General features: G+C 44.2%; 48 protein-coding genes and 1 other annotated feature (2 of these 49 only partly in view). Of the genes, 39 read left to right on the top strand and 9 right to left on the bottom strand.

What is annotated here, in order from left to right; translation table 11 throughout:
- From AC1MBV_RS04900 to AC1MBV_RS04880, 5 genes are all read left to right on the top strand, one after another.
- Positions 1–638: the 3' end of an excinuclease ABC subunit UvrA gene (locus tag AC1MBV_RS04900; protein WP_480947674.1), read on the top strand. Its footprint begins 1,924 nt before the window's first position; the window shows 638 of its 2,562 coding nt (coding positions 1,925–2,562); the start codon falls outside the window, past its left edge; the stop codon is at positions 636–638.
- Between the two features lie 173 nt (positions 639–811).
- Positions 812–2,188 (top strand): sugar phosphate nucleotidyltransferase, encoded by a 1,377-nt coding sequence (locus tag AC1MBV_RS04895; protein ID WP_480947673.1) that lies wholly within the window; start codon positions 812–814, stop codon positions 2,186–2,188.
- 765 nt (positions 2,189–2,953) lie between these two features.
- Complete coding sequence (gene pepV, locus AC1MBV_RS04890) at positions 2,954–4,360, top strand: dipeptidase PepV (RefSeq protein ID WP_480947672.1); 1,407 nt, start codon at positions 2,954–2,956, stop codon at positions 4,358–4,360.
- 329 nt (positions 4,361–4,689) lie between these two features.
- Entirely contained in the window at positions 4,690–5,376 is a 687-nt protein-coding gene (locus tag AC1MBV_RS04885) for a YczE/YyaS/YitT family protein (RefSeq protein WP_255747598.1), read from the top strand.
- A gap of 51 nt (positions 5,377–5,427) precedes the next feature.
- Positions 5,428–5,698 (top strand) — a binding site (T-box leader).
- A gap of 70 nt (positions 5,699–5,768) precedes the next feature.
- On the top strand, positions 5,769–6,608 hold the full coding sequence (locus tag AC1MBV_RS04880) for an SAM hydrolase/SAM-dependent halogenase family protein (RefSeq protein ID WP_480947671.1): 840 nt from the start codon (positions 5,769–5,771) through the stop codon (positions 6,606–6,608).
- A gap of 114 nt (positions 6,609–6,722) precedes the next feature.
- On the opposite strand, the gene AC1MBV_RS04875 is transcribed toward AC1MBV_RS04880, so the two are convergent.
- Positions 6,723–7,628, bottom strand: a complete 906-nt coding sequence (locus tag AC1MBV_RS04875; protein ID WP_304654801.1) for an aldo/keto reductase — start codon at positions 7,626–7,628, stop codon at positions 6,723–6,725.
- Positions 7,629–7,634: 6 nt separating this feature from the next.
- The gene (locus tag AC1MBV_RS04870) at positions 7,635–8,318 is read right to left on the bottom strand and encodes a DNA alkylation repair protein (RefSeq protein ID WP_370645970.1); all 684 of its coding nucleotides are present in this window, start codon (positions 8,316–8,318) and stop codon (positions 7,635–7,637) included.
- A 284-nt stretch (positions 8,319–8,602) separates the two neighbouring features.
- Between AC1MBV_RS04870 and AC1MBV_RS04865 the strand changes: the two genes are divergently transcribed.
- The 9 genes from AC1MBV_RS04865 to AC1MBV_RS04825 all read left to right on the top strand — a co-directional run bounded on the left by AC1MBV_RS04865 (position 8,603) and on the right by AC1MBV_RS04825 (position 20,964).
- Entirely contained in the window at positions 8,603–10,930 is a 2,328-nt protein-coding gene (locus tag AC1MBV_RS04865) for a YfhO family protein (RefSeq protein WP_255747700.1), read from the top strand.
- A 259-nt stretch (positions 10,931–11,189) separates the two neighbouring features.
- Positions 11,190–12,254, top strand: coding sequence for a PTS sugar transporter subunit IIC (locus tag AC1MBV_RS04860; RefSeq protein WP_255747593.1), 1,065 nt, complete (start codon positions 11,190–11,192; stop codon positions 12,252–12,254).
- A 484-nt stretch (positions 12,255–12,738) separates the two neighbouring features.
- Positions 12,739–13,323: a competence protein ComK gene (locus AC1MBV_RS04855; RefSeq protein ID WP_255747592.1), complete on the top strand. Its 585-nt coding sequence runs from the start codon at positions 12,739–12,741 to the stop codon at positions 13,321–13,323.
- 289 nt (positions 13,324–13,612) lie between these two features.
- Positions 13,613–14,284 (top strand): MtnX-like HAD-IB family phosphatase, encoded by a 672-nt coding sequence (locus AC1MBV_RS04850; protein ID WP_255747591.1) that lies wholly within the window; start codon positions 13,613–13,615, stop codon positions 14,282–14,284.
- Positions 14,271–15,332: an iron-containing alcohol dehydrogenase family protein gene (locus tag AC1MBV_RS04845; protein WP_255747590.1), complete on the top strand. Its 1,062-nt coding sequence runs from the start codon at positions 14,271–14,273 to the stop codon at positions 15,330–15,332. Before AC1MBV_RS04850 ends, AC1MBV_RS04845 begins: the two co-directional genes overlap by 14 nt.
- Positions 15,333–16,089: 757 nt before the next feature.
- Positions 16,090–16,944, top strand: coding sequence for a D-amino-acid transaminase (dat, locus tag AC1MBV_RS04840; protein WP_480947670.1), 855 nt, complete (start codon positions 16,090–16,092; stop codon positions 16,942–16,944).
- Between the two features lie 160 nt (positions 16,945–17,104).
- Positions 17,105–18,295 carry an MFS transporter gene (locus AC1MBV_RS04835; RefSeq protein WP_480947669.1) on the top strand — a complete coding sequence of 397 codons (1,191 nt, stop codon included), beginning with the start codon at positions 17,105–17,107 and terminating at the stop codon, positions 18,293–18,295.
- A 59-nt stretch (positions 18,296–18,354) separates the two neighbouring features.
- Complete coding sequence (locus AC1MBV_RS04830) at positions 18,355–19,341, top strand: D-2-hydroxyacid dehydrogenase (RefSeq protein WP_480947668.1); 987 nt, start codon at positions 18,355–18,357, stop codon at positions 19,339–19,341.
- Between the two features lie 336 nt (positions 19,342–19,677).
- The gene (locus tag AC1MBV_RS04825) at positions 19,678–20,964 is read left to right on the top strand and encodes an MDR family MFS transporter (RefSeq protein WP_480947667.1); all 1,287 of its coding nucleotides are present in this window, start codon (positions 19,678–19,680) and stop codon (positions 20,962–20,964) included.
- A gap of 50 nt (positions 20,965–21,014) precedes the next feature.
- Here AC1MBV_RS04825 and AC1MBV_RS04820 read toward each other — a convergent pair whose 3' ends face one another.
- Positions 21,015–21,836: an ABC transporter permease gene (locus AC1MBV_RS04820; protein WP_255747583.1), complete on the bottom strand. Its 822-nt coding sequence runs from the start codon at positions 21,834–21,836 to the stop codon at positions 21,015–21,017.
- Complete coding sequence (locus AC1MBV_RS04815) at positions 21,833–22,816, bottom strand: ATP-binding cassette domain-containing protein (protein ID WP_480947666.1); 984 nt, start codon at positions 22,814–22,816, stop codon at positions 21,833–21,835. The genes AC1MBV_RS04820 and AC1MBV_RS04815 overlap by 4 nt, the downstream gene beginning before the upstream one ends.
- Before the next feature lie 316 nt (positions 22,817–23,132).
- On the opposite strand from AC1MBV_RS04815, the gene AC1MBV_RS04810 reads away from it, so the two are divergent.
- From AC1MBV_RS04810 to AC1MBV_RS04760, 11 genes are all read left to right on the top strand, one after another.
- Positions 23,133–24,572, top strand: a complete 1,440-nt coding sequence (locus AC1MBV_RS04810; protein ID WP_480947665.1) for a glycoside hydrolase family 32 protein — start codon at positions 23,133–23,135, stop codon at positions 24,570–24,572.
- A gap of 139 nt (positions 24,573–24,711) precedes the next feature.
- Positions 24,712–25,881 (top strand): amidase, encoded by a 1,170-nt coding sequence (locus tag AC1MBV_RS04805; RefSeq protein ID WP_480947664.1) that lies wholly within the window; start codon positions 24,712–24,714, stop codon positions 25,879–25,881.
- Positions 25,882–26,468: 587 nt separating this feature from the next.
- A complete protein-coding gene (locus AC1MBV_RS04800; RefSeq protein WP_480947663.1) occupies positions 26,469–27,215 on the top strand; it encodes an ABC transporter ATP-binding protein in 747 nt (248 codons plus the stop codon).
- Positions 27,216–27,274: 59 nt separating this feature from the next.
- Positions 27,275–28,138 carry an ABC transporter permease gene (locus AC1MBV_RS04795; RefSeq protein ID WP_255747565.1) on the top strand — a complete coding sequence of 288 codons (864 nt, stop codon included), beginning with the start codon at positions 27,275–27,277 and terminating at the stop codon, positions 28,136–28,138.
- Positions 28,128–29,222 carry an ABC transporter substrate-binding protein gene (locus AC1MBV_RS04790; RefSeq protein ID WP_480947662.1) on the top strand — a complete coding sequence of 365 codons (1,095 nt, stop codon included), beginning with the start codon at positions 28,128–28,130 and terminating at the stop codon, positions 29,220–29,222. The genes AC1MBV_RS04795 and AC1MBV_RS04790 overlap by 11 nt, the downstream gene beginning before the upstream one ends.
- A gap of 16 nt (positions 29,223–29,238) precedes the next feature.
- The gene (allB, locus tag AC1MBV_RS04785; RefSeq protein ID WP_480947661.1) at positions 29,239–30,591 is read left to right on the top strand and encodes an allantoinase AllB; all 1,353 of its coding nucleotides are present in this window, start codon (positions 29,239–29,241) and stop codon (positions 30,589–30,591) included.
- A 151-nt stretch (positions 30,592–30,742) separates the two neighbouring features.
- Positions 30,743–32,398, top strand: a complete 1,656-nt coding sequence (locus tag AC1MBV_RS04780; RefSeq protein ID WP_480947660.1) for a PucR family transcriptional regulator — start codon at positions 30,743–30,745, stop codon at positions 32,396–32,398.
- A gap of 132 nt (positions 32,399–32,530) precedes the next feature.
- Entirely contained in the window at positions 32,531–33,772 is a 1,242-nt protein-coding gene (gene allC, locus AC1MBV_RS04775; RefSeq protein WP_480947659.1) for an allantoate deiminase, read from the top strand.
- Between the two features lie 29 nt (positions 33,773–33,801).
- Positions 33,802–35,046 (top strand): pyridoxal-phosphate-dependent aminotransferase family protein, encoded by a 1,245-nt coding sequence (locus AC1MBV_RS04770; protein ID WP_480947658.1) that lies wholly within the window; start codon positions 33,802–33,804, stop codon positions 35,044–35,046.
- Positions 35,047–35,088: 42 nt separating this feature from the next.
- A complete protein-coding gene (locus tag AC1MBV_RS04765; RefSeq protein ID WP_480947657.1) occupies positions 35,089–36,441 on the top strand; it encodes an allantoinase in 1,353 nt (450 codons plus the stop codon).
- Positions 36,442–36,786: 345 nt separating this feature from the next.
- Entirely contained in the window at positions 36,787–38,244 is a 1,458-nt protein-coding gene (locus AC1MBV_RS04760) for an NCS1 family nucleobase:cation symporter-1 (RefSeq protein ID WP_480947656.1), read from the top strand.
- 89 nt (positions 38,245–38,333) lie between these two features.
- Here AC1MBV_RS04760 and AC1MBV_RS04755 read toward each other — a convergent pair whose 3' ends face one another.
- From AC1MBV_RS04755 to AC1MBV_RS04740, 4 genes are read right to left on the bottom strand one after another with little or no spacing between them, the layout of a single operon-like run.
- Positions 38,334–38,588 carry a TfoX/Sxy family protein gene (locus AC1MBV_RS04755; protein WP_480947655.1) on the bottom strand — a complete coding sequence of 85 codons (255 nt, stop codon included), beginning with the start codon at positions 38,586–38,588 and terminating at the stop codon, positions 38,334–38,336.
- Entirely contained in the window at positions 38,581–38,832 is a 252-nt protein-coding gene (locus AC1MBV_RS04750; protein ID WP_480947654.1) for a zinc ribbon domain-containing protein, read from the bottom strand. Before AC1MBV_RS04750 ends, AC1MBV_RS04755 begins: the two co-directional genes overlap by 8 nt.
- On the bottom strand, positions 38,829–39,143 hold the full coding sequence (locus tag AC1MBV_RS04745; RefSeq protein WP_480947653.1) for a carboxymuconolactone decarboxylase family protein: 315 nt from the start codon (positions 39,141–39,143) through the stop codon (positions 38,829–38,831). The genes AC1MBV_RS04750 and AC1MBV_RS04745 overlap by 4 nt, the downstream gene beginning before the upstream one ends.
- Entirely contained in the window at positions 39,140–39,730 is a 591-nt protein-coding gene (locus tag AC1MBV_RS04740) for a TetR/AcrR family transcriptional regulator (protein WP_255747547.1), read from the bottom strand. The genes AC1MBV_RS04745 and AC1MBV_RS04740 overlap by 4 nt, the downstream gene beginning before the upstream one ends.
- Positions 39,731–39,961: 231 nt before the next feature.
- Here AC1MBV_RS04740 and AC1MBV_RS04735 point away from each other — a divergent pair, with 231 nt between their 5' ends.
- The 3 genes from AC1MBV_RS04735 (at position 39,962) to AC1MBV_RS04725 (ending at position 41,835) form a co-directional block, all read left to right on the top strand.
- Complete coding sequence (locus tag AC1MBV_RS04735; RefSeq protein WP_480947652.1) at positions 39,962–40,381, top strand: YjdF family protein; 420 nt, start codon at positions 39,962–39,964, stop codon at positions 40,379–40,381.
- Positions 40,382–40,470: 89 nt separating this feature from the next.
- Positions 40,471–41,427, top strand: a complete 957-nt coding sequence (gene manA / locus AC1MBV_RS04730) for a mannose-6-phosphate isomerase, class I (RefSeq protein WP_480947651.1) — start codon at positions 40,471–40,473, stop codon at positions 41,425–41,427.
- Positions 41,428–41,436: 9 nt separating this feature from the next.
- The gene (locus tag AC1MBV_RS04725; RefSeq protein ID WP_480947650.1) at positions 41,437–41,835 is read left to right on the top strand and encodes a hypothetical protein; all 399 of its coding nucleotides are present in this window, start codon (positions 41,437–41,439) and stop codon (positions 41,833–41,835) included.
- 46 nt (positions 41,836–41,881) lie between these two features.
- On the opposite strand, the gene AC1MBV_RS04720 is transcribed toward AC1MBV_RS04725, so the two are convergent.
- Positions 41,882–42,745, bottom strand: coding sequence for an NAD(P)-dependent oxidoreductase (locus tag AC1MBV_RS04720; RefSeq protein WP_480947649.1), 864 nt, complete (start codon positions 42,743–42,745; stop codon positions 41,882–41,884).
- Positions 42,746–42,994: 249 nt separating this feature from the next.
- On the opposite strand from AC1MBV_RS04720, the gene AC1MBV_RS04715 reads away from it, so the two are divergent.
- From AC1MBV_RS04715 to cas8c, 11 genes are all read left to right on the top strand, one after another.
- On the top strand, positions 42,995–43,897 hold the full coding sequence (locus AC1MBV_RS04715) for a peptidase U32 family protein (protein WP_480948260.1): 903 nt from the start codon (positions 42,995–42,997) through the stop codon (positions 43,895–43,897).
- Positions 43,898–43,941: 44 nt separating this feature from the next.
- A complete protein-coding gene (locus AC1MBV_RS04710; RefSeq protein ID WP_480947648.1) occupies positions 43,942–45,171 on the top strand; it encodes a peptidase U32 family protein in 1,230 nt (409 codons plus the stop codon).
- 258 nt (positions 45,172–45,429) lie between these two features.
- On the top strand, positions 45,430–46,617 hold the full coding sequence (locus AC1MBV_RS04705) for a glycosyltransferase family 4 protein (protein WP_255747537.1): 1,188 nt from the start codon (positions 45,430–45,432) through the stop codon (positions 46,615–46,617).
- Complete coding sequence (locus AC1MBV_RS04700; RefSeq protein WP_255747536.1) at positions 46,598–47,728, top strand: glycosyltransferase; 1,131 nt, start codon at positions 46,598–46,600, stop codon at positions 47,726–47,728. The genes AC1MBV_RS04705 and AC1MBV_RS04700 overlap by 20 nt, the downstream gene beginning before the upstream one ends.
- 242 nt (positions 47,729–47,970) lie before the next feature.
- The gene (locus tag AC1MBV_RS04695) at positions 47,971–49,293 is read left to right on the top strand and encodes an Nramp family divalent metal transporter (protein ID WP_255747698.1); all 1,323 of its coding nucleotides are present in this window, start codon (positions 47,971–47,973) and stop codon (positions 49,291–49,293) included.
- Positions 49,294–49,501: 208 nt separating this feature from the next.
- Complete coding sequence (locus AC1MBV_RS04690; protein WP_255747535.1) at positions 49,502–50,686, top strand: trans-sulfuration enzyme family protein; 1,185 nt, start codon at positions 49,502–49,504, stop codon at positions 50,684–50,686.
- Between the two features lie 865 nt (positions 50,687–51,551).
- Positions 51,552–52,784, top strand: coding sequence for an MFS transporter (locus AC1MBV_RS04685; protein ID WP_480948259.1), 1,233 nt, complete (start codon positions 51,552–51,554; stop codon positions 52,782–52,784).
- A gap of 249 nt (positions 52,785–53,033) precedes the next feature.
- Positions 53,034–55,466, top strand: a complete 2,433-nt coding sequence (gene cas3 / locus AC1MBV_RS04680) for a CRISPR-associated helicase Cas3' (RefSeq protein WP_480947647.1) — start codon at positions 53,034–53,036, stop codon at positions 55,464–55,466.
- 193 nt (positions 55,467–55,659) lie between these two features.
- Complete coding sequence (locus AC1MBV_RS04675; protein ID WP_480947646.1) at positions 55,660–55,809, top strand: hypothetical protein; 150 nt, start codon at positions 55,660–55,662, stop codon at positions 55,807–55,809.
- Between the two features lie 125 nt (positions 55,810–55,934).
- Positions 55,935–56,654 (top strand): type I-C CRISPR-associated protein Cas5c, encoded by a 720-nt coding sequence (gene cas5c, locus AC1MBV_RS04670; protein ID WP_480948258.1) that lies wholly within the window; start codon positions 55,935–55,937, stop codon positions 56,652–56,654.
- Positions 56,651–57,671 carry the 5' portion of a type I-C CRISPR-associated protein Cas8c/Csd1 gene (gene cas8c, locus AC1MBV_RS04665; protein ID WP_480947645.1) on the top strand. It continues 908 nt past the right edge of the window, so 1,021 of the gene's 1,929 nt are visible here — the first part of the coding sequence; the start codon lies at positions 56,651–56,653; its stop codon lies beyond the right edge, outside the window. Before cas5c ends, cas8c begins: the two co-directional genes overlap by 4 nt.

Genomic DNA, 57,671 nt, shown 5'->3' with positions numbered 1-57,671 from the left:
TTAATGTGAAAGGCGGACGTTGTGCGGTCTGTGAAGGAAGAGGAGAGATGGCGCTTGACATGCAATATTTGCCGGAGCAGCGCGTCCGCTGTCCGCATTGCGGCGGCACACGCTACGAGCCGGAGACTTTGACGATTAACGTTCGCGGCAAGTCGATTGCCGATGTATTGGAGATGAACATTGATGAAGCAGCTGGGTTTTTCGCTGATGTTCCTGGATTGGTCGAACCACTCCGTCTTCTTCAGAGCGTCGGACTCGGCTATTTACGGCTCGGTGAACCGACACCGGGACTTTCCGGCGGTGAAGCGCAGCGAATGAAACTTGCCGGTGAACTGCAGAAGCATCATCAGGGAACGCTTTATATACTTGATGAACCGTCAACAGGGCTGCATCCGCAAAATATTGAAATGCTGCTCGGGGTATTGGATCGCTTAATGGCTGAGGATTCTACGGTTATTCTCATCGACCACGACCCTGATTTGATCGCAAATTGTGATTATGTCGTCGATCTAGGACCCGGCGGCGGCCCGTCCGGAGGGAAAGTTGTTGCCGAAGGTACTCCTGAGCAGGTTGCGAAGATTTCGGAAAGTCTTACCGGAAATTATCTTGCCAATCGAATGCGCATGGTATCCAAATAGGTGATTTGGCCGATGAGTATTGATCGTTATTTCCTTTTAGTGGCATAATAGAATCAGTCAACGTTATTTTTTTATTGCAAAACAAGGTTCAGATAAAAATATAAAGAGCTAATTACATAGAATTTGATCGCGACTCAGTCTATGTAATAAAAGATCATGAGGAGAGAGTTAACATGCGATTAGTTTTGCTATCAGGCGGGTCAGGAAAACGATTATGGCCACTGTCTAATGATGCACGATCCAAACAATTTCTGAGAGTGCTTGAAGACCAAGATAAGAAGCTGTCTTCAATGGTTCAGCGGGTATTTGGCCAATTGAACGAAGTGGGACTTGGAAAATCAACAGTGATTGCGACGGGAAAGGGCCAAGTGGAGATGCTTGAAAACCAGCTTGGTAAGGATGTGCCTTTAATCGTTGAACCGGAACGTCGTGATACCTTTCCGGCAATCGCACTTGCAGCTTCCTATTTATATACCATGACGGACGCTTCTCTTGACGATGCGGTTGCTGTACTGCCGGTCGATCCTTATGTCGACACCGCTTTTTTTAAACGAATCCTTGACTTAGAGAATTTACTCGATGAAACGAAGGCAGATTTGGCACTTATGGGTGTCAAACCAACCTACCCTTCGGAAAAATATGGTTATATTGTTCCTGTTAAAGGCGAAAATAAATCATTTATTAAAGTGGATCATTTCACTGAAAAACCAACTACGGAACTGGCGGAAACGCTGATTAAAGATTCCGCTCTTTGGAACTGCGGTGTGTTTGCATTCCGTCTGAACTATGTCATTTCCATTTTGGAATCGCTGGGCCTGCCGCTTAACTATGAGGAGCTTTCACAACAATTTGCTAAGCTGCCGAAAATCAGCTTTGACTACGCAGTTGTTGAAAAGGCAAAAAACATTGTTGCGCTGCCTTATGAAGGGTTCTGGAAAGACCTTGGTACTTGGAACACCCTGACTGAAGAAATGGCAACAAAACAGATCGGCAAAGGAATTATCAGCGATGATTCGGCAAACACGAATCTGATTAACGAACTTGATCTGCCGGTGACGGTAATCGGCGTTTCAAATGCGATTGTTGCAGTCAGCCCGGACGGTATTCTTGTTTCGGATAAAGAACAGAGTCCGCGCATAAAAGAAGTAATGAAGGGCTTTGATCAGCGCCCGATGTATGAAGAACGCCAATGGGGTTCCTATCGTGTTCTCGATTATTCACGGTACTCGGTTAATAATGAAGAAGTACTAACAAAAAAGATCGTGATTAAATCCGGTGCCAATCTCAGCTATCATTGCCATCATATGCGCAAGGAAGTATGGACAATTGTCAAGGGCAATGGCCGCTATGCGGAAAACGGCGTGATCCGTTCGATCAAGCCTGGCGACGTTGTCATCGTTACAGCCGAAACGCTTCATGCAATTAAAGCTGATGATGCACTCGAATTGATCGAGGTACAGATCGGCAGTCAGCTGATTGAAGAAGACATTGATCGCAAGTACATGAAGTGGGAAGAAATCGAAGCGAACTGTTCACAGGTTCGCGGATAAAAAAGATGCAAGCTGAGCGGATAGGCGAACCTATCCGCTTTTTTTGGCTGAAATTTTACACAGTGTCCCGATCATAATCTATGGTTCATTAATTAAGAATTACTGGGAAACGATTTGTTATCTTTTTAGTTCGCAGTAGACGGAAGAGGCGCAACATCGTATCAATTGAAAAAACACTAATAATATTAAGAAAGCTGAATTGAAGAGAAGAAGTTAGACCGAATCCAGGGAAAGCTAGACCGAATCTAGTGAGAATTAGACCGAAAAGTAGAGGTTAGGCCGAACCCGATAAAAGTTAGACCGAACCTGGTGAAAGTTAGACCGAATGAAGCAGAGTAACGCGATTGTCTCATACATTTTGTGAATTTCATAATTTCGCTTTAACTTTTGGAGGATTGGCTTTAAGTTTTCCATTGTTGGCTTTCACTTTTCTCAAATTAGCTTTAACTTTTGAGGTTAGCTTTCACTTTCGGTAGGTTGGCTTTAAGTTTTCCATCATTAGCTTTCACTTTTCACGGATTAGCTTTAACTTTTGTATTTCACCACTTTTCTCATTAACTTCACTGCATACTGCGCAGTGCGTAATTACCATGCAACAGAGATTTACTCAATAGTTGCTGAGTTAAGCAGCATTTACTTTTTCCGGATTTTTCCTTGCTTACTGCTTTGTGCTAGAATGCTTAATAGATGAATGTTTGTGATCGTTGGCCATAGCTTGAATGCTTGCAAACATCGTAACTATTGGATAAAAAGGACGGTAAAAAAATGAGTCAATTGAATGTTAAGGCAAATAAAGATGCATTTTTGAAAGATCTCTCCGCGCTCATTTCGATTCCGAGCACGAAGGATGCAACTCAGGCAAAGGAGGGCGCACCATTCGGACCGGGTCCGCTTGCTGCATTGAAAAAAATACTGGAAATGGGTGACAGAGACGGATTCCGCACAAAAATGCTCCAGGGCTACGCCGGCTACATTGAGTACGGTCCGGAAGATGCTGAGGATTACATTGCAGTGCTCGGTCATGTGGATGTCGTGCCTGCGACCGGCAAATGGGCGCATGATCCGTTTACCGCATACGTTGAAAACGGTACTCTTTATGCACGGGGAGCAATTGATGACAAAGGCCCGACGATGGCCGCTTATTACGCGCTCAAAGCATTGAAGGAATCCGGCGTACCCGTTAAAAATCGAATCCGCCTTGTGATCGGAACAGACGAAGAGAGCGGCTGCGAATGTATGGTAAAGTACAATGAACTCGAACCTATGTCACTGTTCGGATTTGCTCCTGATGCAGAATTCCCATTGATTTTTGCTGAAAAAGGTCAGATTCGCGCCTGGATCAAACTCCCGCAGGCTGCCGGTGACGCTCCGGTGCATATCGCTTCCTTCTACTCTGGCGAACGCATCAATATGGTTCCAGACCAGGCTTACGCTATATTGAAAGGTACGGAAGCAGAAAAATGGTCCGGACATGTTCAAGATGAACTCAAAGCAAAAAAGGTACCGTTCACTGAGGAAAAAACAGAACAGGGAATAAAGTTGACAGTAAAAGGTCAATCGGCACACGGATCGGAGCCGGCTGGGGGTGTTAATGCGGCATTTCTGCTCGCTGCCGCATTAAAAGATCTGCCGCTTATTCCAACAGAAAAGGCATTTGTTGATTTGCTTGCTGATACGCTGAATAACGACTTCGGCGGCGAACGTCTTGGAATTAAGTATCATGACGACATTTCCGGTGAACTGACCGTGAACGCCGGTGTCATCCGTTTTGGAGAAGAAGGCGGTACCGTTTCGCTCGATATTCGCTGCCCAATCAAAGCGTCATTAGATGAATTAACCAAGACGCTCACCGCTTCAATTGAGAAGCTTGGCCTTTCTATCGGAGAACTTGGAACAAGCAAACCGCTGTACATGGATCCGAAGCATCCGGCAGTACAAATTTTGAAGAACGTTTATGAAAAACATATGGGTCTTAAGGATGTTGAATTACTGACATCCGGAGGCGGCACCTATGCTCAATATCTTGATGCCGGAGTTGCGTTCGGTGCCTGCATGCCGAACTATCCGTACACCGGTCACCAAGTGGATGAACATGTCAAGGTGGACGATCTGCTGCTTGCGTCGGAAATTTATGCGGACGCAATGGCTGAACTGGGAAATCTTGAAAAATAAATGGATGCCTAAGCGATTATCAAAACCTAATTGCATAGAATAGCAATAGTTATAACGAGGAAAAGTGAATGCTTTTTTCCTCGTTATTTATTTATTGCACTTCCAGGTAAATTAGTGGTTACATTTTTAGACAGAACTTGATAGAATGTGTGAGTAAGAAATTAAAGTTTATTTTTCAAGCTTCCGAACCGTGATAAGCAAAAATAATGCGTGTTCATGCATTTGGTTGTATAACTAGGATGGAAGTTTGACAGACGGTGAAAAGGAAGAGATGACCTGACCCTCGGCGGTGACAATGACATGACAGCTTGATGGAGGAATGAAAAGCAATGGCAAAAGGTGTGTTTTGGCTGTTTCTTTCCGTATTCTTGAATGCGTTCGGGAATGCACTGACGGTGAAGGCAGCGTTCGGTTCGGCACCATGGACGGCGGCGAGCATCAATATTTCGAATGCTACAGGCTTGACGGTGGGAAATGTCCTGATCATTATGGGCATTATCGTTCTGATCGCAGATGATCTTCTCAGACGGCATTGGAATGGAATCAAGGATGTGTTTAATTTTCTCTATATGCTGTCCTTCGGTTATTTAATTGATGCATGGCTCTTTGTTATGCAATCGGTGACGCTGAACGGCTGGGTGCTTCGCATTAGTGTTTGTGTCTTCGGTGTTCTTTGTATTGCAGCAGCGCTGTCCATCTATTTTAAAGTCAACCTGGTGCTTCACCCCTTTGATGATTTGCTTAAAATCTTGCGTGAGAACTATTTGAAGGGTAATGTAGTGCTTGCACAGCGTATTTCACTTGGCATTCCTCTCGCATTAGGGTTGTCTATCGGGCTGTTCCGCCATCAATTACTTGGCATTAATTTTGGAACGGCGGTCAGTTTCCTGTGCATGGGTTATTTTATCCTGTTTTTTGATCGCTGCATTCATCTGCACTTGAATCGTGAAGCAATGCAGCACATGCATGTTCATTTGCCGCAAGTGTTTCATAGGGTAAAGCACTCAAAAGCATAACAATTGCTTGACAATCGTTTTAAGACGGCTAATAATAAATGTACAAAAATAAAAAAAGCGATGAAGAGAAGAAGTAGAGAGTGTACCGTTTTTCCACAGAGAGCTCCGTTTGGTGAAAAGGAGTAAAAACAAATCTCGAACATGGCCTCTGAGCTGCATGAACGAACGACGGCTTTTTCCGAAGTTAAGTCATGACGAGTTAAGGTTCTTGTTGCAAAAACCGGAGTATACGCACCATTCGTGCAGATGTACTCGCTGAGATCGGTCACGTGAGTGTCCGGTAAAAACAAGGTGGTACCGCGGAATAACCCCCGTCCTTAGTCAATCGATTAAGGATGGGGGTTTTTGGTTGAGAAAAAAGTTAAGAATAAGGAAAAGGAAAGGTGATTGGAATGGGTAAAGCTCTTGTGTTTCAAACGGATTTCGGACTTGTGGACGGCGCAGTGTGTGCAATGTACGGTGTAGCGAATTCAGTCGATCCGACATTAAAAATATATGATCTGACACATGACATCCCACAGTATAATATTTGGGAAGCCTCCTACCGATTGCGTCAAACCATTGATTACTGGCCAGAGGGAACGGTGTTTGTATCCGTTGTTGATCCCGGAGTCGGCGCCGCACGCCGCAGTGTGATCGCTCGAACACGACGCAACCAATTCATCATCACTCCGGACAATGGTACGCTCACGCATATTAAACGAATCGAGGGTATCGAGAGTGTGCGTACCTTCGATGAAAAAGCAAATAAATTACCTTCAGCGGGCGAATCATTTACGTTCTTTGGAAGGGATATCTATGCATTCAATGGTGCAAAGCTGGCTTCCGGGATTATTGATTATGAACAGTTTGGAGTGCCCGTTCCGGTTGATTCACTTGTTGAATTGCCGATTATTCCCTCGTATCGTGAAGGCAGCCAGGTAGTTGGAACGATTGATGTTCTTGACGTTCGATTCGGCAATCTTTGGACAAATATCGATCACAATCTTTTTCATGAATTAGACGTGGCACGCGGCGATCGATTGGTGATCAAAATCAAGAACGATACGCGTACGGTTTATAAAAATACAATGGTGTTTGCGCGTTCCTTTGCTGAGGTGGCAATCGGCGAACCATTACTCTACATCAATTCGCTTGAAAATATCGGTATTGCCATTAACCAAGGATCATTTGCGAAGGCGTACAGCATCGGTACAGGAACAAATTGGCATATATCCATCGAAAAGGCGTAAACAAGCATAAAATTCGATAAAAATAAAAATTCCGTTAAGTTGTGAACTGAGCCCCAAAAATTGATGATGAAATCCAATTTTTGAGGCTCAGTTCGTTGATTTTTATGGTGTACCTTAAACGATATCCAGCGGCAGTTTGCGGGACGGATGCGGAAACGCGAGCTCAAGTGAATGCTGTTCTTCTTTGGACAGTCGGATTGCTGCAGCCTGCGCATTCAGCAGTACATGTTCCGGACGACCGGCTTTAGGAATAGCAACAATTCCATCGGTTTCAGCATTACGGATTGCCCAGGCAAGTAGAATTTGGAGCGGCGTTGCCTGGTGATTGGTAGCAGCTTTAACGACGGCAGGGTCTTTAAGCAGTTGAGATTTAAGGGACCCACCTTCAGCCAAAGGGCAATAAGCCATGACCGTAACATGGTGCTCACGCATCCAAGGGAGGAGTTCATACTCAATTCCGCGCGAGCCGAGATGATAGAGAATTTGATTTACAGCACAATTATTCCCTTCCGGAACGGACCATAGATCCTGCATATCCTTCGTATCGAAGTTAGAGACGCCCCAGCGTAAAATTTTACCGGCACGTTTCAATTCTTCCATTCCTCGGACTGTTTCTTCGAGAGGTGTCGCCCCGCGCCAATGCAGCAAATAAAGATCAAGATGATCGGTGCCGAGCCGTTTCAAGCTTTGATCGCATGCTGCTGCAAGCTTTTTCCGTGTCGCATGATTGGGATAGGCCTTACTTACAAGAAAGAGATCGTCACGAATGTCAGTGATTGATTCACCAATGAGCGATTCGGATCGCCCTTCGCCATACATCTCCGCTGTATCAATAAGATTTAAGCCCAAACGAACGCCGAGGCGGAGCGCTTCCTGTTCCGAGGCGCGATTAAACGGATCTTCCCCCATATGCCAAGTACCTTGGCCGATCACCGGAATTTCAGCCCCGTCAGGCAGCTTAATTGACCGTCTATTCATTTCTCGCATTGCGCTGTTCAGTTCATCATCGTTCCATTCCATGAATGATTATTCTCCTTTACTTTTAAGATAATGGCGATTCAGCCATTTCAATCCTTCTCGAGTGCTCAAAGGTTTAAGTTCATGTTGCTGAATGAAAAGCTGCACGGCATGCGGATCGGTTTTTGAATATTCCCGAAGGACCCAGCCGATTGCCTTTTGAATGAAAAATTGATCGGAGTCCGCGTTCAGCAGGATGTATCGAAATAAGCGCGCTTCATTAGTCATCTGCTTGTACTTCAACTGATGTAATAGTGCCGCCCGCCGAAGCCATATATTTTGGCTAACAATCCATTTGTCCGCATAAAGTTCAATCAAATACGGATCGTGTTTAAAAAGTGTTCCGCAGCATTGAGGCGCAATATAGTCGACCGTATCCCACCATGATTTCGTGACGATCAGCCATTCCAATAGCGGCATATGATCAGCCTTCAGCTGCTTTTTAGCATATCCGAGCAAATCAAGCGCAGCTGTCTGGCATTCCCGCATGGGAAGATTCCATAATTGTTTGATTGTAAGGGGAAGCTGGTCCGATTCAGGTAATCCATAATTTCTAATAAAATCGCGGACGATGGCGCGCCGATCGGGAGCTTTAATGCCGAAGAACGGGAATTGATCGCGCATGTAGTGTTTCATTGGCTGGGCGTTTTCTTTGTTTTGATGGATTTCTAACGCTGTAATGAGCGGTCGGATATCGAAGTTCATGTACGATGACCTCTCTTAATGTAAATCGGTGATTTAGTCTTTGTATAACGAAATGAGTGCATCATTCGAAAATAAATTCCTGCTCTCTCCCATGAATTGATCATCTAATCATCCCACAATTTTACGATACTTACGAATGATATGATGTTAAACTTAACACGTTTTCAATGAATCTTCCAACTATTTTAACTTTATAACTCATTCCACTGTTGTAAAATAAAAGTTATGAATCGAATTTGCGAGAATGAAAGACAAGGAGTTACTGTGTCGTGATGCGTTCTGCGTTTATGAAAAAAATTGTTCAATCTGATTATATGAAGGTCTTTCTACTTTGTCTCGTCACTTCCGGAATTATGTTTCTCCCATCGATTATTGCCAATAAAGGCTTATTCACATTAGTCGGAGACTTTAACTATCAACAGATTCCATTTAATATGTTGAGCAACCATGCGATCAAGAGCGGAGACTGGTTTTGGAACTGGTCAACAGATCTCGGCAGCAATTTTATCGCTTCCTACAGCTTTTACACGTTGGGAAGTCCTTTTTTCTGGCTGAGCTTGCTGTTTCCGGCTTCACTTTTTCCGTATGTCATCGGTCCGATGTTTTTATTAAAGTATTGCGTGGCCGGGATGACGGCGTACGGTTATATGCGCCGCTATGTGTCGGACAGCAGATATGCTATGATTGGCGCGCTGCTATACGCCTTTTCCGGATTTTCAGCGGTCAATCTGATGTTTAATCATTTCCATGATGTGGTCGCCTTTTTCCCGCTGCTCCTTGCCGGATTTGACCGGCTGATGCTGGATCGGAAAAAGGGCTGGTTCGCTGCGGCTGTCGCCTTGAACGCTGCCTTGAACTTCTTTTTCTTCATTGGCGAAGTGTTCTTTTTGATTCTCTACTATGTGCTGCGTTATTTGTCGGAGGATTGGAAGTTGTATCTGCGTCGCCTGCCGAGAATTGTCTGGGAAGGCGTGCTTGGAATCGGGATGGCGAGCCTATTATTTGTTCCAGCCATCCTGTTTACCCTTCAGAATCCGCGTCTGGAATCATTCTTGTACGGACCAAACGCACTTGTTTATACGGGCAGCCGTTATCTTGAGCTTATTAAAGCGTTTCTCATGCCTGCGGATCTGATGCCGCATCAGTCGGCAATCTTTCCGTCGGATTTCTCATCGAGCAGCGCTTATTTGCCCTTGTTCGGTCCGGTTCTGATGCTTGCTTTGATGCTCGGTCGCAGAAATTGGATGCGGCGGCTGATGATCGGCTGCCTGATCATGGCGGGGGTGCCGCTCCTAAACAGCGTGTTCTATGTTCTGAATGCGTCGTATTACGCGCGCTGGTTTTATATGCCTGTGCTCGTCATGGCCCTGATGTCAGCGGTGGCTCTCGAGCAGAGAGAGACCATACCATTGAAAAAAAGTTTACTGATTTGCGCATCCGCATTGGCGGCTCTGGCTGCTTTTCTTCTTTTCTATCCCTGGAGCGAGACGCAGCGGAGCGCCGTCTATCACTATGACCAATTCCTTTTTTACTTGGCTGCAGCGGCGGCAGGACTGGCGGCTACCTATTATCTCGTTTGGCGGTTTCGCAGCGCCAAACACTGGCATGCATCCGCTCTGACCTTGACCGTGATTTTTTGCTCCGGTTTAGGACTTTTCAATATTTTTGCGACGCACAGTATTTATGATTATCAGGATGGAAAGGCCATTCAAGATACTGTGGTCAAAACAGGTAGGGAATTGAAACAGCGATTGCCGAAAACGGAGGACTACCGCATCGGTATCAGTGATGACGGATGGAATTTGGCAATGGTTGCCGGTTTGCCGACGGTTAATTCATTTACCAGTATGGTGAACGGATCTATTTTCGAATTTTACAAGTCAATCGGATCGCCCAGAGGGGTGAAGACGATCATTCCAACGGATGCGTATGCACTCAAACCATTACTTTCTGAGCGTTTTTTCGTGAATACGGTAAAAATGGAAGGCTACCCGCTCTACACGAAATTTTATAACGGTACCGGGATGGTCTATGTCTATGAAAACAAGGATGTTTTACCGATCGGTTTTACCTATGACTACTATATTACGCAAAGTCAGTTTCAACATATTACGGATGATTATAAGCCGCAGGTCATGCTCCGGGCAGTGGTTATTAAGGACAGTGACGTATCCAAGGTGAAAAATTATCTTGTGCCTCTGCCTGAGTCCGAGATGTTTACGACTACAAAAGCAGAGTATCGGCAGGATCTTCAGACACGTGCGAAGGAATCGTCGACTTCGTTCCGTCGCGATCACCGAGGTTTTTCAGCAGAGATTAAGGCAAATACGGACAAATTTGCTTTTTTCAGCGTTCCCTATGACAAAGGCTGGTCTGCCAAGGTCAATGGTATCTCTGTACCGATCATTGATGCAGACGGAATGATGATTGTTCCGGTCAACGATGGTGAGAACCACATCCGATTCAATTATCGGACACCGGGGCTTGCATCCGGTGCGGTGATTGCTCTGTTCTCGGCAGCTGTGTTTGCAGTCTATCTGTCATCAGAACGCTTATTTTACCGCAGACGTGTACATCCTTCACGAAATATAAATGAATAAGACAGAATGCCGAAACATGAGTTACTCGTGATTTCGGCATTTTTTTGCACCTTAAATACCTAATTATTGAGTATGTGACCTTTTGCTGCAGCTCTCATGTCAATCAACGTGATTAGCCATCAATAAAACTTTAATGATACAACGCGTTGTATCGACAAATGTGAGATTACTTGGTAGAATAGCATGCACAGGTTCATTACTGTGGGAATGGGCAATATAAATAAAGAATGCTCGAACAGAAGGATGGAGGTTACTCAAGTTGACAAATGAGATGAAGAATGAAGGGCTGACGGTTAAGTCCTACACGAATAATCTGCTGACCGGTCTCGCTATTGGGATTGTCGCCGGCTTAGTTCCGTCCGCGTTGCTAAGTGAACTATGTAAAGCGCTCGCACCACACGCGCCGATCTTCGGTTTTATTTTACAAATAGTCACAATCATCATGTTTGCGGTTCCACTGCTGATTGGAACAGCGATCGCGTTTCGATTCAAATTCAATCCGATTCAGATGGTTTCCGTGGCATCAGCGACTTATATTGGTTCCGGTGCATTGAATTTTACGCCGAACGGTGTCCTTGTGACCGGTATGGGCGATTTGATCAATACGCTGCTGACCGCAAGCATTGCCGTTGGCGTTGTCCTGATTGTCGGTGACAAGTTAAAGGCTTTTGCGCCGCTTTTCTTGCCGATGATTGTTTGTGTGGTTTCCGGAGGTATCGGATTTTGGATTCTGCCCTATGTTCGTAAAATTACCATGGCAGTCGGTCAGCTGGTCGACAGTTATTTTGTACTTGCACCGATTCTGATGGGAATTCTCGTCGCTGTCAGTTTTTCAATAATTATCGTTTCGCCGATCTCAACCGTTGCGATTGCGACTGCCATCAGCATGAGCGGTATTGCATCCGGTGCAGGTAATCTCGGTGTTGTTGCCGCAGCAATCGGCATGTTCATAGGCGGCCTGCGCGTCAATCCAATCGGGCTCTCACTTTCGGCACTGCTTGGAACCCCGAAAATTATGATTGCAGCAATTGTTCGCAAACCAATTATTCTATTACCGGTCATTTTAAATGCAGCCGTTCTTGGTGTTTTGGCAGTTGTGTTCCAAATTAAAGGCACGCCGATCAGCGCCGGATTCGGATTCTCCGGACTCGTCGGACCAATCAATGCCATCCGTTTCATGCCGGGCGGAGCAACTGCGGTCAATCTTCTGGTTATTATTCTGGTCTTTATTATCATTCCATTCGCATGCGGCTGGTTCTTCGAATGGCTGTGCCGCACCAAGCTGCACTTGTACTCAAAAGAAGATTATAGAGAAAAGGCATAATAAAAATTTATTGAGAATAAAAACAAAGGCTCCCGTGTCCTCGGACATTGGAGCCTTTTATGTTGGCAATGGATAGATGAATAGGAAAATAGTCTTATTGGATGAGTGTTCATGCCAATGAGAAGTTTGATCAGTATTCTCGTCCGAACAGGTTGTTAGTGTACGGATGGTCGCCCCTCACATAGCCCTTAATGCTGAGAAAACGTTCAAAAGTGGACATATTCGCGCCTATTTATGAACAAATTGTGAAAATAGATTAATATGTCAGAAAATAGTGTGAATAAAGTATTGTGCTAAATGACATATACTTTATAATAAAAGTACAAACATAGAGACGCAATATTCTCTAGTGTTTTTCTCCATATTGAGAACCGCCGAATTTCTTCCACGCGAGCGGTTCATTCCAAATTCGTGCAAAGTCGTTTTTGTCTGTGAGCAGTATTAATCAATGTAAGGAAAACAAACAAAGAAAAGAGGCGCGTGAATGGAACTTTTGAATCATTACATCATCCGTCCGGAAACAATGGCATTGCTACCTTATTGTTTCTCCGATGGAAGTATGGGTACGTTGGTTATTGAGGAAGCCTGTGAACACTATGTGATGGAACTGCCGAAAGCTATTGTCGAGCGGTCATGCGGCTATTATGGGTCAACCTATAAAGGCCGAAAAAAAATAGCCGTAGATATGGGTTATAAAAGTATGCCGCCCATTTGTGTATGCGGGGAATTGGGCATTGTCTTCATTTCCTCAATGACCGAACGCTCGGATCGTTGTGCATGGCTTGCGTTTATCCATGTTCGTCAATGGAGCGAAGTGGATAAAAAGAGTAAGGTTGCTGTTTCTTTGACCAATGGACAGATCGTTGAATTGCCAATGAGCCCAGGACCATTCAGCGGGCGCGTCATGCGTGCGATGCAGTACAGACATCAGTTGCGAGAACGGATTTCGGCATACAACATGGTTGATGAGGCAGACAAGAAAAGAGCTCTGAAAAAAATCGGAATTAAGGAAAACGGTACTTACTATATAAATTCCAATCCGTCTGAGGATGAATTTATCCAAGACTAATCATAATAAATTACAATAGTTCACAAAATAGTTTACCCTAATGATCCTTAAAAATCATTGGGGTATTTTTTTAAAGACAAATAGGAAAGATAGGCAAGTTTTCTTTGCGATCGTTGACGATGTCCAATTGCAACATGAAAAGTTAATTGATAAGGCATACTAGGAAGAAATAATTTTCCGAACGTCATCACTTCGACACATTGACGGCGCTTCCATAAAATTCAAAACGATTGTTTTTCTGTTATACTATTTCTGTAATATAACAGAATGAAAAAAGGAGTTTTATTATATGACAAAACCTTTCCTCTTTCTTTCCGACTTTGACGGAACTTTATCCGATAAAGATTTTTTTCACGTGATCATTGACCGCCATTTTGCAGACCAACGCGAGAAACTCTACGATGATTGGGATAAGAAAGTCATGACTGATCTCGAGTATCTAAGCCGTTTATTTCGTTCTGTAGATCGTGACCAAGCCCAGATCGACGAGGATATTGATGCTGTTCCTTTTGATCCTGATGCGAAAAAGGTTATTGAAAAGGTCAAGAAGCTCGGCGGTGACTTTGTTGTCATTAGTGCTGGTACAGATTATTACATTAAGCGTATTTTTGAAAAACAGGGTATAACAGGAGTGAAAATATATTCCAATCCCGGTGTCTATGAGAACAGAGGCATTCAATTACGTCCCGACCCAAACGGAGCCTATTTTTCAGAACTCTACGGGATTGACAAGCAAAAATTGGCACGCGATCTAATGAAGGATTATGACACGGTCTTTTTTGCCGGAGACAGTCTTCCGGATTTGAAAGCAGCAATGCTGGCAGATACAATTTTTGCTAAAGGGAAGCTTCAACCGTTGCTTGATCAGGAAAATAAAGATTATGTAGCAATCAATAATTTTAAAGATATAGAGAAATTTCTCGATATTCATGAGGAGGCCATAATCAATGGGAGCCGATAATCATCAGATTGTTGTTCCTTCTTTGCTCGATGTTCGGAAAGGAAATATGGCGGAGATCGGACGACTGCTCAGCCGTCATCAATTTAAGAAGGTCGTTATTTTCTTTGGCATGGGCTTAACCGATATGCTTGGTGAGAAAGTATTCGGATCAATGAAAGCAGCCGGGATCGATGTTCTTGAAACAAAAGAAGTCAGCGATATTGATATAGACAGCGTTGTCGACCATGCATTCCAACTGCCGGCTCAAACTGAAGCGGTCATCGGTATTGGCGGAGGAAAAGCATTGGATGCGGCAAAATACACAGCACTGCTAAGAAAATGGCCGTTCATCAGTGTGCCGACGTCAACGTCCAATGATGGCTTCTCCAGTTCGAACACTTCTTTAACGATTCACGGACGTCGCATATCTGTACATGCGAAAATGCCTTATGGAATTTTGATCGATATTGATGTCGTTAAAAATGCGCCGGAATGCTTTATTTATTCAGGAGTAGGCGACCTTGTCTCGAAAATCACGGCAGCTGAGGATTGGATTTTTGAAGAAAAGAACGGACACACACGTGTGGATGACTGTGCGTTGATGCTCTCGAAGAAGGCAGTCAACAGTTTTGTTCGTACCGATTTCGGTACAATTTGCGACGACCTTTTTCTCAAAGAGCTTGTTGATTCATTGACCATGGCCGGAATTTCAATGGAAATTGCCGGAAGCAGTGCGCCGACCAGCGGCAGCGAGCATCTGATCTCTCATGCGCTAGACACCTATTCGAAGAAACCCCAGCTGCATGGCATTCAAGTCGGAGTTGCCACCTACTTGATGAGCAAGGTTCAAAATCATCGCTATGAACGCGTCACGAAGGTGCTTCAAGATACCGGTTTCTTCACATTCGCTAAAACAGTCGGCATGACGATGGCTGACTTTGATATGGCGATCGACCGGGCTCCTGAAATGAAACCGATGCGCTATACGTTCTTACATGTAGCTGAATATCGAGAGCGGGCACACCGTATTTTGCATGAAGATCCGATTTTAAAAGAAATACTAGCATAACTAAACTGAAGAGCATGAAGCTGACGAAGCGGAGACGATTGGCTGTCTCTGCTTTTCTTTATATAAAAGAGAAAAAGATAAGCGATATCCCCCGTATAAGATTGAAAAGAGATTTCGATCAAAAGGAGATTCAGCTGATGTCTAAGGACCTGGCTGCGCCAAGTTTTTCTTTACAGGTAAATAAAATGTATCGTTTTGCCTCGCTGGCACGACGATAAGGTCATAAGATGCTGAATCCCAATCCATACGTATCGGTTGGGTGATCAGGTTAAGCGCCTTATCTGATAAATAGACGGAGAAATTACCCTTATTTAGAAAATGAGCGAAAAAATCGCTTAAATAGACGGAAAAATTCCGCTTATCGAATCGAAAAACATGAAAATAGAGGGATTTGCTTTGCATAAGCGGAAAAATTACCCCTATTTACCGGCGAAATAAGCTTCATGGTGCATATAAGCGGAAAAATTCCGCTTATTTTATTTGTTGCTTATAAGGATCAGAATGCTTAGTGAAACAGAAGTGAGATAAAGGAGCTTTCGCTACCTACGATATGTTCTGTTTGCAACGCGAAAGCCATCACATCGTGTGAAAGTAAGGAGCAGACATTTTTTGCCAAGTTTTTTTTACATCAAATAGACACGATATTGGTGGTTGTGGTGTCGGCTTTACGCAAGTTATAATTAATTTGGAAAGAATTAAAGTTTTTTGATCCGACACGCAGCTTGGCAAGGAGCTAGATAAGGAAGGGGCAGGGAATATGAGTACAATTCTGTATAATGATTCGTTTCTATCAAGAGAACAAGGCAAGGTAGATATGGAGGATCGCGGCTACCAATTTGGCGACGGCATTTATGAGGCGCTTCGTGTTTATAATGGAAAAATGTTCCTGCTTGACCTGCATATGAAACGATTGAATCGAAGTGCACGCGAGCTGAGGCTTTCACTTCCTTATGATACGGACCATCTGGCCGAAAATCTGGACAAGTTGATTCGAGAAAATCAAATGGACTACGGTTATGTGTATTTTCAAATTACAAGAGGTGCGATTGCGCGGAAACATCGCTTTCCGGAGCAGAAGATTGATTGCGTGCTGACCGGGAGTATCGAAGCGACATCAAAGGATGAGGATTTGCATGCAGACGGCATTAAAGTCAGCCTTCTCGATGATATTCGCTGGTTGCGCTGTGACATTAAAACACTGAACCTGCTCGGCAACGTGCTCGCCAATCAGGAAGCATTTGAACAAGGTTCTGATGATGCTATTCTTCATCGTGACGGTGTGGTTACGGAGGGTACAACATGCAATGCATTCATGGTCAAAGATGGTGTACTGATTACACATCCTGCCGATCATTTCATCTTAAACGGAATTACGCGTATTTTTGTGCTGGAGCTTGCAGAACGGCTTGGCATCCCAGTTGAAGAACGCACGTTTACAACAGAAGAATTACGGAATGCGGATGAAGTATTTATTACCAGCACCGGTGTGCGTGTTACACCGGTCACCCAGATTGATGGCCAGCCCGTCGGCGATGGAAAGCCGGGATCAATGACTCTGCGTTTGCTCGATGCATTTAATCATGATGTGGAACAATTCATCGCAAATGTCTGATCATTGAAAAATATGCGAGGGCTGTTGCCTGAATTGATCGGCATGTTCAATAAAAAATTGTAAGCTTAGAATGTTGGAGTCAAAGCAGCTGTTCCCGAACGGAAGCGAATAGCTGTTTTTTCATGCAAGCACACCATAGTTGAAGCAGGGATGACCATCAATGGCAAAGCATTCGTTTTATTTACTCGCATTTATTATGTTCCTTTCGATGACGGGCTATGGTATTGTGTTCCCGGCATTGCCTTATTTGGCTGCCCACCTTGGCCTTAATTCGTTTCAAATGGGCTCGCTGATCACCGGATGGGCAGTGGCTCAGTTTGTGATTGTCCCTTTTTGGGGACGATTGATTGATCAATTCGGGCGCAAACCGGTCCTTGTCTTCGGCCTTTTCGGTTTTGGTGTTGCGTTTCTTTTGATGATTTTCGCCACGACCTATACCGAGCTGCTTTTCATCCGAATTATCGGTGCGATCGTTTCAACGGGTGCGATGCCCGCCGTCTATGCAATGATCAGCGATGTGTACGATAAACGTCAACGAGGACCGGTCATTGCCAAAATGGCAGGAGCCAATACGCTTGGATTTCTTTGTGGTCCGGTTGTCGGGAGCTTGCTGTCACCGTTTGGCATCAACATGCCCTTTCTTATAGCGGGAATGCTTAGTTTCATAACTATCCCGTTTGCAATCCTTTTTATTAAGGAACCGAAAAGAAAAACCATTCGGAAGGATAATCTGTCTTTTGCTAAGTCGCTTGGCATCCTGATTCAACCAGGATGCTGGGAACTGTTTCTAATGACCTTTGGTATGGCTGTCGCCGCTTCAGGATTCTTTTCAATGCTCGGCTATTTTATGATTGAACGGTTCAGCGCAAGCGCCAGCCAGACCGGTCTTTCATTCAGCACGGAATCCTTGGCCGCAGTGATCTTGCAGGTATTTATCATGGGTACGATTTATAACAGACTTGGCGAGATGCACGCGGCAAAAATCGGCGCAATGATTAATGCGTCCGGTTATGTATGCATTGCTCTATCACAATCAGTATGGATGATTTTTCTTGGCTGTGCGCTGGTCGGAATCGGTAACGCACTGGTACAGCCCACGCTTGTATCTTTACTGTCTAAGCAGGATTCAATAGGACAGGGAATGGTGATGGGCTTGCAGCAATCCACGGACAGCCTGGGCAGGGCTATTGGTCCGCTGCTTGCCGGTTGGCTGTTCTTCTTTCATGACTCCGCTCCTTTTTGGGGATCGGTGCTTATTGTCCTTTGTATCATTATGGTGTTGATTACAAGGCAGGGTACTTTGACCGCTCATCCCAATAGAGGCAGTCAAAAGCAATTGAGTGCGAAGTAAATAATTCAAAAACAAAAAATCCATACATCGATGAATTCATTTCAGAAGGAGGTTTTTTCATGCAGTTCGATCCAATAGAGCCGATTATCTATATACGAAATGTGTTATCCAATGACGCATTGCAGGAGCTTTCGAAGCTTAGCCAAAAGATTGTTTACGATCCGTGGACGCCGGGAGCACCGGAACCTGAGCCGCTTAGTGCACTTGCTGAATGTGATGTGATGTTGACTGCCGGTTATCGTGATGATTTAAAAATTTTGCCAAAAGCGAAAAACTTGAAATGGGTTCAGTCCGCCAGTGTTGGTGTCGACATGATGCTGCGCAAGGAAGTGGTTGATCATGAACTGATGATTACCAATACACGTGGCTGTACATCTGTGCCGATTGCCGAACATGTGCTGGCAATGATCACCGCTCTAGCGAAAAAGGTGCCCCATTTTGTTCGCAAACAAATGGCCGGGACTTGGGATGAAGCAAACGTCGGAGATTTGGCGGGAACAACAGTAGGCATTATTGGTTATGGGGACATTGGTTATGAAATAGCCCGCCGATGCAAGGCATTTGATATGAAAGTGATCGGCTGCCGAAGAAATCCGCAAAAAAGGCATGGCGATCACGATCCTGCCGATCAAGTGGTCGGCATGGATCAAATGGATGCAGTGCTTGCTCAATCGGATTTCGTTGTCCTAGCACTTCCTGCAACAAGCGAAACCATACATAGCTTTGATAAAAAGCGGCTCAGTCTCATGAAAAATGGTAGTTATCTGGTAAACATCGGTCGTGGGAATCTGATTGTTGAGTCTGATCTTGCGTTTTGCTTAACGAACGGTCCAATCGCCGGTGCAGCGCTCGATGTATTTGAAATTGAGCCGCTGCCGCAGAAACACCAATTCTGGAACATGGATAATGTGATCATCACGCCGCACCGGGCTTACTATTCTTCCAATTACGAGCAAAGGTACATGGATCTTTTTGTTGAAAATCTGCACCGATACAGTGAAGGACGTCCTTTAATTAATGCAGTGAACAAAATGCTCGGCTACTAAACGATTAAGTTGTCGGATGTCAGCGGATCGCCGATTGTCATTCGAATTCAAATGAAGTATAATTCAAAGACTGCTCTTTGATCAGATTTTGAAAATCTGAATCACTTAAAAAGAAAATGAGGGTTGAACAATGGTTACGCAAAATCGGTATCGTTTTTCCGCAGACAAACACATAAATGCATTGGTGCCCATGTTTGTTTTGTCTCAAAACCGAATGGTGATTTGCCTAAAAGCGTAGCTGTGCTCGTTATATGACTTGATTGAAAGAGTCCGATGCTCAGCATTTCGTTGCTGCGCTCGGACTCTTTTTAGTTTGGCAAAAAGGTGGTAATTTTAATGAAGTGGCGTGACTGGGATATAAATTTAAAAGTTCGATTCATCGGAGAAGGACTATTCAATATTCTTTTCTGGATGTATTTTCCGTTTATGGCGATTTATTTTTCTGAGCATTTCGGCCAAGAAATGGCCGGACTGCTGCTGATTCTTTCACAAGTTATAGGTGTTGTTCTTGGACTTTTCGGCGGCTATTGTGCCGATCACTTTGGTCGGAAACGGATGATGGTTTTTTCCGCAATCGGCCAGACGGTGTGCTTCGCATTTTTCGCTTATGCAAATTCACCTTGGTTTGTATCGCCATGGGTAACGTTTATCAGCTTTTCATTACTTGGTTTGTTTGGCCAGCTGTATGGGCCGGCGAGCAGCGCGATGATTGCCGATATCGTTCCTGCGCAGCACCGGGCAGGCGTGTTCGCATTATTTTACACGTCGATTAATGTCACGGTTGTCGTTGGTCCGCTTTTAGGTGCCGTTTTCTTTTTCAGTGATCGTTTTCTGCTTTTACTTATTTGTACCGCTGTGAGCGCCGGCTTGATTTGGGCACTGCAGCACTGGATTCATGAGACAGCGCCGCAAGCCGAACAGATTCAAGAGAAGGTAAAACCAAACTGGATGAAACATTTGATTGATCAGTTTGGCGATTATCGGGTGATTTTCACAGATCACATTTTTCTACTTTACATATTGGCAGGTGTGCTGGTCGCTCAGACATTCTTGCAGCTTGATATGCTGATCGCAGTGTACACCACCGATAAGGTGCCGCTCCAAACGTTGTTATCGTTTGGAAATTGGCAAGTAGCGATCAGCGGAAGAAACCTGTACAGTGTTATGGTATCAATGAACGGTCTTTGCGTGGCGCTTCTGACCGTTATCGTGACCAAATGGATGACGAAATTTCGTGAGGGCAATGTGTTTATGGGGTCTTCTCTTTGCTATGGAATTGCCATGATTCTGATGGGGTCGACGCAAAACATCTGGCTGCTGCTCTTCTGCATTGTACTCTTTTCTTGGGCAGAACTGATGACGGTTGGTGTGCAGGACAGCTTCATTGCCAAGCTGGCTCCAAAACATTTGCGTGCTCAGTATTTTGCAGCATCAGGTTTGCGCTATTCACTCGGACGAACACTCGCTCCGATTGCCATACCGATGACTGTTTGGTTCGGTTACCCATGGACTTTTGTCATTCTCGGGACGATTGCTTTTCTCGGTATGATCATGTACGGTTTAATGTTCTCACTGTATGATCGAAGCAAGCTGAGCGTGTCGGGTCATTCAAGCAATCTGTAATAAAAAGGATGCGAAGCCGATTTCCGGCTCGCATCCTTTTTGCTGTTTCATTATCGCTTATTTCGATAAAGATACATCGTGATTGGTGAAAAGATGAGAATCAATACTGCCGAGGCAATGAGTACCCAGATGATTTCAGTAAATGCAACGCGACCGCCCATTAACCCACGGACAGCGGTGGTCAGCATCGAAACTGGATTGGCGTTGACTGTTGCGCGCAGCCAGCCGGGCATTGTCGCCGGATCAACGAAAATATTGCTGGCAAACGTGACCGGAAATAACAGCGTCATGCTGATGCCCATCACTGCTTTCGACGTTTGCAGAATGAGCCCGATTACGGTAAAGATCCAGGAGAGACTGAACGCAAAGATCAGCACAAGAATGATCCCTGCGATAATTTCAAGAATAGTTCCTGCCGGTCGGAATCCAAGAATCAAACCTAAGACGATCACAATTATTGAAGCGATCGTGTAACGCACCGTATCAGCGATGAGCGCACCGACTAAGGGCGATGGGCTCCAGATGGGCAACGATCGAAAACGGTCGAATGTTCCCTTAGAGATATCATCATTCAGAGAAACGCCGGTATATACTGTGGTGAAAACGACCGTCTGTACCAGAATACCGGGAATTAAAAACTGCAAGTATTGACTTGTTGATCCGGCGAGCGCGCCACCGAATAAATAGGTAAACATTAACGTGAACATCACCGGGAAAAAAGTGACATCGAGCAGCTGCTCCGGTACATATTTTATTTTCAAAAGTGCGCGCCATGCGAAGGTGAGCGATGTCGCGATTCCGTTTGGACGCGGCGGACGTTCTTGTTCAACAAGTGCGGCACGCATTTTAGCCATGCTCTGCTCTTCGCTCATGACTTCGCACCCTCTTTCTGCTCTTCATTTTCTGCCGGTTTACCAGTCAGCGTTAGGAATACTTCATCAAGGCTCGGCTGGCCAAGTGAAAATTCACTGACCTCAATTTGATTCGCATCGAGCGCGGCAAGTGCTTTTGATGCAGCCTTTGTCCCTGCAAGTTGCGCGGCAAGTGCAGCAGGATCTGAGGAAAGACGGACGGGAGTGCCGAGTGCATCTGAGAGTAGCTGCTGCGCCTGAGCACGTGTCGAAGGGTCGAGAAGCCGTACATGAAGCACACCAGATCCGACCGATGCTTTGAGTTCACCGCTTGTCCCCTCTGCGATAATTTTTCCATGGTCAATAACGGCGATTCGGTCGGCGAGTTGATCGGCTTCATCCAGATATTGCGTGGTCAACAGCACGGTTGTACCGGTGGTGACGAGTGCGCGCACAATATCCCAAATTTGGTTGCGGCTGCGCGGATCAAGCCCGGTTGTCGGTTCGTCCAAGAAAAGCAAATCCGGACGTATGATCATGCTGGCCGCAATGTCCAGGCGCCGCCTCATGCCGCCCGAATATTTTTTAACCTGTCGTTTTGCGGCATCTTGTAAACCGAATGCATCTAGAAGTTCGGACGCCCTTTTTTTCGCAATTCGTGAAGAGTAGCCCATCAGTCGTGCAATGAGAATTAAATTTTCAATTCCGTTCAGGTCTTCATCAACCGAAGCAAATTGACCGGTGAGGCTGACGCGTGTACGCACGGCATCCGGTTCCTTTAACAGATCATGGCCCATGACCTGAGCGCTGCCTTCATCAGGCTTCAACAAGGTGGCCAGCATTTTCATGGTTGTTGTTTTTCCGGCACCGTTTGGACCGAGAAACCCGTACACGATGCCTTGCGGGATGGCTAAATCGATGCCGTCGACAGCACGGTGTTTTCCATAACGTTTGACTAAGCCGGTCGCTTTAATGGCAAGCGGCTGATTGTGAGTGTCCAAGTCGTTGTTCATCTTTTTCCTCCGATTGTTGGCGATTAACTCGTGAAAAGTGCTACTCATTAGTATCGCCAAGTTCATAAAAAACGTAATATGTGTCAATTGTATGAAATTTTGCGGATAAAAGCGAATCTGAACCCTTGTAAAAAAACGCTCATCTATATTTTGTAATGGAAAATTATTGGTAAATGCAAAATGGGCTGGCGATCTCTGATCCATGCATGCATACTTAAATGAGTAACGGTATCGTTATATTGTCAACCGAATGACATTTATAAAAATATAAGCATTTATTTATTGAAACGAATGGAGTGTACCTATGGTTTTCAAACAGGCGAAAGAAAAAAAGAGATGGCGGCTCGGCTATCATATTATGGCACCATCCGGATGGATAAACGATCCCAATGGGCTTGTACAATATCAGGGCATGTATCATGTATTTTTTCAGCATTACCCAAATGGTGTTGAATGGGGGCCGATGCATTGGGGCCATGTCGCAAGTCGTGATCTTGTTCATTGGAAGCATTACCCGATTGCGCTCACTCCCGGCGATTCCTTTGATCGTGACGGCTGTTTCTCTGGGAGCGCTATTGAAAAAGATGGTAAGCTGTGCTTAATTTACACGGGACATCGCAATGCAGACGATGCAAAAAAGAGTTCCGATCAGGTTCAATGCCTTGCCGTGAGCAAAGATGGTATCAATTTTGAAAAGTCTCCGGAAAACCCGATCATCGCAACACATCCTAAAGAAGGATCCGGTGATTTTCGCGACCCAAAGGTGTGGCGAAGAGGTGATCATTTCTATTTAATTGCCGGAACATGCAAGGACCGTGTTGGAAAAGTGGTCTTGTATCGCTCGAGCGATCTGAAAAATTGGACCTATCTTGGTGTCCTGGCGCAGAGTGGCAAAAATTTGGGCTATATGTGGGAATGTCCAGATTTCTTTGAACTTGACGGCAAGCATATCCTCATGATTTCGCCGCAAGGCATTGAATCTGAAAATGATTTGTACCAAAACCTGTATCAAACCGGCTATTTCGTTGGAAATTTTGATTATGAGCATTTGCAATTCAACTACGGACATTTCAAAGAATTGGACAACGGCCATGACTTTTACGCGGCTCAGTCCTTTCAAGATCATTCCGGACGGCGAATTGTGATCGGTTGGATGGACATGTGGGAATCGCCTATGCCCGAACAAGCGGAAGGCTGGGCCGGTGCGCTGACCTTGCCGCGCGAGCTGCGTCTTGGCGCAGATGGGAACATTCGCATGACTCCAGTCGCTGAGCTCCTCCACCTGAGAAAAAATGAACGAATGAACGCGGAAAATCTACAGGTTTCCGGAAGTCACACATTAAATCAGCTGGACGATGACTTGCTTGAACTTGAACTACTCGTTGATCTTCACGAGTCCGATGCAGATTGTTTTGGCATTAAATTACGCTGCGGAAAAACAGAGGAGACGGTGCTTGAGTATGATGCCGCAAATTGTGTCCTGACATTTGACCGATCAAAAAGCGGTACCGGATCAGGCGGCACGCGGCGTACCAAACTCCCTAAGCGTGATTCTCTCAAACTCAGAATCTATTTGGATCGTTCTTCAGTAGAAGTGTTTGTGAATGACGGAGAGAAAGTCATGACCAGCAGAATCTATCCAACAGAACAAAATCAAGGCGTGCAGTTATTTGCCAGTGGTGGGCGATTAACCGTGCAAAACATGCATTCATGGTCACTCAAAGATATTTGGAATGAAGAATAAAGATTAATAGACACTGCAAATGTGCGTTGTGTCCATCAAAATCAGCTGTGTTTGGTCATGTTAGATCATGACAAGCCGGCTGTTTTCTATTATTCTGATAATAATGGTATTTTTTTGCTTTAATTGAGGGGGCTTGATTATGGACATGCACGAGACATTCGGTGCTTTTACAAAAGATGGGATGAATGTTCCGTCTACAGGCAGCGGGCAGCTCAATGAGCTGATGTTCGCGGCAAAGGATATATTTGCTGTTAAAGGACATGTGAACAGTGCGGGCAATCCGCTTTGGGCAACAACGCATCAAGCTGCCAAGGCGCATGCACCTGTCATCCGAAAACTATTGGAGCAAGGTGCTCTGCTGCGTGGCATGACGGTAACGGATGAACTGATGTACAGTCTCAAGGGAGACAATATCCATTATCCGCCGACAATGAATCCGCGTGTACCCGATGCCTTCTCAGGCGGATCATCAAGCGGATCGGCAGTTGCCGTATCATCCGGAGCTGTCGATTTTGCGCTTGGTACCGATACAGGCGGTTCGGTGCGTATACCATCCGCATATTGCGGCTTGTTTGGCATGCGTCCGTCGCATAATCTGGTATCCTTGGAAGGTGTTGTTCCGCTTGCACCAAGTTTTGACACGGTAGGCTGGATGGCTCGGGATGCAGATGTTCTCGAACGGGTGGGCCAATGTTTGCTTCCTGAATCAGACTCCACAGCTTCCTTTCAACGCTTCTACCTTTTAAGCGAAGCTTGGGATCAAGTTGATTCCGAGTCCGCCCAAGAAGTGTTGCATGCGTTTATCAATGAACACTTTTCGTCTGGGCAATTAGAAACCGCTTCTCTTCCAGAAGCAACGCCTGCTGAGCTTGCGGAAACCTTTCGGATCTTACAAGGCTATGAAGCTTGGCAGTCGCATGGAGAGTGGATTGAACGGTATCATCCGCACTTTGCGAAAGATGTTGGCGGACGCTTTATAGCGGCTTCAAAAATGAAAAAGGACGCAGCTTATCACCATGCCTCACAATTAAAACAGCAGTTTACAGAAAAAATCCGCGCATTTCTCGGCGCAAATGGTATTCTGATCATTCCAACCACATACGGACCGGCCCCGAAACGCGATGCCAGCTTTGAAGAGAGCGAAAAAATACGTGCCCGAACGATGAAACTAACCTGTATCGCCGGCGTATCGGGTTTGCCGCAAGTGACCGTTCCGCTCAATGACCATGGCCATCCGATCGGTTTGTCTTTTGTTTCTGGGTATGGAACTGACCGAAAGCTGCTCCAATATATCAAAAATTATTTCTAATTATAAAATTAATCAAAAGCCCTATGAGTATGCAGTGAACAAACAGACTGCTGGCTCAGGGGCTTTTTTACAAGATAAGTATAAGATGTTGCCCCGTATTTAAACGAATAAACCAGTGTCTTGGCCGAGAATCAAAGCGGAGGTGCGAGACGCCTGCGGGATCAGGTGCCAGCGAGACCCCGCAGATTTCTGCTTGTCTGAGGAGGCTCGCGGTGCGCCCGCGGTCGCGCTCAGTTGATGCGAGCAACCGAAGCGATGATTCAGCACCGTAAAGACACAAACCAATCACACATGACAAAGGAACTTTCGCTAATCACGCATACGTCCTGTATGCAACGCGAAAGCCACCGCATCCTGCGGAAGTAAGGACCGGGCGTTTTTTTGTCCGGTTTTTCTTATGTCACCAACTGTTATCTTATTTAACGGTATATGTATGTTTAAGTTACACAATATTATATTCACATTTTGTATGTTATGAATAATGACATGCATGTACTGTTAGAATTATTATTAATTTATGATTTATTAGATAATTGATCATGGCGAACAATTGAACATGAAAAAATTAAAGCGAAGGAGGTAGAAAAGTGCCATTTGTTAATGTGAGGAATCTTTTTAAATCCTATGGTAACTCTGGAAAATATGTTCTAAATGATGTGAGCTTTGAGATCAATGAAAATGAATTTGTTTGTGTACTCGGTCACAGCGGTTGTGGTAAATCGACTCTGCTAAACTTGCTGGCGGGATTTATTAAACCGGATAAAGGTGAGATAAGTGTCGATGGGCAGTTCGTGTCAAAACCTTCAGAACAAAGAGGTGTTGTGTTTCAAGATCACGGTCTGTTTCCGTGGTATAACATCTTAGATAATGTCGCATTTGGTCCTAAAGCATTAAAAAATAAGGATGCCTATCGTATCTCAAAACGTCTGATTAAAATGGTAGGTCTTGAAGGCTATGAAAAGGTGTATCCTTCCAGCCTTTCGGGAGGTATGGCTCAAAGAGTCGGCATTGCGAGAGCGTTAGCTACAAATCCGCAGCTTCTTCTAATGGATGAGCCGCTTGGCGCGTTGGATGCAATGACTCGAGAAAAGATGCGGATTGAAATACTGCGCATTTGGAAAGAGACGAAAAAAACAGTCATTTTTATTACCCACAGCATTGCCGAGGCCGTTTACTTGGCGGATCGAGTCATTGTATTAAAAGAAGGCAGAGTTTGTATGGATGAAAAAATTGAAATGGAGCGTCCTCGTTCCATTCATGCATCTCAGTTCATTGACTATACAAAAAAATTCGAAAAAGTACTGTTTGAACAAAATGAACTTGTCATGGATTGATGTGCTGGTTCTCATGTGAATCATAAGAAATGCCAAGCAATAAGGTTAGGGGTGACATAATGATTGATGAAATAACGAAAAGCCCAATTCAATCTGTCGTCAATAGACCATTGACATCTGCCAAACGTGTAAATCGAAAAAATTATTCAAAATATGTTCAGGCTCTTTCATTAGTCGTATTTTTTTTACTTTGGCAATTATTCAGCTCTATGAATGCGCATTTTATTTGGTTCAATCCACAATTTTTCCCATCACCGATGATTGTTCTACATACAACCTGGGGCTATTTGCTTGATGGAATGCTGATCAACGCAATCGGAGCCAGTGTGACTAGGGTGTTGCTCGGATTTGCATTTGGCTCACTCGTTGGCGTTCTTCTTGGTATTATGATGAGTCAATCAAGACTCTCTAACGATTTGATTAGTCCTGTTCTTAATATGCTTGGTCCCATTCCTGTGTTCGCTTTTCTCCCAATCTTTATGATTTGGTTCGGAATCAGTGAATTTTCGAAGATCATGCTCATTGCCTATGCGACTTTTTTACCTGTATTAACCTATACGATGGATGGCATCAAAAACGTCAATCCGACATGGATCCGAAGCGCAATGACTTTGGGAGCGACACGTTATCAAATCTTTACCCGTGTTATTTTACGAGCGGCACTTCCCAATGTTTTTGTTGGTATGCGCATCAGTCTTGCACTCGCTTTTGGTGCCTTAATTGTTGCTGAAATGATGGGATCGAGTGAGGGACTCGGTTTTATCATTGTGAATGCAAGAAACTGGTTTAAATTGGATGACATGTTTATGTCATGCATGCTGATTGGTTTGCTCTATACACTTTTTAATTATATTTTGTTATTTTTGGAATCTATTCTCTTCCGTTGGAAAAAGGACGGAATCCAGAGTGCGGTTGAACGTTAAAAAGAAAACACGAAAAGGGGAAATCACAAAAATGAAATCATTTACGAAGCATAAATCACTCATCTTAGTAACCGTATTGCTGCTCGTCATCTCTGTGTTTACGGCGGGGTGTTCATCATCATCAACTAAATCGGGAAATTCATCAAATAAAAGTTCAAATGTCATTCAAGCGTATGGTGAACTTGATCCGCAAGTTTCCGGTCAACAAATTATCGCTCAAGAAAAAGGCTATTTTAAGGATGAGGGTCTGAAGGTGAAAAATCACCTGATGGCTGGTCCTGATCAGAATGCTTCGCTCATTTCAAGCGGAAGTGCTCAAGTGATTTTCGGATCCATTTACAATAATATTTCGGTAGCTGCGAATGGTGTCAACGCAAAACTAATTGCCCCGCTTGCTAATGCCGGGAACACACAAAGTATTGTTGCTCGCAAAGGTCTGAAAATAAAATCTGCCAAAGATCTCGAAAACTTGAAAATCGGTGCCACAACCGGATCTGGAGTCATTATCGCTATCCAGAGCATGTGCAAGGAACTTGGCGTCGATTACAATAAAATCAAATTTGTTAATCTGCAAGCCGCTGATCAGTTGACTGCTCTTGAAAAAGGTAACGTTGATGCGATAGCAGTATGGGAACCTTGGGTAGGGAAAGCAGTTGCTGCCGGAGGAAAGATCTTGTTTACGGGTAAAAAATCATATTTGCCGGATAAACAAGGCGATGTCAATTGGCTCAATTTTTATATGACTGTGGCCGTGTCTGATAATTTTTATAAAGAGCATCCGGATCAAGCAGTGAAATTCTTACGGGCGTTAAATAAAGCAACAGCATTTATTAATGAACATCCGGATGAAGCGGCAGAAATTGTTGCGAAAAAGATTAAAATTTCAAAGAGCGACGCAAAAAGAATTATGGCAAAAAATAATTATTCAATGGCCTGGAGCAAAGATTTCACAGATAGCGCGAGTGTTATGGGAAACTTCATGAAGGCAAATAAAAACATTAAAGAAGTACCGGCATTGAGCAGTTATTCCACAACCAGTGTGCTTAAAAAAGTGGACAGCAAATTAATTGAAGTAAATGACTAAACAGGAGTGACCCTCGTTGTTTGATTTAATCGTTAAAAACGCAAAAATTGTTACTGCTGATTGCGTATTTTCAGGCAGTGTTGCGGTGAGCGGAGAAAAAATCGGAGCGCTGCTGCCGGCGGATACGATCGAACCCGCACATTCAGTCATTGATGCGGATCACGCCTTGCTTTTTCCGGGACTTATTGACGCACATGTTCATTTTAATGATCCTGGTTTTGAATGGCGTGAAGATTTTTCTCATGCGACGCAGGCTGCTGCGCTTGGGGGAGTGACGACTGTTGTCGATATGCCGCTTCAAAATGATCCGGCATTAACTGATCGAGCCATTTTTGATCGAAAACATCAGTTGTTAAAGAATAAGTCCTATATCGACTATGCATTCTGGGGCGGAATGATTAATGATAATCTTGACAAGCTTAACGAATTAAATGAGTGCGGTGTGACATCATTTAAATCATTTTTGGCTCCTGTATCCAGTGATTATACGTCGCTTGATTATGGCAGAGTCCGAAAAGGTCTAGAAATTATCAAGGAGTTTAATGGACTTGCCGGTTTTCATTGTGAAGATTTTGGGATTATTTCTTATAATGAAGCAACTGCTGTTAGGAATGGAAACGTATCGCGAGAGGACTACTTAAAAGCGAGACCTGTGGTTGCTGAATTAATCGCTGTACAATCAATCATCGAACTGTCACGTGAAATTGGCACGCATGTGCATATTTGCCATGTGTCACATCCATTAGTAGCCGAAGCGATCAAACGTGCAAAATATGAAGGTGTTCAGATTACTGCTGAAACTTGCCCGCACTACTTGGTTTTCAATACTGAGCAATTTCTTGAAAAAGGGATGTATTTTAAATGCGCCCCTCCATTAAGAAGTAAAGAAGCAAGTGAGGCGCTTTGGAATTATATAAAAGATGGTACCTTAGATTTAATCGCGAGTGATCACTCTCCCTGTGCGCCGAAAGAAAAGTCGGAATCTGAAGGTTCTTTTAAAGCATGGGGCGGGATAAGTGGTGTTCAAACGAGCTTGCAGGTTATGTTTCACGAAATAAAGAAAAGAGGATGGTCACCAACAATTCTCTCAAGAATGATGTCTCGAAATCCTGCTAAAGTCTTTGGCATGAAAACGCGAAAAGGCGAACTGACTCCGGGATACGATGCTGATTTTGTTCTTGTTGATCCCAAAAAAGAGTGGGAGATCAGGGAAGATCAGTTAGCTTATTTAAATAAACAATCCGCTTTTATCGGCTATAAGGGAGTTGGGGTGCCAATCTGTACAATTCTGCGTGGTCAAGTGATTACAGAAAACGGGACAGTGGTTGGAAAGTCAGGAGAAGGCAGGTTGATTAGAAGAGAACAGTGATGAGTATCTATAGAAATCAAACGCGTCTTTGATCGTGTAAATAAGGCGCGTTTTTTCTATAAGCAAATTGTTTTGGTAACCTTTTTTGATGTGTAATCGACAAAACATTCGAAAAATGGTTCAATGATGAGTAACAAGGATGTGGATTGGAGTGTTCATTTTGAAAGTGCGCGATATTTTTTCCGAACCCGTTTTCAGAGGATTTAAATGGATTGCAGGAGAAAAAGGCGGAGAAAGGGAAATTCGCAACATCAATATGATGGACGCGCCGGATATTATCGATTATCTGAAGCCGGACGACTGGCTCGTTACTTCCGGATACCATTTGCAGAATCATAATGATTTCTTCCTTGAGCTCGTCGACAAGATGGCATTGAAAGGCTGCGCCGCACTTGGCATCAAAACGGATCGATTCATGAATGGGATACCGAATGAAGTGATTGAACTTGCGGATCGGATTAACTTTCCTTTGATCTTTATTCCAAATCGCATCCCATTGGTTGATATCGTTAATCAAACATTGACCTCTATCCTTCATGCGCGCACGGAAGAACTGCAGCTCGCGATTGATACGCATCAGCAATTTTCCAATCATATTATGAATGGAGAGGGAGTTGAGCGCCTTTTGCTGGACTTGTCGAAAATAATCGGCTGCCCTGCCGCTCTTCTTGACTCGTTTTTCAAGCCAATTGCCGCTTCAAGTGATACGAGTGAAAAAGATAGTGCGGATCGTTTTCGCATACTCAGACAAGTCGGTTCATCCTTTGCACAAATGAAGGAACCTTATAATGCCTTTTGTGTTATGAAAACGCATCAGGAATTTACACTATTCCCTCTTTATACGTATAAAATGAAGCGTCATTTTTTAATTATAGAGGGATTCGTCCCACAGGAAGAACGAATCATGGTACTGACGATTGAGCAGGCGGCCAACGTTCTTGCCTTCGAACTCATGAAGGATGAGGCTTTAAGGCAGAGTGAACGAAAAATACGCGATGCCTACTTATCGAAGCTTGTCGCGGGCGAGTTTACATCTAAAGATGGGATCATTAATCGGGCACGAGAGTTTAACATGTCTGATGAACAGAAATTGATTGCGGTTGTTGGGAAGCTTGATCTTGACGACAGTCGAACAAGTTTTACGAAATTTAGAACGAAAACGAATGAAGTCAGCGAGTTTATTGAAGGGGAAATGGAAAATCTGCCTTTTCACGGCTATTTTTTCGTGAAAGACAGCTTTTGTATCTGTCTTCTTGATGTTGGGGAAGGGTGGACGAATGACTCGCGTCCATTGATTCCTTATCTTCAGCATGCTCAGGAGCGAGTGGAACAATACTTTTCCGAAACCTTATCATTCGGTGTCAGCAACATTTGCGTGGATCTCTCTGATTTGTCGCGTGCGTATCAATCCGCGGTCGATGCGCTGCAAGCAGGCCTACGTTCCGGACGTCGCAAATTTATCCAAATTTATCAATCTAAGGGTTTTTCCGATCTCTTACGTATGGTACCAATGGATGATTTAAACAAGCTGTATCGTGAAACGTTTCAAAGGCTTGCATTTCCGGAGAGGGAAGAGGATGAGGAACTGTTCCATACGCTGATTGTCTTTTTTGAGTCGAATTGCCAAATATCAGAGACTGCTAAAAAACTGTTTATTCATCGAAATACCGTTATCTATCGGATTGATAAATGTGAACAGTTACTTGGTAAGGACTTGAAGGATCCTGAGACAGGTTTTTTAATTCGCTTCGCGTTTCGCTTGAAGTCGCTTCTCGATGAAACAAATACAATGAATCATCCGCAATGATCCATTGTGCAGTTTAACTGAATTTAGATTAAAAAAACAGAAATTATGTCAATGGTTGCAATTTGAAATTTTGCTAAAATGAAGCTGTTCTATATATGTTATGTAACTTCACATAGAAAGAGGGCTCGTCGGATGGCTTTTCGAACCTCAGCGCCATTAAAGGAAGAGATCGCTGAACGAATCAACTGGTTAGGACAGATTGGACGAACCGAAAATGACGGCGTAACGCGCTTACTTTATAGCGAATCATGGATGGAAGCACAAAGTGCTATAAAGAAAAAAATGGAAGAAATGGGACTTTCCGCTCGCTTTGATGATGTCGGCAATGTCTTTGGAAGAGTAGAAGGAACAGAAGAACACGATCGCGTGATTCTTACAGGATCGCATAGTGATACAGTTGTTGACGGAGGAAAATATGACGGAGCCTTCGGTGTTCTTGCGGCGATGATTGCAGTCAGCAGACTGCAGAAGGAGTATGGGGCACCGAAAAAGACAATTGAGACGGTCGCCCTTTGCGAAGAAGAAGGCAGCCGCTTTCACTTAGCTTTTTGGGGCTCCGGATCAATCACCGGACGCTATCACTTGAACGATGCAAGTGCGGTGACGGACGGACAAGGCACAACTCTTGAAGATGCCATGCATCAAATGGGATTCGGTCAAGGAGCGTATCCCGCGGCAAGACGTGAAGATATTGCTTGCTTTTTGGAAACGCATATTGAGCAGGGGCAGATTTTGGAACACGAGCATCTGACATGGGCACCGGTCAGCCATATCGTTGGGATGAAACGCATGATCATTCGTCTGTCCGGAGAAAGCAATCATGCAGGGACAACACCCATGGCCGGTCGCCGGGATGCTCTCTACGCCGCATCTCAAATGATTTCTGATGTAGTTGGTCATGCGAAAGAACAGAACAACGGATTGGTTGCTACGGTTGGTCAGATAAGTATTCAGCCCAATGTCGGTAATGTCATTCCCGGTGCATGTACCTTTGCACTCGATGTCCGTCACCATGAATATGATGTTCTCCATGACTTCTGCACGAAAGAACTTGAGAATTTCCGGCTGATTGCAGAAAAAGAAGCGGTTACTCTTGATATTAAAACATGGCTTGATGATGCACCGGTGAAGATGGATCCGGCGATGACACAGCGCCATGTGGAACTTGCGCAGAAGGCAGGAATACCATTTAAAAAAATGGTCAGCGGTGCGGGTCATGATTCGCAAATCTTCGGCGTTTATTGCCCAACGGCGATGATGTTTGTGCCAAGTCATGATGGAATCAGTCATTCTCCTAAAGAGTTTACAAAAATAGAAGACTTGGCTACCGGTGTACGTATGCTGATGAAAATCTTGCACGAAATGGCTTATTAAATCATTTATTTGCGGAAAAGAGTGAAACTATGGAAACAACAATGGAACAACGAATGCTAAAAGTGCCTCCGCGTAAAATTATGACTCCCGGGCCGGTTGAGGTCGATCCACGTGTGCTACGTGCGATGTCCATGCCGATTCTTGGCCAGTTTGATCCAGCATTTACGCAGGTTATGAATGAAGTGATGGCTATGCTGCGCGAGGCTTTTCAAACAAAAAACCATTGGGCCTATCCGATTGATGGTACTTCGCGTGCCGGACTCGAGGCGGTCATTGCCAGTCTCATAGAACCGGGGGATCGTATGCTGGTCCCAATCTATGGTCGTTTTGGCGATCTGTTTGTTGAAATCGGCGAGCGTTACGGTGCGGAAATTCATACGATGACCTGCCCGTGGGGAACTGTTTTCGATCCACAGGATGTCATTGCGGAGATCGAGAAGGTTCAACCTAAAGTCGTAGCACTTGTTCACGGAGAAACGTCGACCGGACGCATGCAGCCTTTGTCTGAAATCGGTCATGCATGTCGCAAATTAAATACTCTGCTGGTCGTTGATAGTGTTGCGACATTTGGAGGTGCCGATGTTCGCGCTGATGAATGGTGCCTTGACGCGGTGATCGGCGGTGCGCAAAAATGTCTTTCAGTATCATCTGGAATCACGCCGATTACGTATAACGAACGTGTCGAACGCGTCATTTTGAGTAGGAAAAAAGTTGAACGGGGTATCGCGACTGAATCAGACAACAATTCGGCTGCTGTGATGCCGATTCGAAGTAATTACTTTGATTTAAGCCAGCTTCAGGATTATTGGAGTGAACGCAGGTTGAATCATCATACTGAAGCAACGTCGATGGACTATGCGCTGCACGAGGGGCTGCGGCTTGTTTTGGATGAAGGGCTGACTAAGCGTTTTGCTCGGCATAAGTTAAATGAAAAAGCGCTGATGGCAGGCATCGAAGCCATGGGACTTGATTTGTTCGGAGATCCGGAATGCAAAATGCCGACAGTGACTTGCGTGTCAGTTCCTGAAGGCGCGAATGCAGATGATGTGCGCGGCGTATTGTTGAACCAATTTGGTATTGAAATTGCCGGTTCATTTGGTTCGCTACAAGGGAAGATTTGGCGAATCGGTACAATGGGCTACGGCTGCCGAAAAGATAATGTACTCGCGGTTCTTGCGGGATTGGAAGCGTCACTGATTCGCTGCGGTGTCTCTGTCAATCGTGGCGAGGGCTTGCAGGCGGCGATGGATGTATATGATGAGGCGGCTGAATAAACAACGATTCGGATTGTTTTCATTTTAAGGGAGATGAAGGCTGTGCCTTACGACTTACTGATCAGAAACGGCAATGTTGTGCTGTCGAATGAAGTGAGAAGACTCGATATCGGTATTAACAACGGAAAAATCACAGCACTGGGTCAGGTATTGGATGGAGAAGCAAAACAAGTCGTCAATGCTGAAGGGATGACCGTTTTTCCTGGAATGATTGATGTTCATGTTCACTTTGATGAGCCAGGCCGAGAGAATTGGGAAGGCTTTGAAACCGGTTCGGCAATGCTTGCCGCCGGCGGCTGCACCACCTTTTTTGATATGCCGCTTAATGGTATTCCTTCAACAGTTACTAAAGAAGCATTTGTTGATAAAGTGGCTGTTGGTGAAGCAAAGTCACACATTGACTTTGGCCTTTGGGGCGGGCTTGTTCCGGAGAACCTGAATGACTTGGCTGATCTGGCCGATGCTGGCGCGATCGGGTTTAAAGCATTTTTATCTCCTTCAGGAAATCCCTATTTTCATTCTGTTGATGATGAATCACTCCTTGAAGGGATGAAGCGCATTGCAAAAACCGGATCCGTGCTCGCCCTTCACTCGGAAAGCGCCCCGCTCGTCACTTTTCTTCAAAAGGAAAAAGAAGCTAAAGGGTTAACGGGGTATGATGACTATGCAGAATCTCGCCCTGTCCAGGCGGAAACTGAGGCTGTTTCACGAGCCTTGACATTCGCTGAGGTGACCGGCTGTCCACTACATTTTGTTCATATCAGTACGGTTGAGGCCGTTGCATTAATTCAAGCCGCCAAAAAGAGAGGGCAGGACGTTACGCTTGAAACCTGCCCGCACTATTTGCTTTATAGTCATGAGGATTTTCGCAAGATCGGTGTTGTGGGGAAATGTGCACCTCCGCTTCGTTCGGAAGCTGAACGGAGTGGTTTGGTCAATCTTCTGATTCAAGGACAGATTGACCTGGTCTCCTCTGATCATTCGCCATGTGAATGGAAAGACAAGCAGACAGACAGCATATTTACCGCCTGGGGCGGCATTAGCGGCGGTCAGTTTTCGTTATTAAGCGCGATTGAGATTGCCTTGACTCATGATCTTCCGCTCACTAAAGTAGCAGACTGGACGGCGAAGCAACCAGCGGAGCGTTTTCGGCTCACAGCGCAAAAGGGAGAAATCCGCAAAGGCGCTGATGCGGACCTTGCGGTTGTAGCACTTGATAAGCCTGAACAGGTAACAACAGATAAGCTTTATCAAAAGAATAAATTCAGCCTGTACGAGGGCCATGTTTTCCCTTCGAGCATTCAGACAACGATTAATCGAGGGACAGTTGTCTACTCTAATGCGGATGGCATCAACGGCGCAGCGGCGGGAAAATGGATCCGTCCAGGAAAGTAATTGTAATATAGCCTCTATCTATAGTAATGGATTGACCGTGTATAAAGTGTACACGGTTTATTTGTGTCATAAAATATGACATATTTTATATATACATCTAGGAGAATAGTTAACTTAGTACAAAAAAGAATTACTTTTTTATATATTATAGCTAATGACAAACATAGAAATGCTCTTTAATATAATCTATGTAATATTATTTAACGTACTTTGTGAGTTGAAGAAACATTATTTTCTGCACGATTCATCAAAAGGGATTAGGATGTCCAAAAACAGATTGGCTGAAGTTGGGTAATTGATTTGCTTATTAATATCAAAATATTCTGGATGATGGAGGGTATGAGTATGGGTTCAAATGAAATTTTTAAAGGGACGATCACGGAACCGAGTTCACACTTGTATAACGAAGATTTGGCTCCCGCCAAAGAAAGACGCTGGACGACCTACAGCTTACTGTCGATGTGGATGTCCGATGTGCACAGTATCGGTACCTATACTTTTGCAGCCGGCTTATTTTTTCTTGGATTGACCGGTTGGGAAGTCCTTGTTGCAGAAATCATTGGCGCTTTTGCTGTCATGTATCTTGCCAATATGACCGGTGTTGCAGGAACCAAGCTTGGTGTGCCTTATCCGGTTCTGTCGCGCATTTCATTTGGCGTATTCGGCGGGAATGTGCCTGCATTGATTCGCGGATTCATCGCTATTTTTTGGTATGGAATTCAGACGTACCTTTCATCAGTTGCCGTTGTCGCGATTCTATTGCTTATCTTTCCGGACATGAAATCAATGATGGGCTACACATTCCTTGGACTTTCACTTCCCGGATGGATCGGTTTTCTCTTTCTTTGGTTGTTGCAGTTCGTTGTATTTAATTATGGAATGGAATTTATTCGTAAATTTGATAACTTCTGCGGTCCTGTTGTTTATCTGATGATGCTGATCTTAATCGTCTGGATCGCGATCAAGGCAGGCGGAAAAATAAACATCGGTGTCAGCCCTGTAAAGATTTCTTCAGGACAGGCAGTGATTCAATTTTTCAGTGCGATTTCACTTGTCATTGCCTATTTTTCAACAATCATTCTGAATGTCAGTGACTTTACTCGCTTTTCACCTTCAGTGAAGACAACGAAACGGGGGAATTTCTGGGGGCTGCCCGTTAACTTTACCGCTTTTTCACTGGCTTCTGTTGTTGTGACAGCCGGGACCATTACTGTATTTGGGAAAGCGATAACGGATCCGGTTCTCCTCATTCAGCGTGTGAGCAATCCGTTTTTCCTCGTTATCGGCGCAATCGTCTTTATCATTGCCACAATGGGTGTGAATATCGTTGCTAATCTTGTATCTCCTGCTTATGACTTTGCCAATCTTGCACCGAAACATATCAATTTTCGCCGCGGAGCGATGATTACTTCGATTCTCTCAATCGTTGTCATGCCGTGGCAAGTGTACAGCAATCCGGTTGCCGTCAACTATTTTCTCGGCGGACTTGGCGCTTTTCTCGGACCGATCTTCGCAATTATCATTGTTGATTACTATTTAATTAAGCGCGGTAAGATCAATGTGCAAGCATTGTATGAAGAGAAAAAGGGTGAATACTGGTATAAGAACGGGTACCATGTAAAAGCGTTCATCGCATTTATTGTAGGAATCATTATCACGGTTCCTCTGGCACTCATCCCTGTATTCTCAGCAGTTGCCGCATTCTCATGGCCGATCGGTGTGCTGATCACAGGAATCGTTTATGGTGCTATAATGCGGAGCGAACAGGTAGCCGCAAGCACTGAATTTTCCGGAGCGGAGTAAAGGTTTCCTAACTTTATAGATAAATAGATAGGACGAAAACATGAGTGAGCTGCTGCTTACTCATGTTTTTTTTCGAACATTCGTCCGTATTATTTATGATTTTCAAGAAAATTTTTCAACTCTTTTTTTCTTTCAGGGGACAACGCATGCCAGCGTATTCCTCGAACAGCGCCTTCAAGTGCATAGAACTTGCATAGACAAGCGGATGGATCATTTACCTTCATAGCTAGAAAGGCTTGTTCACTTCCCATAGCGCGTAATTCTTCCGCAGTGCGAATATGGATTCGATGTAATTCCTTAACAAGTACTGGTCCGAGGTTGGGGAGGCTGGGTAGCTCAGTCATGAGAATCGCTCTTTTTCCATGCAGGAAGCTTACGCATCATGAACGCTGCGGATTCTTGAGCGACATTGGCATTGAGCCCTTGGGTTCTTATGATGAACTGGGTCATAGATGCCAGTTTTTCATCATAGCTTTGCATGCTCCCATCTGGCCGTGCGCAATATTTGCAATAGTCTTTCGTTGTGTCGCCAAGTGGATAATCGTCAACATTTTTCATAGGCATACCGCATGCAATACATTGCTTCATTTTTCATCGACCTCCTTATCAAACACATGAAGCGCCGGTTCCAGACAGGTGGCGACGCCTTTAATTCCTGTTACGGTCAGCGTCATTAAAATTGCTTCTTTTAGTTCATCACGTGAAGCACCAAGATTTTTCACCATATGGGTATGGGCGGTAACAGCGGCAGCATCTCCTTGCGATGCTTTCATGGAGATATAGATGAGCTGTTTCGTCTTTGGATCAAGTCCTGTTGATGTTGATAGCGTTCTGATGAGCCCATTAAACGCTTGCGCGGCTTCAGGGGCTTCCTTCATAAAAAAATTCATCATATTCATTTACAATCCACCTCCAGTAGTTTTAAAAAATTTGCTATTAATTGGTTTTTATAAAGAGCAAGGACTGATCCTTGCGGTGCAAACAGCCTACGGTTCATCAGATAGTAATGAATGAGTCCGATCCATGTGTTGAATAGGAACGAAAAGGGGAGATCCTTTATTTTTTTCTCATTCTTCAATTGAGTCATGACTTGATCCAAATGATGGGCAATCACTGATTGAATACCAATCACTGTTTGTTGTGCTTCTTCCGGCAATTGCTGCAAGTCCATGATCAAATGGGTGTAAAGTGATTCACTTGCTTCAATCGCAGTTAGATGTGTTTGTAAAACGTCACTGAGACAATGTCCCGGTTCCGATGATTCATGGATTTGTGCCGTGAGTGCCGTTCCTAAATTGTCAATCACTGCCAGGATTAATTTTTCCTGTGATTGGAAATGAAGAAAGACAGTGCCATGAGCGACACCGGCTTCTTTGGCAATCATCTGTGTTGATGGACGTATAAAGCCATTGATTGCATAAACATGTTCGGCGGCCGTAAGAATTGCTGCGCGTGTCTGCTGTCTTTGTTGCTCTCGCTTATTCATTAAATGACTCCTCACTCACTGACTGTATAGTCATTATAATTCCGTGTCTTTAATTTCGCAAGTCATGTGTCAGCAAACGGCGTTGACAGCATTCTTTTGAAATGCTTCAATCATCTTTGAAATGAAAAAACACGATCCGGTTGGTAGTCCGGGTGTATCAATGATGATATCAGTATCCTTCCCTCCTCGGGATGTCCGTCATTTCATGAAACAACTGAGGAGGAGTTTTCTATGAAGTTAACCGTTTATTTTGATGGGCAGTATTGGATCGGTGTTGTTGAAGCAGAGAAAGAGGGACAGATGATTGTTGCGCGGCATGTGTTCGGACCGGAGCCTAGCAATCCTGATGTTTTATCTTTTGTTTGTTGTGGCTTGGATCAACTCATTGATCGAAGTCTGCCTGTTGCTCGAGAGAAGGAAGCTATTCATCGCCGTAAATGCATCAATGCGAAGCGATTAAGGCGCATGGTCAAAAAAGAATCCCGTAATTCAGGGATTGGTACAAAAGCGCAAAAAGCTTTGAAAGAAGCATTCGAACAAAAAAAGAAAATACACCGCTTGCGCAGTAAGGAAGAAAAAAAGATTTTAAAGCAGCAGGAGTATCAATTGAGAAAAAAGAAAGCCAAGCTGAGACATCGCGGAAAAATCTAATTTTCCGCTAAAATAAAGCGCCACCATTTTGCAACAAAAAGCATGGTATAATAGAAGCGGATTGAACAGAACGGGGGACGATTTCTATTATGGATAAAACACCGCTTTTTCTAGAGCCGGCGCTTCACGATAAGATCTGGGGCGGCACGCGGCTGCGCGACTTGTTCGGGTATAACATGCCGAGCGAAACAACTGGTGAATGCTGGGGGATTTCAGCGCACCCAAATGGCCCGGCTGTAATCAAAAACGGGACTCTTGCAGGTAAAACGCTTGCCGATGCATGGGCACAGCACAGGGAATTGTTCGACAACTATGCCGGAGATGACTTTCCCCTGCTGACCAAAATTCTTGACGCACGTACGGATCTTTCCGTGCAGGTTCATCCGGACGATGCCTATGCACAGGCTAAGGAGCATGTGCCATTCGGCAAGACGGAGTGCTGGTACATTATTGACTGTGATGCAGATTCAGAAATTGTATACGGACATACGGCCCAAACACGAGAGGACTTCCGCAAGGCCGTTGCCGAAAAAAAATGGGACAGCCTGCTGCGCCGGGTAAAGGTAAAACCAGGAGACTTTTTCTATGTGCCGAGCGGGACCATTCACGCGATCTGCGGCGGTTGCCTGATACTTGAGACTCAGCAAAGTTCAGATACAACCTATCGTGTCTATGACTATGATCGGCCCGGAGCGGACGGAAAACCACGTGAACTGCATATTCAGCAGTCCATTGATGTCGCAAATTGTCCGCATGTCGATCCCGAGCTGACCTATCATGTGCGTCAGGAAACGGAAGCAAAATTCACCGAATTACTGCGTGAGAGCCTGTTTACCGTCTCTCACTGGGAAGTGCGCGGCTGCACGGAACCGATCAAGAAGAACTGGCCGTTCCTGCTGATGAGTGTGCTTGACGGTGAAGGAAAGCTTCAAATTGACGATTCGAGCTATGATTTGAAAAAAGGCGACCATCTTGTAGTACCTGCATCTGTTGAAACGCTGCAGATCATCGGTCATGCAGACCTGATTGTGTCGAATCCAGTATAAATGAGCGGCATGAGAAAAAAGCCGGCGATCATGGTGATCGGTGCGAAGCAATCCGATCACACTGGATTTACTAAGCATAAGAAACAGTTGATTATCAGTCGTAAAATACAAGGAATCGCGACTGTTTTCTTACTTGAAAACAATGGCGATGAATTGAGAAAAAATGAGCTTTCGATCGTTAAACGGGGGATTGCTCGTTGCAACTTAATTCTGCTGCTTCAGAATGCAGCTGTTGGTGTCGCTCTGCAGGCGGCCGCAATTGCCAAAATACATGATGTGAACGTCTTGATTGATTCGGAACCGATGCTCACATTGACTGAAAAAATCAGACGTGCTACTGAACAGATTAGGCATATTGACCAGAAAAAACGTATGACCGCTAAAAAATGGCGAAAACGACATATATAAAATGGGAGCGAGGGGTTGTCCCCACGCTCCCATTTATACTCAGCAGTTATTTTTTCTTCAGAAAATCATAGATGGTCGCAAAATCGTACTCGCCTTTACCTTGCTGCTGGCATAATCCGTACATTGCCTTTAGAGTGTTCGATAGCGGAAGGGCAAAGCCATGCTTGTACGCTTCCTCGGAAGCAAGCTCCATATCTTTATAGATGCTGTTTACTTTGAAGTCCGCGTTCTCGAAGTCTTCGTTCATCATTTTGCTCTCCTTGAAATGAAGAATCGGCGCGGCAGTTGGACCCGCAAACAGTGATTTGATCACACCAGCTTTGTCCAGGCCAAGACTTTCACCGAAAGCAACCGCTTCGGAAAAAGCAGCGACAGTCTGTCCGAGCATCAGGTTATTGACCAATTTCATCGCTGTACCGGTTCCATTTGCTCCTTTATGATGAATTTCTTTTCCCATGATGTTGAGCAATGGACGTACCTTTTCTAGGTCTCCAGATTCACCGCCGACGAAGAAGATCAATTCGCCTTTTTCAGCAGGACCCGTTGAACCTGCGACCGGAGCATCCAAAAAGTGAATGCCTTCATGTTTTGCGGCATCAGCTAATTTTACCGATTGAGTCGGGCTGATCGTACTGCTGTCTACCCAAAGTGCGTCTTGTTTCATACCGGCAAGCAGTCCATTGTCGCCGTAAGCGACTGCATCTACCGCCTGAGGGTTGGCGAGCATGGTAAATACGATGTCAGCTTGTGAACCGACCTCCTTTGGTGAACCTGCCAGCAGCGCACCTTTTTTAATCAGTGGTTCGGTTTTCGACTTGGTGCGGTTGTAAACGATCAGTTCATGTCCTGCGTCAAGCAGACGTCTAGCCATGCGGCTGCCCATAATACCGATTCCAATAAATCCAATCATCTATCATCTCTCCTTGCTTGCGGCTGTTTTGTTTCTCAACACCGCTTTTCATCAAAATAAGGAAGTACGAAGATTTCGTACCTGCTTCAGCCAAGTTTTCGTCAATAGGCTCATTCGATTGAGTCACTACTGTCAGAATAGCACAAAAATCCGCGAATACACATTGACTTGCTTAGAATGCTGGTTGACCTAAAAACGATCATGATATAATGAAAAGCATAAATGTTTGTATACGGAGGTTTTCATTTGATTGAAATTATTGCTACTGCAGAATCATTGGAGCAGGCTGAAGCACTAATCGACGCCGGGGCGGACAGGCTCTATGTTGGCGGTCATCCATTCGGTCTGCGCCTGCCAAAGCCGCTCAGTTTAGAAAGTATTGGTCGGATTTCCGACTTGGTGCATCGCCGCGGGAAAAAAATAACGGTTGCCTGCAACGCACTGATGCATAACGAACAGATCAGTGCATTGGCTCCGTACTTGTCTCAACTTGGAAAATTTGGTGTGGATACTGTTTCAATTGGAGATCCTGGTGCAATTTTTGTCTTGAGGGAATTGGGACTCCCGTTGAATTTTATTTATGATGCCGGCACATTGGTTACCTCGGCGGAACAGGTTGCTTTTTGGATCAGTCAAGGTGCCTCAGGCGCAGTTGCTGCACGCGAATTGACTCTAACAGAATTAATTGAGATGCAGCAAAAGTTGGATCAGCCCATCGAGGTTCAGGTATACGGACCAACATGTATCCATCAATCCGGACGCCCGCTACTGAAAAATTATTTTAAGTACACCGGCGGGGCTGAGAAGAACGATCAGACACTGTACCTGCGCGATCCAAAAAATCCGGATAGTCAATATCCTATTTTTGAAGATACGGACGGGACTCATATTTTTTCAACGGATGATCTATCACTGATGGGACAGCTGAAATTAATGCATGAGAACGGCTTGAATACATGGAAGCTTGACGGCGTACTGCTTCATGGCGAACGCTTTGTTCAAATTGTGTCGCTTTTTGCTGAAGCAAGGCAAGCACTTGAATCCGGAGCGTTCGTACCGGAGAGCTTTTGCAACCGTTTAGTCAAGCTGCAGCCGGCACATCGGCCGCTCGGTACCGGTTTTTACTTGAAAAATCCTGAAGATGTTCATTAATAGAACAGCCTCTTAGACTATTGCAAGCAAGAAGGAGAACAATGATGAAAAAGATTGAGAAGAAACCTGAAGTGCTTGCTCCGGCAGGCAATTTAGAGAAACTGAAAATGGCCATCCGTTACGGTGCGGATGCAGTCTACATCGGCGGTCAGGCATTCGGGCTGCGTTCGCGTGCAGGCAACTTTTCCTATGAAGAGATGTCTGAAGGTGTAGCTTTCGCTCACGAACACGGCGCAAAGGTTTTTGTCGCGGCAAACATGGTGACGCATGAAGGCGACAGTAATGGAGCGGACGAATTCTTTAAGACGCTGCAATCCATTGGCGTGGATGCGGTGATCATTTCGGATCCGGCGTTGATTGTCGTCTGCTTTAACGCCGCACCGGGACTGCCAATCCATTTGTCGACGCAAGCCTCGGCGACGAATTACAAGACACTTGAGTTCTGGAAAAGCATCGGACTCGAGCGCGTGGTGCTTGCAAGAGAAGTAGGTATTGAGGAAATCCGCGAAATGCGCCGCCATACAGATATCGAGATTGAAGCCTTCATTCATGGCGCGATGTGCATTGCTTATTCAGGACGCTGCACGCTCTCCAATCACATGGTGAATCGTGACGCGAATCGCGGCGGCTGCGCTCAGTCCTGCCGTTGGAAATACGATCTGTTCGACATGGACAACGGTGAGCCGAACAGTCATCTGCGCGATGATGAGCCGTTTTCGATGAGTGCGGTCGATTTGTCAATGCTTCATCATCTGCCTGATATGATTGATGCAGGTGTTAACAGCTTGAAAATTGAAGGCCGAATGAAATCGATCCATTATGTATCAACGGTTTCCAATGTGTATCGCAATGCGGTCGACGCTTACTGCAGCGATCCGGTACATTTTGTCTTTGATCCGGCATGGGATGATGAGATTTGGAAGGTCGCTCAGCGCGATCTGTCGACCGGTTTTTATTATGGTGTGCCGACCGAAAAGGAACAGCTCTTCGGCAAAGCGCGTAAAATACCGAAATACACTTTCGCAGCTCAAGTTTTAGATTACGATCCGGATACAAAGATCGCGACGCTGGAACAGCGCAATAATTTCGGTGTCGGCGAGGAAGTTGAATTTTACGGACCGGGATTTGCGCATTTCAAACAGACAGTGCGTGATCTGTGGAACGAGGACGGCGAACCGATTGACCGTGCTCCCAATCCGATGATGACCGTAACGATGACTGTCGACGCGCCGGTCGAACCTTACTTTTTGATGCGAAAAAAATCAGATGCATAAACTTATTAATCCTTTGCCTGTGCCAAATAGGTGAAGGATTTTTTATTTAAAATCCGTTTAAAAAATAATAATTTCAATTGATCCGCCTACCTTAGCGTCCATGTGGCCGCCTATGGGATGAGTGATGTCGGACATGCACACCTTGAATTTTCCGAAAAAAAAGACTACACTATTGTTAGCAGTCATTCAATGTGAGTGCTAATCTACCTTTCCTGTATCACCAATGAAGTTCAATTTAAAAGGAGCGCGGTTTTCGATATGAGTGAACAGGTAGCTTATGTAAGTACGTATCTTCCCCAGAAGTGCGGTATTGCCACATACACGTATCATTTGAGACAGAATGTGCAGAAGGCGAAGCGCAAGTCCTTGGCCGACCCGGTTGTCGTTATTAAGGATAAGGACACATCGTATCCCAATGATTCATTCTTCAAATGGTCCATTGAAAGAGAAAACAGATCGGATTATCTTAGGGTAGCTAAGGAAATCAATAAGAGTTCGGTGTCCGTCGTCTCACTTCAACATGAGTTCGGTATCTTCGGAGGCAATGCTGGCGATTATATCCTTGATTTTGTTCGTGCGCTGAAGAAGCCGCTCGTTACAACATTTCACACGGTCTTCAAGAAGCCCGAGGAGCCTTATGCATCAATCCAGCGCGAGCTTGCTGAACGCAGTGACAAAATCGTCGTAATGAACCATAAAGCCATTTCCTATTTAAAAGACAGCTTTCACATTAATAAAGATAAAATTGAATTTATTTCCCACGGCACACCGATTGCGGATATGAAAAAGCGCGCAGACTTTCGGAATAAGATCGGCTGGCAGGATCGCAAGGTAATCATGACCTTCGGATTTCTGAGTAGAAATAAGGGCATTGAAGCGGTCATTCGCGCACTTCCCAAAGTCGTTAAAAAAGTGCCGAATGCGCTTTACGTCATTATCGGGCAGACACATCCGAACGTGAAAAAGCTGGAAGGAGAATCTTATCGTGAGGAATTGAAGACCTTAATCCGTCAGCATCATCTGGAAAATCATGTACAAATGATTGACGAATTCATGACGGAGCAGGATCTTGTCCGCTATATCACCTCATGCGACTTATACATTACTCCTTACCCGGGACTTGATCAGATCACGAGCGGTACTTTGGCCTATGCGATCGGCTTAGGCAGGCCGGTATTGTCAACACCGTATCAATACGCGCAGGATCTGCTCAAGGGCTGTGAAGAATTATTTGTTGCGTATGATGATCAGGCCGGATGGGTCGAAAAGATGAATGCGCTACTTTCAAATGAGACGCTGCTTGCCGCTTATCAACGGAAAATGGCACATATCGGATTGCCGATGAGTTGGCCGCAAGTCGGGAAAAAATACAATAAAGTATTTTCGGAAGCAGTATTGAACCAACCGTCAATCGGGGTGGAATCGATTGCCAAGACTCAAGATTAAAATGACGCATCTGGAACGGATGACCGATGATACAGGTCTGGTCGAGCATGCGCTCGGAAACATTCCGCGTCGCAGCGAGGGCTACTCAACAGACGATAATGCCCGCGCACTGTGGCTCGTCTCGGAATGGCAGAAGCTTATTGCCGGAGATCCATTGAAAGGCATGGAAAGCCTGCAGCTGCGTCGGTTGTCTTCGGTTTACCTGTCCTTTCTTGAATACGCGCAGCAAGCGGATGGTCATTTTCATAATAATTACGCCTATGATCGAACATTGGAAGAAGAACAGCCCTCGGAAGACTGCCTCGGACGATCGCTTTGGGCTTGCGCGGTTGCCTGCTTGGATCTTCCGAATCCGGACAGTCGCTGGGCAGCAGCTGCACTGTTTCAAAAGGCCTTTCCATTGGTCAAAAAGTTAAACTTTCCGCGCGGAACGGCCTATGCACTTTCGGCAGCAAGCTTGCTCAACATGCGCTGCGGTGAACTGAGCTGGACGCCTGAATTTCAAAATTTTGTTCGCGAAGAAACACCGGAATGTATTGAGAACCTGGAAGCAAAGCTGCTTGCTCTGTTTGAGCGTAACTCAGATACGAGCTGGCGCTGGTTTGAACCGGTAATGACCTACGGAAACGGAGTGTTGCCCTGGGCACTTTTCCATTCGTTCAGCGTCAGTGGAAACAGTGACACGTTGCTCATTGCGGAAGAATCGCTTGATTTTCTTATAAACAAAATGACGCGTGAGGACGGTTTGGTTCATCCAATTGGCAATCATGGGTGGTGCACGCGAGAATGCGCCAGCCAGTGGGATCAGCAGCCGCTTGAAGTGATGAAATTGGCGCTTGCCGCAGAACAAGCCGTCTCTGCTCTCAGTACTCCGGAGAAGTATCTCAGAGTCCTAGAAAATTGCCGCAACTGGTTCCATGGCGCAAATGACCTGCATGTGCCGGTTGCAGATGCTGCAGAAGGCGGCGGCCGCGACGGCTTGGAGGAAAAGGGCATCAACCGAAACCAAGGTGCCGAGTCAACGATTGCTTATTTGATGACCGAGCTGATTTATTGGCGAACCTTAAAAGAAAGCAAAGGCGCAGAGGAGCAGCGTGGCTATTCTCTGTAAAAAATCTACAATCTTATTTAAAAAGTGATGTGCCGGACCAATGGGTCACGGGCATTATTTTTTTACTTTTTTTTGCTAAATAAATATTATTTCAAAAAAGGACGGGCAAAAAAACAAAAAAGACCAAATTTCATGTTGACAAAAATGTTTCCTTAATGCAAAATAATGATGCAGACGAAACAAAGGAGCTGAAGAAAATGGAGGATGCAATCGATTTACATCGGCGCAGGAAAAAACATGTGATGCATTACTCAGACGGAGCGAGCTTGGAAGAAATCAATAACACGGTCGCGCTGCCTAAGAAAGCGGGCTTTTGGAAAATGCTGGCCGCTTATAGTGGACCGGGGGCTCTGGTTGCCGTCGGCTACATGGATCCTGGCAACTGGATCACGTCGATACAAGGCGGTTCGCAATATGCGTATACACTCCTGTCGGTGATTTTGATCTCGAATTTAATTGCGATGCTGCTGCAAAGTATGTCGGCACGATTAGGAATTGTCACAGGTATGGATCTTGCTCAAGCCACGCGAAAGGCTACAAATAAGCCGGTTTCCATCGTGTTGTGGATCATGACCGAGCTTGCCATTATGGCGACCGATATAGCAGAAGTCATCGGCGGTGCCGTCGCACTTGAACTTTTATTTAAACTTCCGCTTCTTGTCGGCGTCCTCATTACGACGCTTGATGTACTCCTGTTGCTTACCTTGACGAAAGTCGGGTTTAGAAAAATTGAAGCCATCGTTGCTACGTTAATCGCTACGATTCTTGTTGTTTTCCTTTATGAAGTGATGCTTTCTAATCCGTCCGCCGGGCAGATTTTTGCTGGTTATGTGCCTAGCCCGGCGATTGCGTCAGATAAAGGTGCCCTTTTACTCGCACTCGGTATTGTGGGAGCAACGGTTATGCCGCATAACCTGTACCTGCATTCATCGATTGTTCAAGCGCGCCAGTTTGAACGCAATGATAAAGGAAAGAAACAAGCGATCCGATTCGCGACGATTGACTCCAATGTCAGTTTGTCGGTAGCATTTGTCATTAACAGTCTGCTCCTTATCCTTGGAGCTTCAATGTTTTACGGGCATGCCAGTAATCTCGGACGTTTTACTGATCTCTACAATGCGCTCGGCAATTCGCAGATTGTCGGCGTGATCGCAAGTCCGGTACTCAGCACACTTTTTGCCATCGCCTTACTCGCCTCCGGACAGAATTCCACAATAACCGGAACACTATCCGGGCAGATTGTCATGGAAGGCTTCATCCGCATGAAAGTCCCAATGTGGCTGCGTCGAATCATCACTCGTCTGATCGCAGTTGTACCGGTGATCATCTGTGTCATTCTGTACGGAGGACGAGAGGAAGCGGTCGAGCAACTGCTCCTTTATACTCAAGTTTTTCTCAGTATTCAACTTCCATTCGCTATTATTCCCTTAACGATTTTTACCAGCAGTAAAAAAATGATGGGCAGGTTTGCCAATCCTACTTGGATTAAATATCTGGCATGGGTGATTACCGTGATTCTAACCTGTTTAAACATATTCCTGATTTACGGCACATTCAGCGGCTGATCAAAAATTACTATACTATAGAAGAAAAAGTAAAGATGCGAGTCTGCTTATGCAAGGAGGCTCGCATTTTTTGTGTGAAAAATCATTAATCATAGTTGAATACTGTGACTAATGATTGACTTCTTTACTGACGACTTATACGATGGAATTATTAACAAAGCGACCGCGATTCCTAAGCAAGGTCGGGGGAGAGAAAAGGGGATAAGGTATGGCTGATTATAGCAAGTCCGATTTTATCACACGCTGCATTCATGTTGGTAATGATATCGATAGCGAGACGGGAGCTATTCGCAGACCAATTACAATGGCAAACAGTTACCGGCTGCCGGATGATGCGTCGACACTCAATTGGAGCGACCCGAACAATTTGATCTACACGCGAACCACTTCCGCAAATCAGATATACTTGCAGGAACGCCTTGCCTCACTTGAAGGCGGTGAGGATTGTGTGGTACTCGCGACGGGAGTTGCGGCACTTGCAGGCGTCTTTTTCAGCTTTATCGACAAGGACGCACATGTGATTTGCACCGATGTCTCGTACATAGCGGTCTATCGTCTGCTCCATGAATATTTTCCAGATAAATATGGTATTGAAGTCTCGCTTGTAGATACTTCGGATCCCGAAGCAGTGCGGCAAGCAATTCGTCCGAACACGAGACTGATTCATTTGGAAACGCCGGGAAACCCGACGACTCGTGTCAGTGATATCGCTGAAATCGCAAAAATCGCTCATGAAGCTGGTGCGTTGGTTTCCGTCGACAGTACGTTTGCCTCACCGTATATTCAGCGGCCGCTCGAACTGGGTGCGGATCTTGTCATTCATAGCCTCACCAAATACATTAATGGTCACGGTGATGCGATGGGCGGAGCGGTGATTGGAAAAAAAGAATTGATTGATAAAATTAAACGTGAAGCAATGGTCAATATCGGCGGAGCGATCAGCCCGTTCAATGCATGGCTAATAACACGCGGTGTCGTAACACTGCCGTTGCGTATGAAACAGCATAGTGAGACTGCACTTAAAATTGCTGAATTTTTGGAAAACCATCCCGAGGTGACGTTTGTTGCTTATCCCGGACTCAAGAGCCATCCGCAGCATGCAATTGCTAAGAAGCAGATGCACGGATTATACTCCGGTGTACTCTCTTTCGGTATTAACGGCGATGTTGCGCGTCACAATGATTTTGTGAATTCACTCAAGCTGATCATATCCGCAGTCTCGATTGGACACGATGAAAGCTTGATCGTGTATACTGGTCCTGATGATGAGCGCATCCATTTTTATCCCGAAGAATTCCGTGAACACGGATTTTTGCGGTTCAGCGTCGGACTTGAGAGTGCCAATGATCTTATTGCCGATTTAACACAGGCATTTGAAAAAGTAGGGTTGTAATGTAATAGGTTTAATTTTGCGGGGAGTCCATTAATGGATTCCTTTTTTAAAAGCAAAAAAAGTATATGATTTTTACCAAAGTAAAGGGCTGCGAACCAAACGCATAGGTGCGAGACTCCTGCGGAGCGGCTCTGTTGATCGCAGGCTAGGGGGAGACCCCGCAGACATCAGTTTGCTTAAGGAGGCTTCCAGACTGCCCGCGGCCGTGCCTAGTTGATCGCGAGCAACCGGAGCGTAATCAAACCGGTATCGTAAAAGGATCTTTCGCTAAGTACGCATACGTCCTGTATGCAACGCAAAAGCCACCACTTCCTGCGGAAGTAAGAACCAGGCGTTTTTTTGCCTGGTTTTTCTAATTAGGGAATGTCAATCCTCAAGAATACAGGAAAACGAGGCGATCTTAGAGGCGCTCTGATTCATCCTGGCTGCGGAGAAAAGCCTTCATTAGTAACTTTAATGTTGAAGAAAATTTCAATAGAACGATAAGAATATGAAAAAAAATTGAAGATTTTAATCAAAATGGATGAATAATGATGATTTGTATGTTATTGTAATGATAACAAAAAAGAATGATTATTGAACCGATAATGCTGTGCAGAAGAGGACATCGTTTTGGGTGGAATTTGTGCGTCTAGAATCTTTTGAGCGTATGGTTTCCCTTGAATAGGACGAGTCGTGTAAAATAGTTAATAGAGTTAACTTTATGACAGCGAAAATCTATTTCTTCATCATGCATGATTAATAGATAAAGATCGGTTGAATGTTCATGTTTAAAGGAGATGTTCATGTGGCTGAAGTAAAGCATGTGGAACGCGCAGAATCGCGCCGTATTGCAGGAAACATTTTAAAAGGATCATTAGGTAACATGATTGAATGGTACGATTGGTACGTGTACGCTGCCTTTGCGGTGTATTTCTCGACCGACTTTTTCCCTTCAGGAGATACAACATCACAGCTGCTGAACACAGCCGCTATTTTCGCCATCGGCTTTCTGATGCGGCCGATCGGTAGCTTAATCATGGGCCGTTATGCGGACCGTCATGGCCGCCGCGCCGCGCTCACCCTGTCAATTACAATTATGGCCGGCGGATCGCTGGTGATCGCTGTCACACCGAACTTCCAGACAATTGGTGTTTTTGCACCGATTATTCTTGTCTTAGCTCGACTTTTTCAAGGGCTGTCGCTTGGCGGTGAGTATGGAACCTCAGCGACTTATCTTTCCGAAATGGCGAATAAAGGCCGCCGTGGTTTCTATTCCAGTTTCCAATATGTTACCTTGGTTGGCGGTCAATTGGTCGCGCTTGGTGTTCAAATTGTGCTTCAATTACTGCTGAACGAGGATCAGCTCAAATTATGGGGCTGGCGCATTCCGTTTGTGATTGGAGCGCTTGGTGCACTTGCTGTACTGTGGCTCCGACTGTCGATGGATGAATCCGATCAGTTTAAGAAAATGTCAGGCAAGTCGAAAAAGAATGCCGGAACAATCAAAGCACTGATGAAATATCCGCGTGCAGTTCTGACTGTTGTCGGACTGACACTTGGTGGTACAGTCGCTTTTTACACCTACACAACGTATTTGCAGAAATTCATGATCAACTCAGTCGGATTGGATAAGGAAGTTGTCAGCATCATCAATTTTGTCGCACTGCTCATCTTCTTAATCCTGCAGCCGCTTGCTGGCATGTTGTCCGATCATATCGGCCGCCGTCCGCTGCTGTTCTTCTTCGGTATCTCAGGGACTGTGCTGACCGTTCCACTGTTCCTACTCATGCAATCATCGCACAACGTGATTGCCGCGTTTCTGTTGATGATGCTCGGCTTGGTCATCGTCACCGGCTATACCTCGATCAATGCGATCGTTAAAGCCGAACTGTTTCCAACCGAAATTCGTGCACTCGGCGTCGGCCTTCCCTATGGCCTGACAGTCGCCATCTTTGGCGGCACCGCCGAATTCGTTGCCCTGTGGTTCAAAAGCATTGGCATTGAAACCATGTTCTTCTTCTACGTCGCCATCTGCATCTTCGTCAGCCTGATCGTGTATTGGCGCATGCAAGAATCATCGAAGAACTCATATATCGAGGCAGAGTTGGAAGAATAATTCAAGTTTGAATTAATATAGAAGAATGATCGAATAAATTAGTGATAAACGAATAAAAATGATATGCAACAAAGCTGACCCCTGTCATTGGCAAAAGCCAAAGGCAGGGGTTTAAAAATAATCACATTTAAATGAACAAAAAGTACTATTTTAGCAGGATTTATAATTTGTTTCTTGAATTAATAATATATTCGAGCTTTGCAAACATTAATTGACATTTAACGACTCAATTCATAGAAGGTGGTACCGATGAGTTCATACATAGCTCATTATCGAGAAAACGACCATAAGCCCCAGACGGTAAGAGAACATTTATTAGCGGTAAAAAGCTTGGCTGAGAAATACGGAAGTGAAGTGGGCGTGTGTCATATTTCTGGATTATCCGGTGTTCTTCATGATCTTGGAAAATACACAAGTGAGTTTCAGAATTATCTATATCGAGCAGTATTCACCCCTGAAAATGCTCCTAAACGTGGATCGGTTGACCATGCTACTGCCGGTGGTAAATACCTCTTTGAACTGCTACACTCTGATCATAATCGTAAACCATTCAAATACATACTTTCTGAAATTGTTGGCAACTCAATTATTTCACATCACTCATACCTCCATGACTTTTTTAGTCCCGACGCGGAGGCTCCCTTTTATAAACGTGTTTCAAAATGTGAAAATGAACTGCCCGAGTATGAAAATGCAGTCCATCGATTTCATTCAGAAGTAATGTCGAAGGATGAATTGATGAACTATATTGATGATGCGGAAAAAGAACTAAAAGCTTTTTTTCAAAGCAATCCCGGCAATCCTATCGAAAAAGCAAATTTTTTGACACGATTTATTTACAGCTGTCTCATTGATGCAGATCGAACGGATACACGATTATTTGAAGAAAATGACCCACTTCGACAGGTAGAAGTAGCGAAGCTTTTTGAAAATTATGATCAGCGATTAAAAGATAAGCTCAATTCATTTAATTTAAACGAGAATGCACACACACCGATTAATCAACTAAGAAGCGAAATGTCTGAGCAATGTGAAATGTTTGCCCAAGAGCCCTCTGGCATTTACACTTTATCAATTCCAACTGGTGGTGGAAAAACTCTTGCCAGTATGCGCTATGCTTTGGCACATGCTTTGCGTTATAATCGAAAACAAATTATTTATATTGTTCCGTATACGACGATAATCGAACAAAATGCAAAGGTCATTCGCTCAATTTTAAGGGATGATCAAAATATACTTGAGCATCATTCAAATGTGATTGAAACGCCTGAGGAAGTACAGGATGTGGATGAAGGGGGAATGACTGTTCAAGAGAGACTAAGACTTGCTAAGGATAACTGGGATTGCCCAATTATTTTATCAACAATGGTTCAATTTCTTAATATCTTTTATAGATATGGGTCACGGAATATCAGACGCCTTCATCATTTAACCAACAGTGTCATTATTTTTGACGAAATTCAAAAAGTTCCTGTTCACTGTATTTCACTATTTAACCAAGCAGTAAATTTTTTAAAAACATTTGGTCAATCAAGTATTTTACTCTGCACGGCCACGCAGCCGGCACTTAATTATGTCCGGCATGCTTTAGATATAAATTCTCATTCAGAACTTATTCAAAACTTAGATCATGTGTCCGATGCTTTCAAACGCGTGAGAATCATTGATCGTTCCTATCAAGAATCTTTCAATACAGATAAACTTGCTGTCTTCATTGATGAACAACTTGATCATGTAAATAATGTTCTTGTCATACTCAATACAAAATCGGTTGTGCGCAAGCTCTATCAATATATGAAAGAGTTGGAACTCCCAGTTAATATCTTTCATCTTAGTACGTCAATGTGTGCGAAACATCGTGAAGTCATACTTGATCGGGTGAAAAATTGTCTAAAACACAAGGTGAAAATGGTGTGTATCAGCACTCAATTGATTGAAGCGGGTGTTGACGTCAGCTTTGAGTGCGTCATCAGATCATTAGCCGGACTTGATTCAATTGCTCAAGCTGCAGGACGTTGTAATCGAAATGGCGAATGTCCAGCTGGTCGCAAGGTTTTTATCATTGATCATGAGGAAGAAAGACTGGCAAATCTATTTGAAATCAATAGAGGAAAATCAATATCTAAAATGATTCTTAAAGAATTCCATGGAAATCCAAAGCGATTTCAAAATGATATTCTTTCACGGACGGCAATGGATTGGTATTTTAAAAATTACTTTAATGAGCTTGAAGGTAAATTGGATTTTAACATGCGTCATTATAAAGGAACACTCATCTCTCTTTTAAATACTGATCGTAGGCACAGTGTGTATGTAAAAAGTTATAAAGAAAAGAACGGTTCTGTTCCACCACTTTTTCTACCGAGCAGTCTGAAAACAGCCGCTAAAGAATTCTATGTTATCAATGAAACAACCAGTGTTATCGTTCCTTATGGTGATGGAATAGAAATTATTGCTGATCTAAACAGTGCGACTACGATTGAGGACTTCAGTCAATTTTTCAAAAATGCACAGCATTTCTCAATCAACATATATGAACAAATTAAAACAAGGCTGGAAAAAGAGAATCTTCTGATTCCATATTTAGAAGGACAAGTATTTGTATTAAGAGAAACGGCATATAGCGATGAATTTGGATTGGATTTAGCGGGAGATAGTGATTTAGATCCGTATGTATTTTAAAAAAAGCCCATATAAGGGCACTTAAGTAATTATTACTTAATCCATTTCAATCCACGCATTTTCTGCGACAAATGTATTTTATCCAAAAATAATAAAAATAAGCATGATAATACAGTAATTTAATTATTACTTAATCCGAAAGAATAAAAATTACTTGAATGAACAAAATAAAAAATACTAAGGAGTGATTATTGTGGAAAACAAAGAACTGTATGTAAATGTCAAAGAGATTTTTCAATTGAGAGGGAAGCAATTTCGCTCTGAAGATGATTTGATGTATGTTCAGCAAATTGATATAAAACGGTTCTCTGAAAAAACAATACGTTTTTTAGACTGTAAATAAAATCTCTGTCTGATTTATTATATCGTAACAATAATTCAGACTGACAAAAAGAGGGCGGGAAAATGGATGGCAAGAAATATCCATAATATTCATTATGGATGACTAATCCTGATGGAGGTGAAAATGTGAAAAATAGTTATTGTTTTGTGGTTTATGCACCATATGCACTCTTTACAGATCCGCTGACTAGAATTGGCGGGGAAAAATCAACTTATCAAATCCCTACCTATCAATCTTTAAAAGGGATAACAGAAAGTATTTACTGGAAGCCAAGTATCGTTCACTACATTGATTCAATACGTGTCTTACATACCATTCGCATGGAGACTAAGGGTGTACGACCAATTGAATACAGTGGGGGCAATACATTAGCTAATTATACTTATCTCAAAGATCCGAGATATGTCGTCCAGGGACATTTTGAATTTAATCTGAACCGTCCTGATCTTGAAGCGGATCGCAATGAAGGAAAACACTTTAGCATTTTTCAGCGTTCATTGAAGGCTGGTGGACGTAGAGATATTTTTTTGGGAACACGGGAATGCCAAGGTTATGTAGAGCCATGTGCGTTTGATGAAGAAAAAGGAGATTATGATCAAATAGATGAAGTTCATTTTGGCACCATGGTACATGGTATTTCATATCCGGATGAAACGGGTAAGAATGAATTGGCCATCCGATTATGGCAGCCGGTAATGAAAAACGGTGTCATTCATTTTCCTCGCCCTGAAACATGTAATTTGATAAGGAAAATAGGAGAAATGCAGACAAAACATTTTGAGCTTTCATCGATCCAGACAGCAGATGCGCTCTTTGATGAATTCGAGAAGGGGGCAACCAGATGAGCTGTTTCCTAAATTTATATAAAACCTATGAGGCAAACCAGGCATTTGTAGGAATAGAAGAAGAGAGAAACGGGAAAGCCTACTCGCTTTTACCAATTTCTCATACAACACAGACGGCTCATATTGAAGTAACAGTTTCTGAAGAGGGTAATTTTCATACAGCAGAGCTCATTTCGAATAAAAATGAACGAAAAACTGTGATTCCATGCACGGAGTCTTCGGCAAGCAGAGCTGGTGCAGCCATTGCTCCTTATCCGCTGCACGATAAACTCAGCTATGTAGCAGGTGACTTTGTTGCTTTTGGTGGGAAAGTAAAAGATAGTAATGATCAGCCTTTTTCACATTATATTGAAAATTTAAAGTTATGGTCTGAATCTCAATATACCCAACCGCAAATAAGGAGTATCTATACGTATCTAAAAAAAAGCTACTTGATTAAGGATTTGGTCGATGAACATATTTTGTGGCTAGATGAGAATGGAAACTTAATTGATAAGTGGAAAGATCAATATAAATCAATCTGCGGAGGAGAAAAGCCTGAGATCTTTACCATTGCTACAGGTGGACAATATAGTGCGTTTATTCGATTCGGAGTTTATACAAACCATGAGGGAAAACTTGCTCCTAAAATATGGAAAAATCAAGAAATCTATAATTCTTTCATTAATTTTTATAATCAACAGCTAAGTGGCCGTGATTTATGTTATATTACGGGACAAGTTCTTCCATTTACAGAGAGACATGCAAATAAGATTAGAAATTCTGGTGATAAAGCAAAGCTAATATCTGCGAATGATACGAGTGGTTTTACTTTTCGCGGACTTTTTGAGACAAGTCATGAAGCAGCAAATATAAGTTATGAGGTATCGCAAAAAGCACATAATGCATTGAAATGGTTGATACGGCGACAAGGAAAAATTATTGATAACCGTGTATTCCTTGTCTGGGCTGTGTCCGGTGAAGAATTGCCGGATCCGGAGGATGATTTTTTTGATCTTGCGAATTTGACGGATAACA

Source organism: Sporolactobacillus sp. PKPK-6 (genome assembly GCF_056678885.1).
This window is presented reverse-complemented; position numbering and strand designations above follow the sequence as displayed.

Coding starts and splice junctions, on each gene's coding strand:
- AC1MBV_RS04865 (WP_255747700.1), top strand. CDS start 8,603: ATGCGTTCTGCGTTTATGAAAAAAATTGTTCAATCTGATTATATGAAG.
- allC (WP_480947659.1), top strand. CDS start 32,531: ATGGCTTTTCGAACCTCAGCGCCATTAAAGGAAGAGATCGCTGAACGA.
- AC1MBV_RS04850 (WP_255747591.1), top strand. CDS start 13,613: ATGACAAAACCTTTCCTCTTTCTTTCCGACTTTGACGGAACTTTATCC.
- AC1MBV_RS04690 (WP_255747535.1), top strand. CDS start 49,502: ATGGCTGATTATAGCAAGTCCGATTTTATCACACGCTGCATTCATGTT.
- AC1MBV_RS04735 (WP_480947652.1), top strand. CDS start 39,962: ATGAAGTTAACCGTTTATTTTGATGGGCAGTATTGGATCGGTGTTGTT.
- AC1MBV_RS04795 (WP_255747565.1), top strand. CDS start 27,275: ATGATTGATGAAATAACGAAAAGCCCAATTCAATCTGTCGTCAATAGA.
- manA (WP_480947651.1), top strand. CDS start 40,471: ATGGATAAAACACCGCTTTTTCTAGAGCCGGCGCTTCACGATAAGATC.
- AC1MBV_RS04725 (WP_480947650.1), top strand. CDS start 41,437: ATGAGAAAAAAGCCGGCGATCATGGTGATCGGTGCGAAGCAATCCGAT.
- AC1MBV_RS04720 (WP_480947649.1), bottom strand. CDS start 42,745: ATGATTGGATTTATTGGAATCGGTATTATGGGCAGCCGCATGGCTAGA.
- AC1MBV_RS04805 (WP_480947664.1), top strand. CDS start 24,712: ATGGACATGCACGAGACATTCGGTGCTTTTACAAAAGATGGGATGAAT.
- AC1MBV_RS04750 (WP_480947654.1), bottom strand. CDS start 38,832: ATGAAGCAATGTATTGCATGCGGTATGCCTATGAAAAATGTTGACGAT.
- AC1MBV_RS04810 (WP_480947665.1), top strand. CDS start 23,133: ATGGTTTTCAAACAGGCGAAAGAAAAAAAGAGATGGCGGCTCGGCTAT.
- dat (WP_480947670.1), top strand. CDS start 16,090: ATGAGTACAATTCTGTATAATGATTCGTTTCTATCAAGAGAACAAGGC.
- AC1MBV_RS04705 (WP_255747537.1), top strand. CDS start 45,430: ATGAGTGAACAGGTAGCTTATGTAAGTACGTATCTTCCCCAGAAGTGC.
- AC1MBV_RS04845 (WP_255747590.1), top strand. CDS start 14,271: ATGGGAGCCGATAATCATCAGATTGTTGTTCCTTCTTTGCTCGATGTT.
- AC1MBV_RS04895 (WP_480947673.1), top strand. CDS start 812: ATGCGATTAGTTTTGCTATCAGGCGGGTCAGGAAAACGATTATGGCCA.
- AC1MBV_RS04740 (WP_255747547.1), bottom strand. CDS start 39,730: ATGAATAAGCGAGAGCAACAAAGACAGCAGACACGCGCAGCAATTCTT.
- AC1MBV_RS04885 (WP_255747598.1), top strand. CDS start 4,690: ATGGCAAAAGGTGTGTTTTGGCTGTTTCTTTCCGTATTCTTGAATGCG.
- AC1MBV_RS04835 (WP_480947669.1), top strand. CDS start 17,105: ATGGCAAAGCATTCGTTTTATTTACTCGCATTTATTATGTTCCTTTCG.
- AC1MBV_RS04875 (WP_304654801.1), bottom strand. CDS start 7,628: ATGGAATGGAACGATGATGAACTGAACAGCGCAATGCGAGAAATGAAT.
- AC1MBV_RS04880 (WP_480947671.1), top strand. CDS start 5,769: ATGGGTAAAGCTCTTGTGTTTCAAACGGATTTCGGACTTGTGGACGGC.
- AC1MBV_RS04695 (WP_255747698.1), top strand. CDS start 47,971: ATGCATTACTCAGACGGAGCGAGCTTGGAAGAAATCAATAACACGGTC.
- pepV (WP_480947672.1), top strand. CDS start 2,954: ATGAGTCAATTGAATGTTAAGGCAAATAAAGATGCATTTTTGAAAGAT.
- AC1MBV_RS04760 (WP_480947656.1), top strand. CDS start 36,787: ATGGGTTCAAATGAAATTTTTAAAGGGACGATCACGGAACCGAGTTCA.
- AC1MBV_RS04855 (WP_255747592.1), top strand. CDS start 12,739: ATGGAACTTTTGAATCATTACATCATCCGTCCGGAAACAATGGCATTG.
- AC1MBV_RS04710 (WP_480947648.1), top strand. CDS start 43,942: ATGAAAAAGATTGAGAAGAAACCTGAAGTGCTTGCTCCGGCAGGCAAT.
- AC1MBV_RS04820 (WP_255747583.1), bottom strand. CDS start 21,836: ATGAGCGAAGAGCAGAGCATGGCTAAAATGCGTGCCGCACTTGTTGAA.
- AC1MBV_RS04830 (WP_480947668.1), top strand. CDS start 18,355: ATGCAGTTCGATCCAATAGAGCCGATTATCTATATACGAAATGTGTTA.
- AC1MBV_RS04755 (WP_480947655.1), bottom strand. CDS start 38,588: ATGACTGAGCTACCCAGCCTCCCCAACCTCGGACCAGTACTTGTTAAG.
- AC1MBV_RS04745 (WP_480947653.1), bottom strand. CDS start 39,143: ATGAATATGATGAATTTTTTTATGAAGGAAGCCCCTGAAGCCGCGCAA.
- cas3 (WP_480947647.1), top strand. CDS start 53,034: ATGAGTTCATACATAGCTCATTATCGAGAAAACGACCATAAGCCCCAG.
- AC1MBV_RS04685 (WP_480948259.1), top strand. CDS start 51,552: ATGATTGAATGGTACGATTGGTACGTGTACGCTGCCTTTGCGGTGTAT.
- AC1MBV_RS04825 (WP_480947667.1), top strand. CDS start 19,678: ATGAAGTGGCGTGACTGGGATATAAATTTAAAAGTTCGATTCATCGGA.
- AC1MBV_RS04770 (WP_480947658.1), top strand. CDS start 33,802: ATGGAAACAACAATGGAACAACGAATGCTAAAAGTGCCTCCGCGTAAA.